This window comes from Shewanella sp. 38A_GOM-205m (genome assembly GCF_000518445.1).
Classification (GTDB): Bacteria; Pseudomonadota; Gammaproteobacteria; order Enterobacterales; family Shewanellaceae; genus Shewanella; species Shewanella algae.
In genome coordinates this window covers 113,686-171,356 of sequence record NZ_JADP01000005.1, presented here as the reverse complement: position 1 = coordinate 171,356, position 57,671 = coordinate 113,686, and the positions used below count along the sequence as shown (strand labels likewise).

The following is a 57,671-nucleotide window of genomic DNA, read 5'->3' as shown; positions in this document are numbered from 1 at the left end:
TACCGTCTGGGCCACCACAGGTTCATAGAAGAAGCGGCGATCGGAAGATGCCAGCGCGCCGCCCACAGAGGCAAACTTGAAGCCACTCCAACTGGAGGTGTTTTCTGAAGGCATATCCATGCGCCAGACATTACCACCAAGGTCTGCGGCATATAACCTGTCTGTAGCGCCATCGCTGTTGCTGTCGAGAGTGGCTATTGAACCGGCAATGCTGTGTTCTATGCCGGTCAACGCTGTGCCACCATCGACACCAAAGCTATGCTTGAGTACCCCGGTTTCGGCGTCGACCAAGTACACATTGCGGCCATCTGAGTTGCTGCCTGTGTTGGCGTCATATCCCAGATTGTAACCACCGCCGAAGATCACTACAGGTTTATCTGAACCCGGCACCTTAGTCACAACCGGTGTCGACCAAGTCTGCCCCATATTGGCAAACCCGGCGCTATTGTTGTCAATCCGCCACATCATTCGAGGTGAATCCGGGGCGGTAACATCGAAGCCATAGTAAGAACTCCCGCCCCGGCGCATGCCGAAGAAGATCCAAGCCTTGGTAATGGCACCCGAGTCGTTGCGCTCCAAATAGGAAACCGGCGAGCCATCTATGCCATAAACACTGTGACCATTGGCATAGCTGTTATCTCTGAGTTCCTGCACATTACTGAGTAGCTCATAGGGCATAAAGGCCCAACTCTCTTCAACACTGCTACCCGTGTCTTTGAAGGCATGTAACATACCATGGTTGGTGCCAACGAAAATGCGCACATTGCTATTGCCATCGCCACCAAAGTCAATGGCAAGCGGTTGCGAGTGCATGGGGTCACCCATTATATCGCCGCGAACCCCGTTGTAATCGTCAGAGGTAAACTCACCATTTTCATCTTTATCGACATTTTTGCCCTTGATCCACTCAAAGGCTTTTTCCAGCTCAGAGCTTTCTGTACCGGCGGCTACACTCATGTTCATATGAGTCAACAAGGCAAGGTCACCACCGGCATAGCTGGAAGCCTGATTCTTGCTCAGGGTCGCCAGGCCACCACCTACCTTGATGTTACTGTAGAGAGTACGGCTGTCAGGTACTATGGTTCTGGCTGCACCGCCTTCCTGTACATCGTTGCCATCAGGGTCCGGAGAGCAGTGACTCCATAGACTACAAGCCGTGTCCGCAATACCACCCGAACTTGAGATAGCCGGTCTGTCGTTGGCATCTATCAGTACGCCAGAAGAGTTCACCTTCAACTTCTTCAGGTTACCGGCCCACTTGGGCCCTTGAGATGGGCTGAACAAGGCATAATAGGCAGAGTCAAGAGTACGGGTTGGGTCAGCATTACTGAAGGCTACCCCTGGCGCCGAAAACCTTTGTCCTTCGTCCGTGATACTGTCAAGCACATTGCTGAAGGCCTGCTGCAGATCGGCCACACTATTGGCAGCATGGTATTTGCCCTTTCCTCGTTTGGCTGTCTCTTCCAGCAAGGGCTCGGCCGCAGATCCCTCATCCAGCGCAAAACCTATGGTGTGAGTTACCACCCTTTGGAATTTCTCCGTGGCCGGCAAAATATCGTTGCGATACATGTAACTGGCCAGCGCCGGCAGATAGCTCTTCTTTTCTCTACCGTAATAATCTACTTCATAGGTGTATGGGCTGTAATTACCGTCGGAGTTCACCCCCGAAGCGCTTGTAATGGATTGAATCGCGGCATCGGCAGATGAGTCCAGCGTTGGCACCCCATCGGTAATATAGATGATATAAGCAATATCACTACAGACACTCATGGGAGACTTATAATTACCGCTATTCTCAATGGTCGTGTCATACATAGGCCTGTTGGCGGTATACTTTATCGAGCCACTGTTATAGTTCCTATCACTGTGGCCAAAGGTAATCGGGCCGCCGCTAAAGTACCGGTAGGCTTCAAACAAAGTTTCACAAAGTGGAGTGTTAGTTTCGGCCGGCAGGTTTTCAACCGTACTGATCAGGGTTTCTTTCTCAGGCGCCGTGCGGCTACGAATACCGGCGACGATTCGGCCACCATCCCGATCCCCCTCATTGCGATAGTTCATATTGAATACCGCCAGGCCAAAATCAACCGTCGGCATCGAACTTATCACCCCGGCGATAGCCGTCTTGGCAATATCCAGTCGGCTGAGGTCCTGAGTATCATCCAAGTCGCCATTCTTATAAAGGGTGTACCAACGCAGATAATTGTCAGTGTATAAGGTTACCAGCTCGCCTTGGTTAAAGCCCATGGATTGCGCGTTGCTGAGTGCATTTGCTTCATTGCTGTATGGAATATAGTTTTTACCCACTTTGACGCTATTCTGTGGATAGCCATCACCATAGGTAACCCCATCTACTGTGATACCGTTATTGCTTGGATTGGCGGCTTCAATATCTTCCCAACAGTCCACCGGGTTGTTCTTTTCGGCGCCACTGTTTTCTTTTATCTGCTGCCAGGTTCCCTTGGCATTACCGGAAAACACAAACTCTCGGATATAACCGGTAAAACGACCATAGCGATCCAAGGCGGTTTTAGCGACGGCGCAACCATTGAGAGCATCGTTGAAACGGCGCGATTCCGAAGGGCTGTCCGGCACAGGTAATGAACTTTCATCCATCCCGGAGCCGACGGTAAAGTAGATCATCCTTCCTTGATAGGAATTCGAGGAACCGACAGGGGGATACTCTTCGGTTGGATCATATCCTCCTGGCACTCCGGTTTCTATGGTATCCATGGATGCCGAATTATCAAAAATAATCAGCACCTTGGCTCGTCCCTGATTTGGCGGCGGGATCAAGTAAAGGTCTGTATCATCGGCCGAGACTTGCCCGGAAGAGCCAACCAGCACAAACAACAAACCGCATAAACACTTTTTGAGTTTCATGATCCGCTCCCGTTAAGCACTTCCTGCTCAACTCCTTCGATAACTGTCAGTTGCCCGAGGTTGTCCCGGCCGTACCTAACCTGGCTGGAAACCTCCACTCTTCGGCACTTGATAAGATCTGTACCGCTGGCATCCCTGCTACGCTGACAGGAAACATTCCTGGCATCCACAGTGCCATCACTCTTCAATGGCAAAGGCGTCAAAACCTGAGTGCCACCCGAATAGTTGTTGCCTGAATCTATCGCTGTCATTGTCGCCAATTCTGCTTGGCTCTTGGCATTCAATACCGCCTGCAAACCACCGTCGGCCAAGGCCTTGGCTTCCACCCGCTCGGCACCGGCGCCGGCCATACGCAGCGACTGACTGGAGTTAACTGCCAGAGCCACCCCAATCAGGGTCAGAATAATCAAGAGGATAAGTGCGAAGAATAGTACGACTCCCCGCTGTTGTCTTATTTTCATCTGCTTAGTTCCTAATCAACACAGGGTTTTCAAGTACCACTGTGGTCGAAACCACTTTCCGGCGGAAGTTATCGCCACCACCACTGATGGCTCTGTCGCCGGTTTTGTCGCCCAGTGAGTAAGTCGCATTATTGGTGTAACTATTGTCAGCATTGGGCGAACGCACCAATAAAAATATTCTCAAGGCCACTATTCGCTGGAACAACTGGTTGTCCCACATCAGATCCGTCACATTCTGTACCGGCATAAAGCTATCGGCCGTGTCATCACCGTTCTCGTCGAAACCATAGAGAATACGCATGTTTTCGATACCCTCGACCAAGGGCTCGTCTACGTTCATTCCGCTGGCAGAGAGTGATTTACGGGTCAGAACCGGCACGCCGTTGTTGTCTTTAATAAAGTAGACATGGTGTTGGTATTCCCACACCCTCTGGTTTTCAAGGCCGGGATCTGTATCTTTAAAAAACACCGCCTGGCTGGCCGTTGCTGCCACCCGAAAACCACTGGTGGCTCCGGGAGGGCCTACCAGTCGTTTAATCTGAATTACATCTGTCCCTGTCATCGCTGAATTGACACAGCTCAGTGAGCCGGCACTCACCCCGGCCTCATATCCCCAAAGACGTCTGAAGTGGGCCGGTTGGCCATTGGGCAGAGTGGCATTGTTGAGCCCTTGGCCGATACAATCTGTCCCGACAGCATCATCGACCCGAGCGTTGGTACCCAGCACGAAATCTGTCCCTGTCATATCGCCAAAGAAGCCTACCTGACTCAGATCCGGCACCATGATGGCCAACGCAATACGGCCATTTTCCTGTAACTGATTGAACTGCCCTGTGGTAGTGACATTAGTGGCAGACATACTGAACATGGCGAACAATCCGAGCGCCAGAAACAGGCTGATGACCATGGCCACCATGAGTTCTACCAGAGAAAAACCCGACTGCTTTGAATTTTTCACACTCACCGCCTTAACCTTGATTGATCACTGTCTTGAGGATAAAGACCCGCCGGCGCTTACCCAAGCTACTGCCGCAGTCAGTCGTTTCATAGGCGGTGCCGGCTGTTTCCTGAATGCCTCGCCATGCCATCACAATAGTGACATTGCTACCATTGACATTCAGACAAGCGGTAGCACTGTCGAGGCCGCCGACATTCTGGCTGCCCACGGCTTCAGCTGCGCCGGTAAAGAGTTCTTGCCATTGGTAAAGATCCCAGGCCAGGGTCTCGGCAGCAGTGCAGGTCACAGTGGCGCCAAGGGCCACATCGCAGGATTTTGCAGGAGCACTTCCGCCCCCGGAATAGGGAGAGCCGTCGTCGTAATTATTCAGTACCGTGTTATTAAGCTTCATCCGATTGAGGATATCGTTGGCAAAGTACGCCGCCTGAGTCTGTTGAAATGATTCAAAGCTGGCGCGCTTTGCCACTATATGTAAATTAAATATCCCGATAAGCCCTATCACCAAAATGACGAGCGCTACCATAACCTCAATCAGAGAGAATCCCTCTCTCCGTTTTTTCATCTGTGTCAAATCTCCAGACAATGCCATGTTTTTGACAATAAATTCAGCCTATTAGTTCTTTAATATCTTATAGTTAGCTCAAGACAACAATAATACCTGTTAATGATAGTTGAGTCGAATGTAAATCTCCAGTAACAAAGAACGCTAATAAATTCAAGCCTTATAAGAGGTATTTTTTCCATAAAAAAAAGAGGCTTAGATAGCCTCTTCTTAAAATGCTTTTCACTTATATAAGCGCAATAAACCCGCGACTTCTTACCTTAGCTCCACCGGAACGGCAAACACGGTATCTTCCTTGCGCCCTTCCACTTCGGTCACCACGCTTGGCGCCAGTTTGGCTATGGCCTCAACCACCTGCTGCACCAACACCTCCGGAGCAGAAGCCCCGGCAGTAACGGCAACCTTACTGACGCCATCAAACCAATCCCGCTCGACATCATCGGCGTTATCCACCAAATAGGCCTGAGTGCCAGACTTGAGCGCCAATTCGCGCAGTCTGTTGGAGTTGGAGCTGTTTTTGGAGCCAACCACTATCAACAAGTCCACATCCTGGGCCATCTTACGTACCGCATCCTGGCGGTTTTGGGTTGCGTAGCAGATATCGTCTTTACGAGGACCTTCAATCGAAGGGAACCGCTTCTGCAGCGCAGCAATAATATCCAGGGTATCATCCACCGACAGCGTGGTTTGGGTGACAAAGCAGAGATTGTCCGGCTCTTTCACCTGCAATGCATCCACGTCGGCCGGAGACTCAATGAGATAGACTCCCCCTTCAGGGTTATCGTACTGCCCCATGGTGCCTTCCACTTCGGGATGACCGGCATGACCGATAAGAATGCACTCAATCCCCTTACGACTGGCGCGGGTCACCTGCAGATGCACCTTGGTCACCAGAGGACAAGTGGCATCAAACACCTTAAGACCGCGACGCTTGGCCTCATTGCGCACCGCCTGCGACACCCCATGGGCACTGAAAATCACTATGCTATTGTCGGGTACCTGATCCAGTTCGTCGACAAAAATAGCCCCGCGCTGCTTGAGATCTTCAACCACATAACGGTTATGCACCACTTCATGGCGCACATAGATAGGCGGGGAAAAGAGTTCCAGCGCCCGTTCCACTATGCTGATGGCCCGGTCGACACCGGCACAGAAGCCTCTGGGATTGGCCAGCAATATGTTAAGACCGGTAGATTTTGCTACTGACATATCAAAGCTCCTGCAATACTTCCAGTTCAAAGGTCACCTGGTGGCCCGCCAGCGGATGGTTCAGATCCACTGTGACAGAATCACCGGCTATCTCCCTGACAATTCCAGGTATTTCACTGCCACCTGGGCCAGCAAAACTGACGATAACACCGGGTTCCAGCGTCATATCTGCCGGGAATCGGCTGCGATCCAAGTGATGAATGGCATCGGGATTGGACTCGCCGAAAGCATCGGCAGGGGCCAAGGTAAAGCTGTGATTGTCGCCGGTTTTCAGCTTAAGAAGCTCAGCCTCAAACGCCGGGCTCAGACTACCGTCACCGATATTGAGCCGGGCGGGTTTACCGGAGGCTTTGGTGCTGTCGGCGGTCGAGCCGTCTTCCAGCAGTATATTCAGGTGACACAAGAGGGATTTCACATCAGACATCTGTGTTACTCCTTGGCTTCATTCTGCTTGGCAGCGGCCTTGTCACCGCCGAAAAATGAATCCCAGATGATCAGGACTGCGCCAACACAGATAGCCGAGTCAGCGATATTGAATGCCGGGTAGTGACTGGTTTTCCAGTAGAAATCGAGGAAGTCCACCACAAAACCGTGCATCAGGCGATCGACAAGATTTCCCAGCGCGCCGCCTATTACCAGAGTGTAAGCCAGGTTTAGACGCCACAATCCGGCCGATTGCCGTCTGAGCCAAACGGTCAGCAACACACTGAAACCGACAGCGACGGCGGTAAATAACCAACGCTGCCAGCCACCGGCATCACTGAGGAAGCTGAAGGCGGCGCCGTAGTTGCGCACATAGGTCAGATTAAAGAAAGGCAACAGCTGCACCGATTCATACAGCTTGAAGTTACCCAATACCCACTGTTTGGACAGCTGGTCAGCCAAAAAAGCCAACACAGCCACCCAATACCAGCGCAGGCCACTTTGTTTCCAGTCTGCGGGCATGTTTATTATCCTCAGGCGAACAGGCGTTGTTCACCTTCTCCTTCGATATTGGTCACACAGCGGCCACACAGCAGTGGATGCTCGGCGATCTGGCCAACGTCTTCTCTGTGGTGCCAGCAGCGGTCACACTTGGCCGCTTCAGACTTGGCGACGCTGAGCTTAAGTGATGCCAGCTCAGTTTCACGGGCATCGGCAGGTGCATCGGCAAGCGGCTTAACCACAGCCTTGGAGGTCAGCAGCACAAAGCGCAGCTCGTCACCCAGTTTGGCCAAAGCTTCGGTCAGCGCCGCATCGGCAAACAGAGTTACCTCGGCTTCCAGCGCGCCGCCGATCAGTTTATCGCGGCGGCCCTGCTCCAGTGCCTTGTTGACTTCATCACGAACCTGCAGCAACTGTGCCCAGTATTCATCACTCAGATCTGAGTCCAGCTGTACGGCCTTGAGGCCCTGGTACCATTCCTGAGTAAACACATAGGCGTCACGTTTACCCGGCAGCAACTGCCAGATTTCATCGGCAGTGAAGCTGAGGATAGGGGCAACCCAACGCACCATGGCTTCGGCAATCAGATACAGAGCCGACTGACAACTGCGACGGGCGTGACCATCACGCTTGGCGGTATACTGTCTGTCCTTGATGATATCCAGATAGAAGCTGCCCAATTCAACCGAGCAGAACTGCATCAGCTTCTGGGTCACTATGTGGAAGTTGTAGGCATCATAGGCTTCCAACAACTCTTCCTGCAGCTTGGCGGCGCGGCGCACCACCCAGCGATCCAGCGCCACCATGTCTTCGATGGCGATCATGTCTGTCTCTGGCTCAAAACCGCTCAGGTTGGCCAACAGGAAGCGGGCGGTGTTACGGATACGGCGATAAGCATCGGCGCTACGGTTGAGGATCTCATCGGATACCGTCATTTCACCGCTGTAGTCGGTAGAAGCCACCCACAGACGCAGAATATCGGCGCCCAGTTTGTTGGTTACCTGCTGTGGTGCAATCACGTTGCCGATGGACTTGGACATCTTGCGGCCCTTGCCATCCACGGTAAAGCCGTGAGTCAATACCTGCTTGTAAGGAGCCTTGCCGTTCATGGCGGTTGAAATCATCAGTGATGACATGAACCAACCACGGTGCTGATCAGAGCCTTCCAGATAGAGGTCAATTCCCTGCCCCTGGAATTCAGGGCGGGCAGCAACCACTGATGAGAAGGTAGAACCTGAGTCATACCAAACATCCAGAGTGTCGGTCACCTTGCGGTACTGAGCCGCATCTTCACCCAGGAGCTCAGACTCATCCAGATCCCACCAGGCTTGAATGCCCTGCTGCTCAATGCGATGAGCAACACGCTCCATCAAGGCCACGCTATCTGGATGCAGCTCTTCGGTTTCCTTGTGAACAAACAGAGTGATAGGTACGCCCCAGGTACGCTGGCGCGAGATACACCAGTCAGGACGGTTCTCGACCATCTTCTCAATCCGGCTCTGTCCCCAATCAGGGATCCACTGGGTTTGCTCGATTTCACCCATGGCTTGAGCACGCAGCCCTTTGTTATCCATGGAGATAAACCACTGCGGTGTGGCGCGGAAGATAATAGGTGTCTTGTGGCGCCAGCAGTGTGGATAGCTGTGACGATAGGCTTCACGGTGCAGCAAGGCATCTTTTTCCTGCAGCAGCGCCACAATTTCATCATTGGCCTTGAACACGTGTTTGCCGGCAAACAGCGGGGTATCCGCCTTGTAAACGCCGTTATCACCCACAGGATTAGCCACTTCCAGACCGTACTTCTGGCCAACCACAAAGTCGTCCTGACCGTGTCCAGGTGCTGTGTGTACCACACCGGTACCGGATTCGGTGGTCACATGATCGCCAAGAATCGCCGGCACACTGAAATCATAGAAAGGGTGCTGGAACTGCATCAACTCAAGCTCGGCACCTTTGGCACGACCAAGGATCTGATGGCTCTTGACGCCATAACGAGTGATACAGCTTTCCACCAGGGCTTCCGCCAGAATAACAGCTTGCTTGGCGCCGTCTTCAGACTCAATCTCCACCAGCACATAGTCCAAATCCGGGCTCAGAGACAGCGCGCGGTTGGCAGGTAAGGTCCAGGGAGTGGTAGTCCAGATAACCATGGAGACTGGCGCCTGGTAGGCGTCAACACCGAAAGCGGCCAGAACTTTAGTCTTGTCCACAGCGGCAAAGGCCACGTCTATAGCCGGTGAAGTCTTGTCTTCATATTCCACTTCGGCTTCGGCCAGGGCAGAACCACAGTCGGTACACCAATGCACCGGCTTAACCCCTTTGTGCAGGTGGCCGTTGTCGATCACTTTGGCAAGTGAACGAATGATGTTGGCCTCAGTGCTGAAATCCATGGTCAGGTAAGGTTTGAACCAGTCACCGAGCACACCGAGACGGATAAAGTCATTGCGCTGACCATCGACCTGTTTGGCGGCATACTTACGGCACTCGTCACGAAACTCGGCAGCAGAGATTTTCTGCCCTGGCTTACCAACTTTCTGTTCTACCTTAAGTTCAATCGGCAGACCATGGCAGTCCCAACCTGGCACGTAAGGCGCATCAAACCCCGACAAGGTCTTGGATTTGATAATAATATCTTTGAGGATCTTGTTAACTGAGTGACCAATATGAATATCGCCATTCGCATATGGAGGGCCATCGTGCAGAATGAACAGCTTGCGGCCAATACGGCTATCACGGATCTGTTGGTACAGATTCTCCTCGGTCCAGCGTTTCAACATCTCTGGCTCGCGATTTGCCAAATTACCACGCATCGGAAACTCGGTTTCCGGCAAATTCAAAGTTGATTTATAGTCGCTCATTGATCCTATACCATTAATTTAGCTAAGAGAGCTCAGCCTGCTTCATTGCTGAGTAAGGCGCGAGCCTCATCAGCGTCATTCATTATTTGTTTCTTAAGTGCCTCAAGGGACTCGAACGGTTTCTCGTCACGGATCTTGGCCACTAATTCCACTTCTACTTTACGCCCGTAGAGGTCACCTTCAAAGTCAAACAGGTGCACTTCCAACTGGCAATTTTGTCCCTGAACCGTGGGGCGAAAACCCACATTGGCAACACCATCGTATTGCTCACTGCCATCCCACCAGAGCCTGACCGCAAATACGCCCCTCACAGGAACCACCTTGCGCTTCATGGCGATATTGGCAGTGGGGAACCCCAGCGTCCGGCCCAGCTTTTTCCCATGGGCCACCTTACCACTGAGAGTATAGGGATGTCCCAATAAACGTCTGGCCTGCTCAAGATTGCCCTTGGCCAGCGCATCTCTGACCATGGTGGAACTGACCCTGTGATCGCCAACCAAAAAGCTTTGGGTACTGACTACCGCAAAACCGTGCTGTTCACCAGCAGAGCGAAGCAGCTCAAAATTGCCCTGACGAGCCCGTCCAAAACAGAAATCGTCACCGACTACCAGATACTTGACCCCAAGTTTACGCACCAGCAGCTCTTCGACAAACTCCTTGGCCGGCACTTGGGCAAACTTTTGATTGAAATTGACACACACAAGCCTGTCTATTCCAAGTTCAGCAAGCAGTTTGACCTTGTCGCGAAGCAGGCTCAACCGCGCAGGGGCATCCTGGCCGCGAAACAGTTCCTGCGGTTGCGGCTCAAATGTCATCAGGGTGGCCGGCAAACCAAAGTGACGTGCCTTCTTGACCAGATTGGCTATCACTTCGGCATGGCCCCTGTGCACACCATCGAAGTTACCTATGGTCAGCACACAACCACGATGGGCCGGCAATATATTGTGTATTCCGCGAATCAGTTCCATGAAATCAACGACCGCTCAAACGTAAATTGGCGGATTATATAACAGCTCGGCAGCAGAATCAGCCCTCAGTTCCGGGCTTTGAGCCGCCATGGACGGATCCCAAGCAGCACCAGTGCGATAAAATACCCCAGAGCGCCACCTAAGATCAGGGCAAACAAATGGCTGATTCGCTCAACAAACGACCAGTCAAGCCATTGCGCCTGCTCTGGAGAAAAGTAGAGCAACAGGGCCACCATCACGACAGTAGCAAGTAATGCCTTGATAAAAAAGATGATTGTTTGTTTGCTGACTCTATAAACACCGGCCAGATGCAAACCGCGATATAACAGGGAAGCGTTGAGTAAAGCAGACAGAGAAGTGGCGATCGCCAGCCCTACATATCCAAATGGCACGGCAAAAATAATATTGAAACCCATGTTGCTAACCATAGCAATGATGCCATAACGCACAGGTGTCTTGGTGTCCTGACGGGCATAATATCCGGGCGCCAGTACCTTGATCAGCATAAAACTCAACAAACCTGTGCCGTAGGCCACCAGAGAATAGGAAGCCATTTCCACGTCACTGATGCTAAAGGCGCCACGCATAAAAAGCACCATCAACATCGGCTGAGCCAATACAATCAGCCCCATCATGGCCGGTAAACCCAGCAGCATAATGGCACGAATCCCCCAATCCATGGTGCGACCAAAGCCCTCACCCTCGGCATTGACATGGTTTTTGGATAGAGCAGGTAAAATAACAGTGGCGATGGCAATACCAAATAATCCCAGCGGAAACTCCAACAAACGGTCTGAATAATAGAGCCAACTGATAGAACCTGTGACCAGGAAACTGGCAATAAAGGTATCCAGCATCAGGTTAATTTGCGACACAGATACCCCAAACAGTGCCGGGATCATCAGAGTACGGATTTTGACCACTCCCGGATGATTCCAGCCCCATGAGGGCCGGACCAGGGCTTTTTCCCGCAGCAGAAAAGGAATTTGAAACAGAAACTGGATCACACCACCGAAGAATACCCCCCAGGCCAGACCTATCTCGGGTTTGTCTAGGGTCGGGCTCAGCCACAGAGCCGCCGCAATAATGGCGACATTGAGAAATACCGGAGTAAAAGCCGAAACCGCGAATCGGCCACGGGTATTGAGAATAGAGCCAGCCAAGGCGGTAAAAGTGATAAACCAAAGATAGGGGAAGGTGATCTTCAACATTAACGATGCCAGTTCAAACTTGGCGCCGTCAGGCTCGTCATTGACCCAGGCCATAAACCAACCGGCACCGAACAAAGCTGTCAGTATTGGTGAAGCCAAAACCCCTATCAGGGTCACGACTGTTACCAATAACCCCAAGGTACCGGCAACCTTTGATAATAAGAGTTTGACCTCTTCGCTGGACTCTTTCTCCTGATACTGAGTCAATACAGGTACAAAAGCCTGAGCAAAGGCACCTTCAGCAAACAAGCGCCGCAAAAAGTTAGGGATCTTGTTGGCAAAAAAGAACACATCGGCACTGCTGCCCGCGCCCATCAAGTTGGCGACTACCACATCCCGTACTAATCCCAGCACACGAGAAATCAAGGTCATGACGCTGACAATGGCGCCGGACCGTACCAATTTTTTGCTCAAATATTCCCCCAGAAGACTCAAGCCGCCATAAACGGCGACAAGTCTCAAAAATTCCACTTAAGCTCTGTCACATGCCAGCATTTGCTGGTAGAATTGCGCCACATCTTACACGAGTTGGGTTGAGGATCGCCAAATCGGGTTGAATTAATTTATCTTTATGATGGATATTCAATCATTGTCATTGACAAAGTGGTGAAAACCGGGCATTCTCCTCGGCCTTTAAAAGTATCAAATCCAGTTTTTAGGAGTTGCACCTTGGCTAATAGCAAGACTGCAAAGAAGCGCGCGCTTCAATCAGAAAAGCGTCGTCAACACAACGCTAGCCGTCGCTCTATGTTGCGTACCTACGTGAAAAAAGTTATCGCTGCTATCAAAGCTGGCGATCACAAAGCGGCTACTGAAGCTTTCGCTGTTGCACAACCCATTCTTGACCGTATGGCAACCAAAGGCCTGATCCACAAGAACAAGGCTGCCCGTCATAAGGCTCGTCTGAACGCTCGTATCAAAGCACTAGCTGCTTAATTCGATACCAGCATAAAAAAAACCGGCATTTGCCGGTTTTTTTATATCTGAAATTCAATAACATCAATGACAATAGATGTTATTCAACAGCTTGATGATTTCGCGCACTTCTTCACTCTTGAGCGAATAGTACACTGTCTGGGCTTCTTTGCGGGTTGCCACCAGATTGTCTTTCCGCAACCAAGCCAGATGCTGAGACAAAGCCGACTGACTCAATCCCAGTTTCTTGTTCATTTCCCCAACGCACATCTCTCCCTCACTCAGGAGATAGCACAGAATAAATAAACGCCTCTCATTGGCCAGCGCCTTCAATAATACGACGGCATGGTCCGCTCGCTGCTGCATCAACTCAATATTCATGACGAGCCTATTCTCCTAATACAAACTCCGTCCCTAATATAGCCTTGCCTTACGGAGATAGTCGGGACATAAAGCACACTTTTTGTTAGATTGTTTTCAAAAATGGGACATACCTAATAAAAACAAAGGAAACACATGAAAAACTATCGAACCGCCCTGTTACTCCCACTGTTGATTTCTTCACTTATTGGTTGTCAATCCCCCTCTCCTTCCAATACAAATCAACTGCTTGCTGAATCATTGCAGCAAAAAGCCCTAGATTCTGACCTCGGCTTTCAAATTGTGGAATCTTTAACAGTGGAAGTCGGCCCTCGCCTGGCCGGTAGCCCAAAAGACGCCATGGCGGTTGCCTGGGCGGAGAAAAAGCTACAGTCACTGGGTTTTGACCGTGTCTATAAGGAAGCGGTGGAAGTCCCAGTGTGGGAGCGCGGTGAAGCCAGCGCCAGCATAGTGGCCCCCTTCCAACAGCCTCTGGTCATCACGGCCTTAGGCGGCAGCGTTGCCACCCCGGCAGAGGGCATTACGGCCAAGATAGTCCGCTTTGACAGCCTGGCTGCACTTAAAGAAGCCAATCCTGATGATGTTGCCGGGAAAATTGTCTTTATCGATCAGAAAACCGAGCGCCACAAGACAGGTAAAGGTTACGGCAAGAGCGTAGGTGGCCGCTCAAGAGGCGCCATAGAGGCGGCGCGTAAAGGAGCCTTGGCAATAGTTATCCGTTCGATAGGTACAGATCATGACCGTATGGCTCACACAGGTACCATGCGCTATGAAGAAGGCTTGAAGCGGATCCCGGCTGCGGCCATGTCGGCGCCGGATGCCGATCTTGTCAATGCCATGCTCAAGCGCTCTGCAGATATAACTCTCACGTTAAAGATGTCACCCGAGAACAAGGGCAGCGCCATTTCCTATAACGTCATCGCCGAAGTCACCGGCAGCAGCAAGCCAGATGAAATCGTGCTGATAGGGGCTCATCTGGACTCCTGGGATGAAGGTACAGGGGCCATAGATGACGGTGCCGGAGTCGCGATTGTCACTGCGGCCGGGAAGCTTATCCAGGATTTACCTGTAAAACCTGCACGCACAGTACGTGTCGTGCTTTATGCGGCCGAAGAGATAGGCTTGGTTGGTGGTAAGGCTTATGCCAAAGCCCACGCTGCAGAGCTGGATAAACACTATATCGCTGCAGAATCCGATTTCGGGGCAGGCCCTATCTACCGCATTGACTTTCAGGTCAATGACCAAGTGCTGCCGAAACTACAGCAACTGACCCAGGTGATGCAGCGAAACGGCGTTGCCGCCGGTGACAACAGCGCCTATGGTGGCCCGGATGTTTCCATGCTGCCGGCCAGTGGCGTTCCTGTCGCCTCCCTGCGCCAGGATGGTACCGATTACTTCGACTACCACCATACCCCCAACGATACCTTGGACAAGATAGATCCCAAGGCGCTGGCACAAAACATTGCGGCCTATGCCCAGTTCGCCTATTTGATGGCACAGTCTGAACTGGAACTGCGGCCACTGCCTGCCAAACAATAAATCACTGCCGCCTTCTATATAGAAAGCCGTTCAATAATGAACGGCTTTCTTATCTTTATATACAGGAAAACACTATGAGCTCTGTTCTTCCCGCAGGAACACTGGAGTATCAGTGCTGGACTCGGCTTCACTGTAATAATAGCCGGCGCTGTTGAATGCCCTTAACCGCTCCAGACTCTGTTCCTCTTGCTCCAATAGGTAACGAGCCATCATGCCTCTGGCCTTCTTGGCATAGAAGCTTATCACCTTGTACTGACCTTTTTTACAGTCCTTGAACACAGGCGTAATGATACGCCCGTCAACCTGCTTGGTTTTAACCGCCTTGAAGTACTCGTTGGACGCCAAATTCACTACAATATCATCCCCTTGCTGAGCCAATGCCTGATTAATGGCATCTGTGATGATATCCCCCCAGAAGGCGTACAGGTTATTGCCCCTAGGATTGACCAAGGAGGTGCCCATTTCCAGCCGATAGGCTTGCATCAAGTCCAGAGGCCTCAAGAGGCCATAGAGACCTGACAAAATACGCAGATGCTGCTGAGCCCGAGCAACTGTTTCCGGAGCAAGGCTGTCAGCATCCAGACCTGTGTATACGTCACCACGGAAGGCATAGAGTGCCTGCTTGGCATTTTCCGGGGTAAAATCAGGTTGCCACTCGGCGAATCGGGCGGCATTCAAGCCAGCAATCTTGTCACTGACTTTCATCAAAGAAGCAATATTGGCTGGAGTCAGGTCCCGACAAACCTGAATAAGCTCGCTACTATGCTCGAGAAACTGTGGCAGGCTATATTCAGACACTGCCGCAGGGTTGTCATAATCCAGGGTCTTGGCCGGTGAAACCAAAATCAGCATATTCACTCCGTCTAATTGGTATAGAACCAACTATGATACTGGGATGAAATAAAAAAACCACGCACTGATAGCGTGGTTTTTTCGATACTCTTAATCTGGATTACTCTCTGGCCATTAACACTTTTCGCTGCGAACTACAGGTTCGCCAGTCCAGATACCCTCTCCAATATGACCATCGAGTTCAGGGAACTTGCTCTTGTCAAACACAGGCTCTTTGCCTTCACTCAATTGATCGCGGTAATCGTTAATCACTCGCATGGCAACACCTGAAAGCAGTACCAAAGCGATGATATTGACTGTAGCCATCAATCCCATCGAAAGATCGGCCAAATTCCAGACCAAGGTTATTTTCGCCACAGCCCCAAACATCACCATGCCGAGTACGCACAAGCGGAACAGAGGCAACACCTTACGGCTATTATTGGAAAGGAACAGCACATTGGTTTCAGCATAAGAATAGTTGGCGATTATTGAGGTAAAGCAAAACAGTAAAATGGCAAAGGCTACGAAAAAGCCTCCCCAATCTCCAACATGGGTGGTCAATGCCGCTATGGTCAGTTGGATCCCTTTGTCCCCCTCGCCAACATTGACACCACTGAGATCGCCGGCCAACAAGATTATTGCGGCTGTCGCACTACAGATAACAATAGTGTCCATAAACACGCCTATCATCTGCACAAAACCCTGTGATGCTGGGTGATTTGGTGTAGGTGACGCGCTGGCCGCAACGTTGGCAGCGCTACCCATCCCCGCCTCGTTGGAGAACAAACCGCGAGCGATCCCGGACTGCATCGCCTGAGCCACAGTATAAGCTACCCCACCAGCAGCAGCCTCTTGCCAACCGAAGGCGCTACTGACTATCAGTTTGAGAATGGTCGGCAATTGTTCAATATTCATGCCGACAACGACCAAAGCGATCAGGATATAAGCAAAAGCCATAATGGGTACAACCACCTCAGAGACGCGCGCAACTTTACGCAGCCCCCCCATGATGACCAAACCACTGGCGATCACCAGAAGAATACCTATCCAATAAGTGGCTTTTACATCAAACCAGTAAGCCTCTTTGACATCAAATACAATTTCCAATGCCCCTGTAATGGTATTGGCCTGAACGGCATTGAAAACCAGACCAAAGGCGATGATCAAGAATACGGAGAAGAGGATCCCCATCCAACGCTGTCCAAGTCCCCTTTCCATATAATAAGAGGGACCACCACGAAACTGGTCATCTTTATCTTTTACTTTATAGATCTGAGCCAGAGTCGACTCAATCATGGCCGTAGCCATACCCAAGAGAGCGATGAGCCACATCCAGAATACGGCTCCCGGACCACCGGCGCCTATGGCAACGGCCACCCCGGCCATATTACCGGCCCCGACCCTGGCGGCCATGCTGGTGCAAAACACCTGAAATGAAGACAAACCACTTTCACAGCCCTGTCTACTGGTTGCCATCACCTTGGCAGAATGCCCCAGGTGAGTAAGCTGAATGAACAACAACCTCAGGGTAAAGTACAGGCCGGCCCCCACCAGGGCATAAACCAATAGTTTTCCCCAAAGAAGAGAGTTCAAAAAACCGACTATGGTTTCGATAGTTTCTATTATCATAATTGTAAGCTTTCCCGTGGCAAACCTAGCCCATCACTGACTGGATGACGCCAAATTTGTGGTTAAGATTCCTTCCTGAATGAAAAAGGATAAGCATCGGCCAGTTTCTTTTCGAATTATCCTACATACACTAAGGTATGCTGGCCGCGCTTGAGGGCGGAGAAAATAGCATAGGATGCTAAAATTCTCGCGTGATCAAGATCACACTTAATCACTCATGTGACAGTAAATTCACCATAAAAACACCAGAACAAGCTAGTGTTATAACCTAAATAACAAGGGCATCACAGAGACTTTCGAAAAAAGCCACCGGCTAAACAAACTTTCAAAACTTGGATGCGGGACACATTTTTGTAATAAAACTACAAATATAGTACCTGCAAGATAATCTGATTCACTTTTAGCTAGCTCAAGCGAGGCACGATATGACCCAAAAGCAAGAGATAGGTGCACTGAAGAAATTTGTCCGGGCCACTAACTTCCTGGCAACCTCACAGATTTACCTCAAGCACAATGTATTGTACAAACGCCCGTTGCAACACAGTGATATTAAGCCAAGGCTCTTGGGTCACTGGGGAACCTGTCCGGGGATCAACTTTGTATACGCCAACGTGAACAGATTGATTACCAAGCACAAGCGCCCATTCCTCTACCTGGTCGGCCCAGGTCACGGTTTCCCAGCTGTACAGGCTAACCTCTTCCTCGAAGGCTCTCTCAGCCACTTCTATCCAGAAACCATTCCGTACAACGAAACCGGTATTGAAGATATCTGTCGCAAGTTCTCCGCGGCTTACGGCTATCCTTCGCATGCCAACCCCGAAGCTCCCGGACAAATCCTTGAAGGGGGTGAGCTGGGCTACTCCTTGTCTGTCGCTTGGGGCGCTATTCTGGATAATCCTGACTTGATTGCCGCTGTACTCGTTGGTGACGGCGAATCTGAAACCGGTCCACTGGCTGCCTCCTGGTATGCCAACCGTCTGGTTTCTCCTGCCACCAACGGTGCCATACTGCCAATAGTGCATATTAATGGTTACAAGATTTCCGGCCCAACCCGTATGGGACGCATGAGCCACGAAGAACTGGAACTTGAATTCAGAGGCCTGGGTTATCACCCCATCATAGTGGACAGCGAGCAGGAAGAAGATGTCTACCTGCAGATGACCAAAGCGATGGATACGGCTTATGAGATGATCAACGACATCCAGAAACGTGCCCGCAACGGCGAAGATGTGGTCAAGCCACGTTGGCCGGTGATCCTGATGCGCACCGCCAAAGGCTGGACCGGCGTTCCCGAATACGATGGCAAGAAACTCGAAGGCAACTGCGAGTCTCACCAGGTAATTGTCAATAAGTGTGCCACCGACAAAGGTCATCTGGCCGCATTGGATGGCTGGCTCGACAGTTACAAGTTCTCTGAACTTTACTCCATCAATGAGCAGAACCAGATTGTCTTCGACAAAGACATCCAGTCACTGCTGCCCCCTGCAGAACTCTGCTGTGGCCGTCAAAAGATGAGCTATGGTGGTGAAGTAGTGCGCGCCCTCAGCAATCCTGATCTGGAAAAACTGGCCTATGGCCCCGAAGTCCCAAGAGGTCATCGTGGTTATTCCATGCTGAAAATGGGTCAGTGGATGCGCGAAGCCTTCCGCCTCAATAAAGATCAGCGCAACCTGCGGATCTTCAGCCCTGACGAAACTTACTCCAACCAGCTGCAAGCCGTGTTCGAAGCGACTGATCGCGCCTGGCAATGGCCGATTGAAAGCTGGGATGAAGATATGAGCCGCGATGGTCGGGTCATGGAGCTGTTGTCTGAAAACCTGCTGTTCGGCATGATGCATGGCTACACAGTTACCGGTCGTCACGCCATGTTTCCTACCTATGAGTCTTTCTCTCAGGTAGTGTCTTCCATGGCCGACCAATACTGTAAGTATGTCTATGCCAGCCAAGGGGTTCACTTCCGTAAGCCGCTGCCGGCTTGCAACGTGGTGCTTTCCTCTCTGCTGGAACGTCAGGATCACAACGGTTACTCTCACCAGAACCCTTCTTTCCTGGGCGCCATGCTTGAGAAACATCCGAAGATTATCTCGGCTTATCTGCCCGCGGATGCCAACACCACTCTGGTTTACACAGAACGCGCTTTCGCCGACCGCGACAAACTGAACATTCTGGTCGCCGGTAAGAAAGAGCTGCCTCAATGGCTGAGCCTTGATGAAGCCCGTAAACAAGCCAAAGACGGTGTAATGGTCTGGGACTTTGCCTCTGATGAAAACCCTGATGTCGTCCTGGCTGGCTGTGGTGACTATGTCACTCAGGAGTGTATGGCGGCATTGGTATTAATTCGTGAACTCCTGCCAAGAGTGCGTATCCGCTTTGTCAGCGTCACTGAATTACACAGCAGTGGTCTGGGTAGCCTCAAGTTCCAGGAAAAACCTTGGTTGATGGATGAGATATTCACCGAAAATAAAGGTGTGGTATTTAACTATCACGGTTATCCAAACACCATCAAAAAACTGATCTTCGATTACAAAGGTAGTCACAGATTCAGAATTAAAGGTTATGAAGAGGAAGGTTCAACCACCACACCATTTGATATGGGTGTTCGTAACGGTACTTCCCGTTATCACCTGGTAATAGACATGGCTTACAAACTATTCCAGCAAGGTGTTATCGATGAAACCCGCCACGTTGCGATTACCACAGATATGTTACAACGCTTGGTTGATCATAGAAATTATATCAAGGCCAATGGTGTGGATCCTGAGTATATCGAGAACTGGATTTGGACCCGTTAAGCTGAACCTTAGCTAAACAATAGACAAATAATTTAGTTATAAAATTGTTTGCCAAAAATAAAAAAAGCGCCTTCAAACAGGCGCTTTTTCTTTATTTTAAATTGTTAAGCAAAGCCCAAGAGCAAATCTTGAACAATAAATTTATTGGTCGATAAGTGGAAAATTGCTTTTTTTCAATGGATAATTGACCCAGCTAGCTAAAACACTAAAGGAAATCCCACATTAAGTGCTAGTCATGTTTCCTATACGGGACATCTGGGTAATTGAATAGCAATGGACTTGGAGAACATGATGAATAAGACATTTAAAGTATTGTTGCTCGCATCTATGATGCCTTTTGCAGCATCTGCAGCAGACGAGCTCAGCCCATGGTATGTGGGTGCGGGCCTCGGTGTAAATAACTACGAACCTAACTGCGATCAGAAAACCATGAAAACCTGTGGTGAAGACGATCCATATGCATGGGACGTGTTTGCAGGTTACCTGTTCAACGATTACTTTGGTGTAGAACTGGGTTATCGTGACCTGGGTCGTGCCGAATGGACCGACTATGCCAACAAGCTCAATGACGTAGGTGCCAAGGGCGCCACTCTGGGCCTGGTGGCTTTCTGGCCTTTCGCCGACAAATGGAGCCTGTCTGCTGAAGCCGGTGCCATGAACTACCACATTTCCAACAACAGACAATGGGGTAGCGAGTACTACAGTGACAGTGGTGTTGCACCTTACTTCGGTGCCGGTATCGGTTACAACATCACAGAGAACCTGAAACTGGCCGCCAAGTATCGTCGTTATGAAAACCTCGACGAAGAAAAGTGGAACACTCTGGCAATGGAAAGCAACTACTGGGGTCTTGAACTGAGCTACCGTTTCGGCAGCACTTCAAAGCCTGCTCCAGTAGCGCCAGTAGTCATAGAGCCAGTTGACAGCGACAACGACGGTGTCAACGACGATATGGACCAATGTCCAAACACACCAGCTAACCACAAAGTAGACGCCAACGGTTGCTCTATCTATGTTGAGAAGCTGGAGAAGCTGGAAGTTAAGGCTGAGTTCGATAACAACTCATCTGTACTGAAAGCCGACTCTATGGCTGAAATCCAGAAAGTCGCTGACTTCATGAACAAGTACCCTAAAGCCGATCTGGAAATCGCCGGCCACGCATCACTGCCTGGTAAAGCCGATTACAACCAGTGGCTGTCTCAGAAACGTGCCGACGCAGTTGCCAAAGTACTGGTTGACCAGTATGGCATCGATGCCAGCCGTATCAACGCCAAGGGCTACGGTGAAAGCCAGCCGCTGATGCAGGGTTCTTCTGCTGAAGCCAACAAGGTTAACCGCCGTATTGAAGCTCACATGAGCTTTAAAGAAAAAGAAGCTCTGCTGAAGTAAGCTGAACTTCTTCTGGAAAAGTCGCTGCCCTGCAGCGACTTTTTTGTTTTCAGCCTTTGTGTCATTAGAATTCCCCCGGCTATGGGAGTACACTTCCTTTAACCGAAAACGGCCCTCATTGACAATTTCTCACCATTTTTGTAATTTTTTTTCAATCCTGGTTGGAAACGAGGGCAAAATCGCTTTTAATAGCGTCATGCAATCCCCGCGTAAACGGCCGCAATCTGAGAAGGATGTTTTTCATGGCAAACACACTCACGCAACTCAAATCCGTTACAACCATAGTTGCTGATACCGGCGACATCGAGGCGATCAAGCTCTATCATCCGCAAGATGCCACCACCAACCCATCACTGATCCTTAAAGCCTCTCAGATCCCTGAGTATGCCCCATTGATCGATGATGCTATTTCCTGGGCCAAATCTCAGAGCCAGGATCCGCTGCAACAACTGGAAGACGCCGCAGACAAGCTGGCGGTCAACATAGGGGTGGAAATTCTCAAGCTGGTACCGGGACGTATTTCAACCGAAGTAGATGCCCGCCTGTCATTCGATAAAGCCGGCTCCATCGCCAAAGCCTATAAGCTGGTTAAGCTCTATGAAGCAGCCGGTATCGATAAGTCACGCATTCTGATCAAACTGGCTTCCACCTGGGAAGGCATCTGTGCCGCCAAGGAGTTGGAGCAAAACGGTATCAACTGCAACCTGACACTTTTGTTCAGTTTCGCCCAGGCCAGAGCCTGCGCCGAAGCCGGAGTTTACCTGATCTCGCCCTTCGTCGGCCGTATTCTCGACTGGTACAAGAAGAACACCGGCAAGGACTATAGCGCCAGTGAAGATCCAGGCGTGGTCTCAGTAACCCAGATCTACAACTACTATAAACAGCATGGTTATCAGACAGTGGTTATGGGTGCCAGCTTCCGTAACACAGGTGAAATCATTGAGCTCGCCGGCTGTGATCGCCTGACTATAGGCCCATCTTTGCTGGAAGAACTGGCCAACTCAGACACCCAAATAGTGACCAAGCTGCAACCTGCCACTGAAACCCAAGAACCACCCAAGCCGTTGACCGAGGCTGAGTTCCGCTGGGAGTTCAACGAAGATCCCATGGCAGTGGAAAAACTGGCTGAAGGTATCCGTAACTTTGCCATAGATCAGGGCAAACTCGAGACCATGCTCAAGGCTAAACTGAGCTAAACAAGGTCTGTGCTGAAATTGAAGATCAGGGACAACTCATGACACATTTGACTCAATCCGCTAGCTGGCAGGCTCTCAAGGCGATGAGTGCAGACCTGCCTCACATGCGTGAACTCTTTGCCGAAAACGCGCAGCGCTTTGAACAGCTGTCGCTCAAAGACTGTGGACTGCTGTTGGATTACTCCAAGAACCGCCTCACTGATGCCGTGCTGCAGGAGCTGCTCAAACTCGCCCGTGAAGCCGGACTTAAGCAAAAAATAGCGGCTATGTTTGCCGGCGAAGCAATCAATACTACGGAGCAGCGTGCCGTGTTGCACACAGCTCTGAGAGCGCCGGCCGATGCGGATATTCGCGTCGATGGCGTCAATGTAGTCCCTGAAGTTCAGCAAACCCTGGCTCAAATGGAGGCTTTTGTCGAGGCGCTTTATTCAGGTCAGTGGCGCGGCTATACCGGCAAGAAGATCACAGATCTTGTCTCCATCGGAATTGGCGGTTCCTTCCTCGGCCCCAAGATTATCTCCGAGGCCCTGCGTCCCTATTGGAACGGTAAGCTACAGTGTCACTTCGTCGCCAATGTCGACGGCACGGCCATCAGTGAAAAACTGAAGAAGCTGGATCCTGAAACCACCCTGTTCCTGATGTCGTCAAAATCCTTTGGCACTCAGGAAACCCTGACCAACACCCTCAGCGCCAAAGAGTGGTTCCTGGCCAAAGGCGGTTCACAGCAAGATATTAGCAAGCACTTTGCGGCAATTACCTCCAATGTCGCCAAGGCAACGGCGTTTGGCATAGATGAAGACAACATCTTCCCCATGTGGGATTGGGTTGGCGGGCGCTATTCTCTCTGGTCGGCCATAGGTTTGCCCATAGCCGCCCTGATAGGCATGGATAACTTCAAGGCACTGTTGGCCGGCGCCAGAGCAATGGATGTACATTTCGCATCCAGACCTCTTGAGCAGAATATGCCGGTGATCATGGGCCTGCTCTCTGTATGGTACAACAATTTCTTCAATGCCCAGTCCCACGTGGTGTTGACCTATGATCACTACCTCAGAGGGCTTCCGGCCTATTTCCAGCAGCTGGATATGGAGAGTAACGGCAAGTCCGCCACTCTGGACGGCAATTCAGTGGATTACAGCACAGGGCCGGTTATTTGGGGCGGAGAAGGCACCAATGGCCAACACGCCTACCACCAGCTGTTGCACCAAGGTACGGCATTGATCCCGGCAGACTTTATCCTGCCGTTGCAAAGCCATAATCCTATCGGTGAGCATCACGCTCAGCTGGCATCAAACTGTTTTGGTCAGACCCAGGCGCTAATGCAAGGACGAACCTTCGATGAAGCCTTGGCCGAACTGGCCGACAGCCCACTCTCAGAGGCTGAGAAACAGCTTATTGCCAAACATAAGGTCATGGAAGGCAACAAGCCGAGCAATACCCTGTTGATGGACAAGCTGACCCCAATAACCCTGGGCGCCTTGATTGCTCTTTACGAACACAGAACCCTGGTTCAGGGGGCTATCTGGGATATCAACTCATTCGATCAATGGGGAGTTGAGCTGGGTAAAACGCTGGGGAATGAAGTGCTGTCGCGTATCGGCGCAGAGCAAAACAGCCAGGATCTGGATGCTTCCAGCAATGCCCTGATCAACCTCTTCAGACAAGGAAAAATCTAGCCCGTTAACCTTGTAAATCAACAGATACCAGCCAGCTCCACTGGCTGGTATTTTTTTGCCCGCCATCTTGTCTATACGCCTTCATCAAAGTACCACTCAAGTTTAACAAAATAGAAACATTCTTCTTGCACCCTGTTTGCCAAGTATGATATTTAAATGTTGATAAAACATACAACAACAGGAGGTTGCCATGGATCGTTTGGATTATGGTAGTGCGCTAGATGAAGTCGTTGAAAGACCAAGCCGCTCTCGAAGCTCCAACAAGAAGCGCAAATGGCGTGAAATCGAAGCGCTGAAAGATAAACATCGTCTGTTGAAGGAACTACAGGAGATAGACAGCAGTTTTGACTATGATATCGACAGCCTCCTCTGAATATGAGAGACATTAAAAAAGAGCGCCAAGCGCTCTTTTTTAATGTCTGCTTCCCACAAGGTTATCTGTCTGCGGTTTGAATATAGCTTCTCAGCTCGTCGAATAGCTGGTTATCATCGCTGCTGAACAAAGGATCCTCTATCAGCTTCAACTCACACATGCTTTGGATCTTCTGCCAGTCTTCATCCTTCAGGCTCTTGGCAAGCAAAGGAAAGATCTCCCGCTCTTCATACAGCATGTGCTTTTCCTGCAAATCCACATATCCCTTCAATTCAGCAACCAGTTTTTCCTTGGCCACCACCACATCGTTCAGGATCAGGTTGAGTGTCGCCATCAAGGCCGATGAAGCTTCAATCAATTTTTGGTGCTCTTCCTCAAGACGCCGGGTCGGCTCGGTACGGCTCTCTTTGATAAGGAAATAGTCATAAATGATGTCTTCGAGTGGATGATGGCTGTGCTCGGCATAGCCCTGCATATATTCGACAACATCCCGAACCAGATTAAAATTGACGTGCTCACCTTCGGCCAGCTTCAGGTATTTCCCCTTCAGCAACTTCAGCAATATGGCAATATGCTTGTGGTCATTCATCAATCTTTGCAGCATAGGGCACTCCATTTTGAGTCGGGCCTTTCTAGGTAATAGTAGTAAACAGGCCAAATATTACTCAATACTAACCATAGATGTTTTCCGGGGACATGATAAAGATCAAGGAAAATAACCTTCTAAATCAATAATTCATAAATTAGCACCTTGTATAATCTTCAATGGCCTTACGCTGCTAGCCCGAAAAGCGGGCCAAGCGCCTCAGCACCCCTGGCTTTCCTCCATCATCACCAGCATCTCTTTGAGAGAGCCACGGATACGATTGAAGGCTTCACCGGCAGAGCTGGCTTCGCGCAGATGTCGCTCAACCATGGAGGTAAAATAACTCTCCTGCTCTTCTGTCATGTCCAGCACATGAAAGCTGCTGCGAATTTCAGTAGTGATCCCCGATAAGGTATCGCAGAAGCGCTGATCCTGTTGCTGCATGGAATCACCCAACTGCTTCATCAACAGGTGTAACCTATCCATCACCCGTCGCAGCATCTGCTGGCGCTCTATGTCCAATACCCTGGCCTCCAATCCTTCGACCACAACGGCAATCACATCCCTGAGGCGGCCGTAGAGCACCTCATCCTTGACCGGCATATTCTTGATCAAGAATGACACATGCTTGTCATTGCACATGGTTCGGTTGCCAAAGTCATACAGGCGTCCCTGTTTGTCCAAAAGTTCAAAGATATTGGCTTCTATCGGGCTTATCTGGGTATTGTCCGGCACAAAATATTCGGCACTGTCTGTGCGTATTTCCAGACAGGTATTGAGGTTGAGCTGAGTCATCAGCTCAAAAAAGGCATCGGCAAGGGCACGGTAGTTGTTACAAAGAAAACATTGGCGGAAGAATTGCAGCACGCAGCCATATTGGGACGATTCACTCATGGACTGAAACGCCATATTTCTCGACATGGACTCGGCCTGCATCAGAGACTGTTTGCGCTGTTGATATTGCGCCACACTGCGTACCTTGGCCAACAGCTCTTTCAGCTCAAAGGGTTTAGCGATAAAGTCTACCGCCCCGGCCTCATAGGCCTTGAGGCGCTCATTGAGGGTATTCATACCGGAAACAAATACCACTGACGCCTCTCGCCCCTGTGATTGCAAGTGAGCACATAACTCCACACCGCTGGAATCCGGCAGATTGATATCCATCAGGATAATTTCCGGTGTCGCCGACTCCAACGCCGCCAAATATGCTGCTGCCGAATCAAACACTTGGACTGAGTAATCATCCTGTAAGACTTCCTCTATCAAAGCCAGATAATCAACATCATCATCCACTACCCAGACAGTTAAATTGTCCATAACTCTCCCTTACTGTCATCAGCAAATCTAATTCCCACCTGCTTGAGTGCCAGAATCAATCCTGTCAGATCAAAGGGTTTATGCAGTACCGGAAACGGCATCTCATCGGCGCTGGAAATACCTATGTCCTGAATAAAGCCGGAGATCAGCAACACCAGCAGTGAGTGTTTAACATTGAGTTTTTGTGCAAGTTCATAGCCGTTGATACCGCCAGGCATCAACACATCTGTGATAAGAAGCTCGGCATCACAACGCTGCTGCTCGTAGCGTTGCAGCACTGTGATGGGGTCGTGGAACAGCTCCGCCTCTATCCCCAGCAGGTCGCAATAGTCGGCCATCACTTCCAGCATCTCAGGCTCATCATCCACCACTATCGCCTTTATCGGACGCCTGACTCTGGGCAATTCCCCCGTATGGGCACTGAGTTGTGGCTCAGTCGCCAACTTACGACTCTGCGGGAACCATAATCTGAATTCAGTGCCGGCAACTCCCGTATTCAGGATGGCGATATAGCCCTTGGAACGTTTAACAAAACCGTACACCATGGCCAGTCCAAGACCAGTGCCCTTACTCTTGTCCTTGGTGGTGAAGAACGGGTCGAATACCTTGTCCTGAAAGGCTTCAGGAATACCACTGCCGCCATCAATCACACTGATCCATACATAATGCCCGGGCTCTACCTGGGTCTTGCCTATGGCGATCCCGGGTAGATAACCACTCAAATAGCAACTGCCGGTACGTATCTTGAGTTCTCCCTTGCCCTCCATGGCATCGCGACCATTGAGCAGCAGATTCAATAAGGCGTCTTCAAGCTCCCCTTTGTCGAGCATCACAGGTTTGTTATCCGGTGCCAGCTCAATACTCAGCGTTATTTGACTGGTCAATGACTTGGCAAACAACTCCTGCAAACCTTCAATCACCTCATTGACCTGGCAAGGCTCGGCATTGAACTGCTCCTGGCGCGAAAACGACAACAGTCTGCGGGTCAGATCTGTGCCTCGCTGGCAGGCCTTAAAGGCGGTATTGAGGTATTTTTCAGCTTTGGGCTCAGAGGTTTTAAGCTGCATTAACTCCAGGTTGCCCTTCAATACCCCGAGAATATTGTTGAAGTCGTGGGCTATGCCGCCGACCAACTCCCCTATGGCCTGCATCTTCTGGGTTCTGGCCACGGCCTGCTGTAACTGATGCTGCTCGCTGTAATCGCGACCTATAACGGCGTATATACGCCGGTTACGGGAAATACAGTAACAATTGAGATGCAACAACTCCCTGCCGCCATCGCCCTTATGACACCAAATTTCCCCGCTATAACTGCCCTTGCGGCGCAACTGCTCCCTAAAGGAGTCACTTTCTTCGCCTTCAAACAACAGGCCGGTTAAATTGGCGCCCACCAACTCCCGGTTGGCATATAAGGTCACAGCCGTGGCCGCCGGATTGGCGTAAAGGATAAGCTCTCGCTCAGGTTCGAGACTAAATAGCAGTAATAAACTGTCGGCACCGTCTATAACGGCCTTGAAGCAGAGTTCATCCTCTGCCGACTGTGATGAACAGCGGCTGAGCTGACATTGATAGATGGCCCCCACCAAGGGACCGATACTGGCCTGGCATGAGGCCAAAGACTCAAACCAACCGGGAGCCGATGAGTGGAAAAACAGCAATAGTTCTGAATCTTTGATTGGCCAGACGGTAAACTTCAGCCATTGATGAAGCTCTTGTTGGCTCGCTTCTTTGGCCCATTGATTAACACTGCTCCAAAGCGTCAAATAGATAACCGGATCCCGACACCAACAGGTGACTGATTCCGGTATATCGTTGGCGCCCAACTCGGAGCGTTCCACCATCAGCAAGGCCTCGGCCCCTGAGGCCTGTACCAGAGTCTGGCACAGGGCCGGCAATACGTCCTGTCCCTGGGTCAAACCCAGTTGCAATTTAGCCAGTTCAATCAGCAGTCGGGACCAGTCGCCAGGGAATTCGGTTTGAGCCTCAGAGGAAAACACGTTAAAGTCCCTTTCCGTTGTTTTTCAGTCATTCAAGCATAGACAAGTTTGCAATATTAGCGACTTATCCAGCTTGCCAAACGCTATAGAGGAGTCTGGGTGACGATTCAGGAAAGGTGGGTTGGTGCCCATGTCAGCGCTCAGGGTGGCGTGGAAAATGCTCCGCTCAATGCCCACAAGATAGGAGCCAGTGCCTTTGCACTGTTTACCAAGAATCAACGGCGCTGGCAGGCAGCAGCTTTAACCGAGCAGTCCATCGCGGCCTTTCAGGAAAACTGCCAACAGTTGGGGTTCAGACCCGAGGCGATTCTGCCCCACGACAGCTATCTGATTAACTTGGGACACCCGGATCCCTTGCTGCTGGAAAAATCCCGCGATGCCTTTGTCGATGAGATGCTTCGTTGCAAACAGTTAGGATTAACCTTGCTGAACTTTCATCCTGGCAGCCACTTGCGACAGATAAGTGAAAACCACTGTCTGCGTAACATCAGCGATTCAATCAACCTCGCATTGGCAGCTTGTGATGGCGTCTGTGCCGTCATCGAAAATACCGCAGGACAAGGCTCCAACCTGGGACACAGCTTCGAACAACTGGCGCAGATAATAGATGGGGTTGAGGATAAATCCCGAGTCGGCGTTTGCCTGGATACCGCCCATATGTTTGCCGCAGGTTACGACATTCGTACTCAGGAAAGCTGCCGGGAAAGCTTTGACGCCTTTGGCCGTATCGTGGGCTTTCAATACCTCAAGGGCATGCACCTCAACGACAGCAAGACGGGACTCGGCAGCCGGGTCGACCGCCACGACTCCTTGGGCATGGGCGAAATAGGCAAAACCGCTTTCGAGTATATTCTCGGCCACCCCGCCACCAAGGGGATACCCTTAATATTGGAAACCATACGCCCGGAGATCTGGCCCGAAGAAATTGCCTGGCTGAACAGCCTTAGCCGCTAAACCGCCTATTCAATATCATTACCGTCCCAGTAAAAAAGCCGCATTATTTGCGGCTTTGGGGATAATTGCTGCACTAAATTCAATCCTTGGCAGCCCTATCGACCTCCAAGGGCTGAACCAAGAACTGAGCCAAGGCCTTAGTTCAATACCGCAAACATGTGTTGTTTAAGGCTATCAAAATCGGCCGGCAGAACAGCCGACAGCAGCGGCTTATCTGCCACTCTTTGCAATGCCTGAGGCAGTGGCAGACTGGTGTTCAACTCGCGGTCGACCACATCCTTGAATTTGGCCGGATGCGCGGTTGCCAGAAAGATCCCCTGCTCTTCCTCCTTCAATGACAAACGCAGTGCCTCGGCAGCCACCGCCGCATGAGGCTCGGCCAGATAACCTGTCTGCTCAAGCGCTAACATGGCCTGACGGGTTTGCCCCTCGGACAGCGCCAAGCCGGACAAGTCAGACAGCGGCCATTTCATCTCGGCAAAAATCGCTTCCACTCTGGGCCAGTTGCTCGGCTCGGACACATCCATGGCGTTGGACATGGTCGCAACGGTCTGCCGCGGTGCCCAATCACCAAAACTCAAATAGCGCGGTACAGTATCATTGCTGTTGGTGGCCGCCACAAAACGCTTGATGGGCAATCCCATGGCTTTGGCCAGCAGACCCGCAGTCAGGTTACCAAAGTTACCACTGGGGACACTGACAACCGGCGCCGATTGATGCTGCTTTCTATGCTGGGCAACCGCTTCAAAGTAATAACAGATCTGCGCCAGCAAACGGCTGATGTTGATGGAGTTGGCCGAGTTCAGGTGTAAACCGTCACGAATATCACTGTCTTCAAAGGCCTGCTTGACCAAATGCTGACAGGCATCGAAGTCGGCTTCGACCGCAACTGTGTGAATATTGCCGCCCAGAGTGGCAAACATCTTCTCCTGCAACTCGCTGATCTTGCCTTTGGGATAGAGCACCATCACCCGCACCTTATCCAGGCCAAAGAAGGCATCGGCCACCGCTGCGCCTGTATCCCCTGAGGTAGCGGTCAAAATGGTCAGTGGCTCTGAGCCGCCAAGCTGGTTGAGACACTGAGCCATAAAGCGGGCACCGAAGTCTTTAAAAGCCAAGGTTGGCCCATGAAACAGCTCCAGACAACTGCGCTGCTCATCCACCTGCACCAGCGGCAGAGGGAAATTAAACGCCTTCTCCACCAGTTTATCGACACAGTCCTGCCCCAGTTCATCGGCGAGCCAAGCACCGAGTATCTGTTTGCTGCGCTCGACAAAAGGCAGAGCCAACAGGGCATCGACATCTGCCAGTTTCGGGATCCGGGTTGGGAAAAAGAGCCCTCGGTCCATGCCAAGACCCAGCTTGAGCGCTTCAGTAAAACTTACCCGCTGTGCCGGGTGCTTGAGGTTATAGAGTTCCATATTGATGCCTTAAATTCTTTTTTGGATGAAAATGCGTTTCAGGACAATACCCGGGTGCCTTGCATATCCAGGCGGCAGATGTGAGCAAAGCCGCCCGCTTCGGTTAAATAATGTTGTTCCAGGTAGCGTTTGGCCTGCTCGGCGCGGGCCAGATCGGCGCTGATGGAAAACAGGGTTGGGCCGCTGCCGGAAATCCCGGTGGCCAACATACCCAGCTCAGACAATCCGCGCCGCGCCGCCAGATACCCGGGGATAGCCTCGGCCCGATAGGGTTCGGCCAACACGTCTTTCAGCACAGTCAGCGCCAGCGCCTCATCCTGGCGGTAACAGGCGTGGACAAAGGCACTGAGATTGCGACCAAATTCTATGCAGGTTCCCTTGTCATATTGGTTCGGCATCAAGGCGCGCATGGCCGCCGTCGACAATGAAATCCCGGGATAGGCCACCAACCAGTACCAAGAATCAAAGGCCGGCAAGGGTTCGCAGATACGCCCGGGTAAATCCAGCATCAGTTGCAATCCACCCAAATAGCAAGGCGCCACATTGTCATAGTGCACCGAGCCGCTGATCTCCCCTTCAAAACGCCCCATCAACGCCAGCAAGGCCTGCTCATCATAGGGACGGCTGAAATATTCATTGAGACCATAGAGCGCTGCCACCACTGAACTGGCGCTGGAGCCAAGACCACTGCCAACCGGCAGATTCTTGGACAGGGTCAAGGAAACGCCTTGATTGATCCCGGCCTCACCTAGGAAAAACTCGGCGCAGCGATAGACAATATTCTGCTGCGGCTCCTGCGGCAGCTTATGAGCCCAGGGGCCAAGTTGAGTCAGAGAAACGCCGCAAGGCGCGGCGCCCACTGTGACTGTATCCCCCAGTAAACTGCCATCAATGGGTGCCAGTGCGGCGCCCAGCAAATCAAAGCCGACACCGACATTTCCCATAGAGGCGGGCGCATAGACAGTCACGGGGGCATTGGCAGGAATAAACTGACTCATGCGCTGACCTCCCGAGTCCAGTTGAGGGTTCTGAGCAAGTCGGCAAACACCCCGGCGGCAGTGACTTCAGTACCGGCGCCATAGCCTCTGAGCACAAAGGGGATCGGCTGATAGTAGCGGCTGTAGAAAGCCAGCGCATTCTCACCGCCTTTGACGCTGAACAGGGGATCATCAGCCGCCACTTCGGCGATACGCACCCTGCAACCTGACTCATCTATCTGGCCGACATAACGCAGGCGTTTACCCTTGGCATGGGCGGCAGCGACTCGCTCGGCAACGGCGGCATCCAGCTGTGGCAGAGCCGCCATAAACTGGGCCACATCGCCTGATGCATCGAAGTCATCCGGCAAGACAGACTCCACCTGAATATCATCAAGCTCCAGCGGCAAGCCCACTTCCCGGGCCAAAATCAACACCTTGCGCGCTACATCCATACCATTGAGATCGTCCCTGGGGTCCGGCTCGGTGAAGCACTTTTCCCGGGCTATGGCCGTGGCCTGTGACAGACTCATCCCCTCATCCAGCATACCGAAGATAAACGACAGCGAACCCGAGAGTATCCCCTGGAAACGCAGCAGCTTATCACCGGCAAACAGCAGCTTTTTCAGGTTATCGATAACCGGCAAACCGGCGCCGACATTGGTTTCATAAAGGAACTGGCGCCGCTGGGCCAGCGCGGTTTGCCGCAGCGCGCGGTAAAAAGCCAACTCACGGGTATTGGCCTTCTTGTTGGGTGTCACCACGTGCAAACCGGCATTCATCACGTCCAGATAACGGCCGGCAATGACATCCGAAGAGGTGCAATCCAGCAATACGGGATTGAGCAACTGCTGCTCCTTGGCCCAGGCCAACATCTTTGTCAGATCAAAGGCGACGGGCGAATCGTTGAGCTTTGATTGCCAAGCGGCCAGGGAGATACCGGCGGCATCGAGCAACATCTTGCCTGAGTTGGCGATGGCGCAAACCCGAATACTGATATGTTGCTCCTTGAGCATGGCTTCCTGCTGTTTTATCTGCTCCAGCAAGCCTGCGCCTATATTACCGGCGCCAACCAGAAAGACATCGAGATACTGCTGCACATCGAAAAAGCCCTGGTGACAGGCCGCCACCGCATGACGCGTCTTGCGCTGCTCGACCACGGCAGAAATAGAGCGCTCGGACGAACCCTGGGCAATGGCAATGATATTGACACTGGCCTGGGCCAGAGCCTGAAAGAAGCGCGCGGCCACGCCCTTGTGGGTACGCATGCCGTCACCTATCAGGGATACTATCGCCAGTTGATCCCGCATCTCCAGCGGCTCCAACAGCTCACTCTTGAGCTCAAGTTCAAACTCCTGCTCCAGCGCCCACTTGACTCTGGGGGCATCCAAAGTGGCCACACAGAAACTGATGCTGTACTCGCTGGAGCTTTGAGTGATTAGTGATACCGAAACCTTGGATCTGGCTATGGAGGCTAGAATACGCGATGCCATGCCCACCATGCCTTTCATTCCCGGACCTGAGACGTTAAACATGGTTTGGTTATCCAGATTGGAGATCGCCTTGACCTGCAACCCGGTCTGATCCGGCTGATTGGATACCAGAGTACCCGGCGCCTGGGGGTTGAAACTGTTTTTGATGTAGCACGGAATTTGGAACTGGGCTATGGGTGAAATGGTCTTGGGGTGCAGTACCTTGGCGCCAAAGTAGGAGAGCTCCATCGCCTCCTGGTAACTGAGCTGGGAGAGCAGCTTGGCATCGGCAACCACCCGGGGGTCGGTATTATAGACCCCATCGACATCTGTCCAGATTTCGCAGCTGTCGGCATCCAGACAGGCGGCCAGAACTGCAGCCGAATAATCCGAACCATTACGCCCCAGAGTCACCACCTTGCCATCGGCACCGGCGGCGGTAAACCCGGGCATAACCCACACTCTCTGCTCATCGAGCTGAAGCAGCGCAAATCTGGGCTTACTGACGGCAATATCCACCACAGACTCCAGTGGTGTGCCGACACCGAGGAATAATTCTCTCGGGTCGAGTAAACCGGCACTGACTCCCTTGGCCTTGAGCACTTCAACCATCAAGGCTGCCGAGAGTCGCTCCCCGGCTACCAGGATCTCGGCCCGCACACTGTCAGGACACTCCCCCAGAAGCTGAACCCCAGCCAATTTTGCCTGCCAACTCGCCAGTTGCTGCGCCAATACCTTCTTCAGCTGCTGTCCTGCTTCCTCTGCGAGAGATACAGATGCATCGGCATACAAGGCTTCAAATACCTCTGCCACCTTGGCAAGGGCCTCGTCGACATCCCCCTTTGCCAATACCATATCAACCATGGCCAACAGATTGTTGGTTACGGTTGCCGGAGCCGACAGCACTGTGGCCACTTGGTCTTCTCTGGCACTGGTCAGAACTATTTCTGCTGCCATTTCAAACCTTTGCCAGTTTGCCAGCGAGGTACCGCCGAACTTCATTACTTTCATCTATCTCTCCTTTAAATACCGCGCCCGCCCAGGAAACAAAAAAGCCCGCTCCTTGGTGGGAGCGGGCTTCTTGTTTGCAATTCTTCAGGCTATAGTCAGCCCGCCCCCACACTGGTAATGGTGGTGGTTGTAATGGTGGTAATTACAACTGAGCTTAGCTGATACATTGGGTTTCTATACTCGTTTCGTTCTCTTGTGTTCAGGCCGGTTCATTCAGGAGTTGAGCCCGAGAATGACAGCAATGCAAACAGGATTGCTTTTTTTTGTAGCCCTTGTCAAGGGGCGTTTTCATGAAAATTTTAATGAAATGGCAATCTCATTGAATAAGCCTCACCAAAGTCTGTTTTTAACTGGATAAGCATCAACGAAATCTCCTCATTGCAATTAACCTTGACGTAAAGTGTATTGAATAAAAGCTGAGTATCAGCCAAGCAGGAACCGTCGAGCACACCAAGATGAAAGCCTACAGGGTTCAAAAACACTCAAGTCAAGATTTTTGGAAAGACGTTTGAAAAATAATGGCTTTTTTAGTGCCTTTCCAACCCAAAATGTCATCATGGTGACAAAACTCTGTGCAACAGTTGGCATAAGCAACGCTCGGATATCGCCAGCGCGGAAAAAGCACGTTATCATGCGGCCACATTCTGAACGGGAGGCGATATGCAAATCACCCAACACAGCGCGGTTACCATTCACTACCGCCTGACTGACGCCAAGGGTCAGTTGATAGAAAGTTCTTTTGAGGCAGATCCTATGGTCTACCTCCACGGTATGGAAAACCTGATCCCGGGACTTGAAAAAGCACTGGAAGGCAAAGGCAAAGGCGATACGCTGGAAGTGACCATAGAAGCCGAAGAAGCCTATGGCCCATACCACGATGGTCTGCGTCAGGAAGTTCCTCTGGAAGCCTTTGGCGATATCCAGGACATAGTACCAGGCATGCGCTTTATCGCCGAAACTGAAATGGGCCAGCGCCCGGTACAAGTGACCGAAGTACTGGACAACAGTGTTATCGTTGATGGCAACCACCCTCTGGCTGGCCAATCACTGACCTTTAATGTGGAAGTGATGGACGTGCGTGAAGCGACGGCCGAAGAGGTCGCCCACGGCCATATCCACGCCCATGGCGGTTGCGGTAGTCACGGCCATGATCACGGCGGATGCTGCGGCGGTCATGATCACGAGCATGGCGGTTGCTGTAGCTCAGATGCCGAAGAAGGCACCAAGAAAGAAGGTTGTGACGGTAACGGTGGTTGCGGCTGCCGCGGTTGATAGCCAGTCACACCGACGCCTACTACTGATATCAATCGAGAGTCCGGCCAACGCCGGACTCTTTGTTTATGCCACTTTGGAAAACAAGGCTGGGGCTCCTGCTTTGGACTAGAATCAATAGATAACCTGGATGCGAAGGAATGCCCCGTGATCTTGTCCAGAATGGTCTATGAGAGTCTGCCCTATCTGTATTTTTTTACCGGTAGTCTGGCACTCTATCTACTCGATCCCCTACTTGGGATCCTGGGTTCCGTTTTGCTTATATTGGCCGCGGCCTGGATTTACAACTTGCGTTCGAGTCACAGACGCAGCGATCCCAAACGCCTGCGACGGGGAGGATTTTGGCCCGAACCCCTGTATGCAGGATTGCCTTTCCTCTGGTTACTGTCGGGCATGCTGCTGTTGAGATTTGCAGATAAGGAAGTGTACCAACTGCTGGGGCTGCTCATTTGTGCCTGGGGAAGCTATATTCTGAGTCAGCGTCACCTCTACCGCCGCCACAAATTGCCGCGACAGCCCTTGATGTAACTCAAAGGATCAAGGCGCGGATCTTTTCTTTCAGCGCTGCGGGCATATGCTTCAAATAGTTGGAGCAACGGGTGATTGTCGCAATGCTCACCTCATATTCGGCAGCTATCTGTCTTTGACTCATCTCCCCTTCAAGCAATACCTGAAACACCTTCAAACGGCCGGCGATGGCATGTCTTTCATCATCGGTCAGCAGCAGCTCAAACAAGCAATTAAGATCTTCTGGATTGTTATGGGCCAGCACTTTATCCAGTACTGATATCCAATCTGGGCGCATATAAACTCATTCGTGTTCACGTAATGGTACGTGAACACAGTATAGCCTCGTTTTCCTGCGAAAAAAAGTCGTGTTTTAGCAGCCAGTTACTGACAAAACTTTACATGTAAACTGAAAAAGCCTACTCCCTCTGTCACACAAAATGTGTACAATAGCCAAGCAATGTCACATTAACGCACAAACTTGTGAGAATGATAATGAAAAAATACTTACTGATGTTAGCCGCCACCGCGGCGCTTAGCGCTACAGCTGTTCAGGCCCACAACTTTGAAAGCAGCGATGATGCCATCCAGTACCGTCAGTCTGGTTTCAGCCTGATGGCCTATAACTTCGGTGATATCGGTGCCATGCTCAAAGGCAAGAAAGACTTTGACGCCGATGTTGCAGCTATGCGTGCAGCCAATGTGGCCGCCCTGGCGAAACTGCCACTGGAAGGCTTTATCGACGGTTCAGACAAGGGTAATACTGAAGCCCTGGCCAAGATTTGGGCTGACAAGGCTGACTTTGAAGCCAAGTTCAAAGAACTGCAAACCAATGCCGATGCCCTGGCCATAGCGGCCAAAGGTGGCGACAAGAATGAGCTGAAAAAAGCCTTCGGTGCCGTTGGCAAGAGCTGCAAAGGCTGCCACGACGTCTACAAGAAAGACTAAGCTCTTTCGTCGATTCCATTAAAAAAGCCTGCATCAAGCAGGCTTTTTTAATGCTCGGAAGCTTACAACATGCCGATCACAGGCATCATCAAGAAGTGCACCACAGGCACGGCAACCACCAACAAAAGCACCAGTGCCAACATCAGAGACGCAAATCTGGGCTGCTGTGCTTCTGCAGCAGGTAAACGCTTATAGCCACTGAACATGGCCCCCACCAGCTTTTCACCTTTGAAGCGGTGCAACAAGACGGCGGCCACATGAATACCGGCAAGGATCAATAAAAGATCGAAATTCTTCTTGTGTAACCAGGTAAACCAACTGGCGGTTTCACCGCTGACATAGGAGACCAAGGGCCCTTCGGTGAATATCTCATCTGTGGCAAACAAACCCGACACCAATTGCAGACTGATGATGACCAGCAATAGCACCACCATATAACCCCCAAGAGGGTTATGCCCTAAAGAATGAGGAGCCTGCTTGGCCCGCATCTTGGCAAGATAATCCAATGCCTGGCGGGGATGACGGACAAAGTGGCTGAAACGGGCTGTGTCGCTGCCGATAAAGCCCCAAATAAGCCGCACCACCAGCAAGATCATCAGACTATAGGCAAACAACTGGTGATAACTCATCTCCCCCTGATCGGCGCTCCACCATAGCCCGGCCAAGAGCAGCAGCATACCCCAATGAAACACCCGCACAGGTATATCCCAGACCTTCACTTTAACTTCGTTGTTATTCATAAAGTACTTCCTGTTATCACCCGTTTTGGCCCGAACGGCATAAGGGTAAAGAGTTGTAGATGACAAACATGATGATATTTAAAGCGAGGGAAGGAGGCAATCGGAAAGGACTGATACTCAGTGATCTCATCGAATATGACCCTTTATTGACATGGGTTCAAGGCTTTTAGGGGCAAAATTATCCAAACTTGTCTAAGTGATCAAATAAGTGACAAACGCTCTCTGACTCGCCACAAATATTGATCTGGATCACATTTTTAACCTCAGGTATTGTTAGTCTGAAGTCAAGGAAACAACAGAGGGTTTGACAATATGCTAAAGATCACCAGCAAGCAATTTGAAGTCACAGCTGCTATCCGTGAACGTGTTGAGAGCCGCCTTGCCAAACTGAACCGTTACGATACCCAGTTGATTAATCCCCATGTCATCATCCTCACAGAAGGGCCACTCTTTAAAATAGAAGCATCAATTAAACTGGCCAACGGACAACTTTTTGCCCAGGCGAAACATGAAAATCTCTACGCAGCCATAAATGCAATGGGACAAAAGCTGGAAAAACAGCTCAATCGCCTGACCCACAAACCCGCAGCTCAGCGTGGTGCCTTGGAAACCGAAGCCACCGAACCTGAGTTCGAATATGATTACAAGGAGGATTACGCAGCTTGATATTTCAATCTCCCACTAACCAGCGCACCTCCGGGTGCGCTTTTCATTGCTGAACCCAAGGATTTTTTGATTGACAGCCCAAGGGGATAGTTTTAGCTTAAATGCCATGAAATACCTCAATCGCTCGTTTTTTATTTTCTTTTTTACACCTCATTCCCGGAGGCGGCCCTGACGTGTAAAAACGAAAATGAAAATTGCCAAGCCTCCCACCCGGGAGGCTTTTTTGTCTGTATCATGCACTGAGTATTACTGGTTTAGAGGTCAGAATGAACAAAGTACCATCGCTGGAGCGAATAAGGGATGACATCACCACACTGGACAGGGATCTGCTGGCACTGTTGGCCAAACGCCGGCAACTCAGCCTGGAAGTCGCCCGCAGCAAAGAGGTGGACATTCGCCCTATCCGTGATACCCAGAGAGAAAAAGAACTCTTGGCAAGGCTGGTTCGCCAAGGGCGGGAACAGGGGCTGGATGCCCACTATGTCATCAGTCTATACCAGGCCATTATTGAAGATTCTGTACTGAACCAGCAGGCCTACCTACAGGGCAGAGCCAATCCCGAAACCCAGAAACAGCAATACTGCATCGCCTATTTGGGCGCCAGAGGCTCATACTCCTACCTGGCCGCCAGCCGCTATTGTCAACGCCGTCAGGTAGAAATGCAGGATCTGGGTTGTCAGAACTTCGATGATATAGTGCAGGCCGTCGAGTCCGGCCATGCCGACTATGGTTTTCTACCGATAGAGAACACTTCATCCGGCTCCATCAACGAAGTCTACGATGTGTTGCAGCACACCAGCCTGGCTATTGTGGGTGAAACCACCATAGAAGTGGGCCACTGTCTGCTGGCCAAAGCGGGAAGCAAGCTTGCGGATATTAAAACCGTCTACGCCCACCCCCAACCCATCAGCCAATGTAGCCGCTACCTGAGCCGCCATCCCGACTTTCGTCTGGAATATTGCGCCAGCAGCGCCGAGGCAATGGAAAAAGTTCTCCAGGGCGATAACACTGTGGCCGCTATCGGCTCCAGTGAAGGCGGCGCCCTCTACCAGTTGGAACCTCTGGAGCAGGAACTGGCCAATCAAAAAATCAACCAGAGCCGCTTTATCGTAGTGGCCCGCAAGGCGATAGAAGTGCCGGAGCAACTGCCGGCCAAGACTACTCTGATTATGGCAACCGGTCAGAAGCCAGGCGCCTTGGTGGAAGCCTTGCTGATCCTTAAAGATCACAACCTCAATATGAGTAAGCTGGAGTCACGCCCTATCCCGGGCACGCCTTGGGAAGAGATGTTTTATCTGGATGTTGATGCCAATCTGGCATCCATAGCTATGCAGCAAGCACTTGCCGAGCTTGAGCGGCTCACCCGCTTTATCAAGGTACTTGGCTGTTACCCTTGTGAGACGGTCGAGCCAACCCAGCTGAGTCACAGTCAACTGTTGATTGAACCTGAGAGTTCCAGGCAGGACAGCGCCAAACCGTCACCCCAGAGACATTCCCGCCACTATAAACCGGCCAGCACAGAAATTAGTTGCGGCCAGCTCAAACTGGGGCAAGGCCAGTTCGCCGCCTTGGCGCAACTGAACCTCCCCATAGATGCAGACAGCTTTGCACCAAGCGCCAAGGCCCTCAGGGAAGCGGGATTTCAAGGGGTGGTTCTCAGCACGCTGACACGCCAACCCAACGCCAAACAGCAACTGCCCAAGTTGCAGAGCCTGTTAAACCAAGCCGGGCTGCAGAGCATTGTTGCCTTGGAGCATGCAGAAGATCTGGCTCTGGCTCAGACCGCAGCCGACATTCTGCTGCTCAGCGGTAAACAGATGTACAACACAGAACTGCTCAATGCGCTTGGCGGACAGAACCTGCCGGTAATATTGGAGCGTAATCCCATGGCCAGCCAACAGGATTGGCTGACCAGCGCAGATACCCTGCTCGCCGGCGGGAATCAGCAGTTGATCCTCTGTGATGCGGGGGTCAGTGGATTGAATCAACCAGAACAACTTGTGTTGGACCTCGCCACCCTGGTGGAACTAAAAACCCAGAGCCACTTACCGCTATTGGTAAATCCAAGTCTGTGCCTCAACCCAAGCAGCAGTGAGCAAACACTGACGGCTCAGGCCTTGGCTATCAAGGCGTTGGGCGTAGATGGTTTAATCATCGCAGCCGATGTCCGTCATCCACAGCAACATGCAGGCTTAATCGCCAAGCTGTATCAGACAGCCTGAGTCGATTCGGCAGCGGCTTTACCGGCCTCTGCCGCCTCGCGGCTGCGGCGGATCAAACGGGAAACCGTTGAGCCCTGCACCATGATAGAAAAGACCACCACGGCATAGGTCATTACCAGCAAGAGATCCCTGAGCTCCAGCTCGGGGGTCAGCACTATCCCCGCCGGAATACTCATGGCCATAGCCAGCGCCAGGCCGCCCTTGAGCCCGCCCCAGATCAGGATCCCCTCAGCGCCTTGGCTGTATTGCCGCATACGCCGGAACCCCAGATAAGGTAAGTACACGCTGACACATCTTGCCAACAACACCACAGGGATACTCAGCAGCACAAACCACCAGAGTTGCATATCCAGATGGGTCAACAGCAGCAGGAGCCCCAATAGCAGGAACAAGAGCGAATTGAAGAAGTGCTCAAGCAGGCCCCAGAACCTTTGCAGCAATATTCTCCCCGTGACCCCAAAGCATTTTGGCACGGTGAAATTCCCCAGCACGATTCCTGCGGCCACCATGGCCAGAGGGCCGGACACCGAGAGCTTTTCTGCCATCACATAACCTGCGGTCGGCACCACCAGAGTAATCAAGAGTCTCTGGGTTTCTTCATCCGTGAGTTTCATCAGTTGATGCAGCGCAAAGGCCAGCGCCAGGCCATAGGCAATGCCACCAACGGCCTCATGGAAAAACAGCGCGCCGACATCGGCCAGGCTCAGAGCCTCAGCGGAAAAAGCCAGCTGCGAGACAGCAACAAACAGCACCAGGCCAATGCCATCATTGAACAGCGACTCACCCTCAACCTGAATGGCAATATCCTCAGGCGCGCCGAGTTTTTTCAAGATGGCCAAAACCGCTATCGGATCGGTTGGTGATATTAAGGCCCCGAACAACAGGCAGTAACTCCAGGGCAGCACCAGCCCCAGCAGCGGCATCAAATAGAAACAAAGCGCCGCCACTGTCAGAGTGGAAATCACAGTACCAAGCAGAGCCAGACAGAGAATTTCCCATTTCTGGCTTGCCAGCACCTTGAGCCTTATCTGCAGCGCACCGGCAAAGAGCAGAAAACCCAACATACCGTTCAGCAGCAGCGCCTGAAAGTCGAGGCGCTGCAATACCGAAATGGTTTTGATATGGATATCCAGCTCAAACAACTTACCCACCACCAGGATAATCAGGCTAAGGAGCATGGCCAGGCCTGTAATGGCTATGGTTTCTTGCAGTGAGTGAAAACGGCTGGATAACAGCGAGATAATCAGTGCCAGCGCCGCCAGCACACAGAAGAGTTGATAGTCCGTCATATTTCCTTGCGATCAGGCTGACCGCTTCCCTGGTAGCAGACAAGAGCTACATGGCTTGTCCATCTGTGAGGCTGAGCCAGCCCTTGAAGATCCGGTAACTGAACCAGATAACCCCCAGGGCGCACAAGCTGAGGCTGAGCCACAGCGGATTGACCCAGTAGCCCATAGCCAGTAGCAGTGCCAAACCCATAATACTGCGCCTTTGCCAGCGCAAGTGAGAGCCCAGCAGCGACAGAGGTGCAACCTGCCTTTGGCTTAAGTTAATCAACAGGCTCAGGATCACAGGCAGGAAAAACAACGGAAAGGCACACATAAGCGCATATAAAAAATGGCCCATGCTGCGATCTTCACTGGCAAATGCTTCTGAGGGTAAGCTGGTCATAGTCTGTCTCCGGCCAACATCTGGAATGCAGGGCCCAAAGCTCTTGCCCTGCTTTAACCATACTGTGAGATCGCCACTTCTGCAATGCCGGAAACAGAATTAGAAGGGGCCGGTTTCCAGTTGAATATCACTCTTCACCCGGCTGGAGCACGCCAGCACCATACCTGAGTCAATCTCATCCAGGCTGAGTGTCTGCTGGCTGCTGCTTTCCACCTCACCGGAGACAACCCGGCACTTACAGGAGCCACAAACGCCGCTGCGACAGGCGGCAATAATGGGCAAACCTTCAGACTCCAGCGCTTCGAGCAGGGTCTGATCGCCATTGATGCTGAGCTCAAGGCCGGCAACACTCATGCGGTAATTGGCCGAACCGTCACCCGCAGGTGCCGAGGTATTTTCAGCAAAGCTTTCCTTGTGAAAACGCGTCATATCGAAATCTGCTTGCGCCAGCATCTGCTCTGTGGCCGTCATATAAGCCTCAGGGCCACAGACATACACGGTGCGCTGGCGATAATCCGGCACCAGTTGTTCCAGTGCCGCCAAGCTCAGGCGTCCCGGTAACATAGGGCACTCGGCAAGGTCCCCGGAGACTGAGGCAGTCTCACTTCCCTGCTCCAGCAGATAGCCCAGCTTAAAATTATCGTGACGGCTGTTCATGGCCCGCAAACTGCCTCGGAAGATGAGATCCTGCTCGCTTCTGGCACAGTGAATAAAGGCGATATCGCTGTCAAGATAACTGTCGGTCAGAAAACGACTCATGGAAAACATCGGCGTGATGCCACAACCGGCGCTTAAAAACAGGTAGCGCTCGGCTGGTATATCGATAAGGTTGAACTGGCCGTAGGGCCCGGAAGCCATCAGGCTGTGGCCCGGCTTAAGATTATCGATAAGGTAGTTGGAAATTTTGCCGCCCTCAACCCTCTTGATGGTCAGCATCAAAGAATTAGGCCGAGATGGCGAAGATGAGATGGTATAACAGCGGCGATACTCCTCACCGGCAATCTCCAATTGCAATGCCAAAAACTGCCCGGGCTTGAAATGAAAAGACAGCGGCTGGGCCGCTTTAAAACGAAAACTCACCACATCCGGGGTTTCCTGCCAGCGGGCGACACAAATGAGCCGCAGCTCTCCGGGAACCCATTGACCAGCCTGATATTGACTGATTGCCGGCGAAACTTGTAATGGATTGAGTGTCATCGAAACTCCCTCTACAGAGAAAGAAATGGCCGGAATGCCGCAGGCATTCCGGCCTCAAGAGATACGCATCAAGCGGCGCCGAGAATCGCCTCCAGGTCTTCCTCAACCGTGCCGACATTGCGCAGGCCGAACTTATCTTCCAGTACCTTCAGCAAATTGGTGGTCAGGAAGGCCGGCGGAGTTGGGCCGGTACGTATGTTCTTCACTCCCAGTGACAGCAAGGTCAACAGGACCACTATCGCCTTCTGCTCAAACCAGGACAGCACCAAACTCAGCGGCAGTTCGTTGATATCACACTCAAAAACTTCAGACAGTGCCAGCGCCAGCTGAATCGCCGAGTAGGCGTCGTTACACTGGCCGATATCCAGCAGTCTGGGGATACCGTTGATATCGCCGAACTCGAGTTTGTTGAACTTGTACTTGCCACAGCCCAGGGTCAGGATCAGGCTGTCTTTGGGGGCAGCCTTGGCAAGGTCGGTGAAGTAACTGCGCTCGGCCTTGTCACCATCACAGCCGCCAATCAGGAAGAAGTGGCGGATATTGCCGTTCTTGACGTTTTCAACCACGGCAGGCGCCGCGTTCATCAAAGCGTTGCGGGCAAAACCTATGGTGATCATATGGGGGATCTCATCATAGGCAAAGCCTTCAAGCGCCAGTGCCCTGTCGATAACGGCACTGAAATCGTCGCCGGTCAGGTGAGTCACGCCCGGCCAACCAACGATACTGCGGGTAAAGATGCGGTCGGCATACTGACCGACATTGGGATCGATAATGCAGTTGGAGGTCATCACCACGGCGCCGGGGAAGTTGGCAAATTCCTTCTGTTGATTTTGCCAGGCGCTGCCGTAGTTCCCCAGCAGATGCGGGTATTTCTTCAGCTCGGGATAGGCCAGCGCCGGCAACATCTCACCATGGGTATAGACATTGATGCCCTTGCCTTCTGTCTGTTGCAGGATGAGCTCGAGATCTTTCATATCGTGGCCAGAGACCAAGATTGCCTTGCCCTTCACCGGTTTGGTGTTGACCTGAGTCGGCTCTGGATGACCAAAGGCCGCGGTTTCACCGGCGTCTAGCATAGCCATCACAGAATAGTTGAGCTGACCTATCTCCATCGCGGTGGCAAACAGCTTGTCCGCATCTGTGCTGTCGGTCGCCAGAAAGGCCATGATTTCGTGGAAACGACCGGCCACTTCGCTGCTGGTCTGATCCAGAACCCGGGCGTGTTCCATATAGGCAGCCGCCCCTTTCAGGCCGTAGAGGCACAGGAGTCGCAAACCGAGAATATCTTCATTGAGGTCATCACCTCGGTTTGGCGCAGCCACTTTGGCCTGTTGTAACAGCTCGGCCTTGGACGCCCCCAGCAGCAGAGTCGCCGCGGCGGACATAGGCTCGGGTGTCACGCCCCTTTGTTCGCAAAGCTCCAGATAGCGCTGCTTTAACTGATCTCGCAAGCGAGCAGCCTCTTTTGCATATTCGCTAATCCGCTCATCGTCGAAGTTGACATTGGTCAGAGTGGCGAAAAATGCCTTGGGCACAAAGGTATCGACTTGCGGATCGATAACCTCAAACTCCCGGAGTTTGACGGCATAGGCGGACAGCCCCTGCAACATGTAAATCAACAGATCCTGCAGATCCGAGGTCGCGGCCAATTTACCGCACATCCCCTGGGCATAGCTGCAGCCATTACCGGCCGGGGTTCGAATGGTTTGCTCACACTGAATACAAAACACGGCATATCTCCTTTAATCATGCTTTATTTTTGCATGTTTTAAATCAGTGTACTCTTTCATCGCTCAGACGAAAGAACGTGAGTCGTAAAGCTTGAAGGGGATCACCTTAAGCGATTGCTGAACAAATGGCTTTTTGACTTCTATCTGGCTGATACAAATGAAAAAGGAGCCTAGAAGGCTCCCTTGGATAAATCGCGTTGCACCGTCGGCTGAGTTGACGACCTTGAGATCAGTGACTCTTCATATCATTGACCGACTGCAGCATGCTGCGGCTTTCGCTGCGAAACTGTGGTGCAAAGTCACCGAACCATTCGGCCACCTCCCGGAACTGGCGCACAAAGCCGTCTCTGTCACCGGCCTTGAGCATGGCCAAAGCGCCGGCATAGTTGTCCAGATAGTCGGAGATAGCACCCAGGCTCTCCTGCTGGGCGAAGATGATATCGGCGTAAAGCTCTGGGCTTTGGGCAAACAAGCGACCGACCATGGCCAGCTCCAGCCGGTAAATCGGTGAGCTGAACTGCAGCAGACTATCGAGATCGGCCTGCTCCCGGCACAAGTTGAGGCCATAGACAAAGCTGGAAAAGTGGCGCATCGCCTGCACCAGTTGCATCGCTTTATCATGTTTGCCGGCATCCGCTTCCACCAGCCGTGCTCCCCAGATAGCTATCTGCTCCAGCAGCCAAGCATAGGCCTCACTCTGCCGGCCATGGCACACCACAACAACCTGCTTGGCAAGGCTGCCCACATCCGGGCCAAACATGGGATGAAGCCCCACCACAGGCCCGCTGTGGGCCTCGAGCATGGCTTGCAGCGGCTCCGACTTTATCGAGGTCAGATCCGCAAGAATGCAATCCTTGGGCAAACGCTGTAAACGGGAGCGAATAAGCTCACAGGTAATGGCAATCGGCACAGTGACCAATACCAGACCGGCCCCGTCGAGGATAGCATCGGCATTATCCCAATCATCTTTATCGAGCAGATGCACGGGATAACCGGAGAGTGTCAGCATCTGGGCAAACAGGGTACCCAACTGACCACGACCGCCAATGATCACCACCTTGTTGATATCCTGGTTCACCTGCTTGAAACCCACATCCTTCTCGTTGAGATAGGATTCCCGCATCAGGCGCCTGAGCACATCTTCTATCAACTGCGGTGATACTCCCAGACTTTCGGCTTCTGCGCGGCGCTTGGCCAACATGGCGGCCTCCCGCTGCGGTGCATAGATGGGCAGGCCGGCGTTGTGTTTGACCGCGCCGACCTGGGCCACCAGATCCAGCCGCTGACGCAGCAACTTGAGTAACTCTTGGTCGACGCCGTCAATCAGTCCGCGTAACTTTTCCAGCTCTGCCGTGGTTTTCTCACTCATCTCAAATCTTCCGTCAGCCATTTGCCACCCTGAGCATATCAAAGCGAGTGGGTAAAATAGAACTCAGTTGCGCCGCTCCTTGCCTGAGCAGTTGCTCCGTGTCCTGCCAATCTATGCAGGCATCTGTGACCGAAACCCCATAGTCAAGCTCGGCAAGCGGCTTGTCACAGGCCTGACTACCGGCAAACAGATGGCTTTCCAACATCAAACCTATGATGGAACGATTGCCCGCCGCTATCTGGTCAAATACATCCCGGCACACAGGCAGTTGCCGCCGATGATCTTTGTTGGAGTTGCCATGACTACAGTCGATAATCAGTCTGGCATTGAGCCCGGCACCATGCAGCTGCCGTTCACACTCGGCCACCGAATCGGCGTCATAGTTGGGGCCCGCCCCACCTCGCAGGATCACATGCCCATCCGGGTTACCGGCGGTTTGCAGCAAAGCCACCTGCCCTTGTTGATTGATCCCCATGAATCTGTGACTGCTGGCCGCCGACTTGAGGGCGTTAATGGCCACCCCCAGATTGCCATCCGTGCCATTCTTGAACCCTACCGGCATGGAAAGCCCGGAGGCCATCTCTCGGTGGGTTTGTGATTCTGTGGTTCTGGCGCCTATGGCTGACCAAGTCACCAGCTCGGAAATATATTGCGGACTGATGGGATCCAGCGCCTCGGTGGCAACCGGCAACTCGAGTTCGGCCAGAAACAGCATCAACTCCCGCGCCATCCGCAACCCTTTTTCAATATTGAAGGACTCATCCATATCGGGATCATTGATCATCCCTTTCCAGCCCACTGTAGTTCGGGGCTTTTCAAAGTAGACCCGCATCAGGATAAAAAACTGGTCCTTGAGCTCGTCATGGAGCTTTTTCAGTTTCAGGGCATATTCCTTGGCCGACTCAATATCGTGAATAGAGCAAGGGCCGGTGACGACCAACACCCGGTTGTCACGCTTGTGAACTATGTCGGAAACCGTCTTGCGGGCACTGAGAATATAGCGATAACCGTGATCAGAAAGTGGCAACTGCTGCTTGAGTTCTTCGGGAGTTATGAGGACTTGTTCGGCACTGATGTGCACATTCTCTATATTACTGGACTGCATTCTGATCACCTGAAATTAATTTGCGCGACTTGCTTAATCGCATCATTGTAGCGGTACACCATTACGGCATTACACTATGCCGAGACTGGGCCAAGAGATCAAGGGCGAAACCAGAAAAAATTTTCATGTCGTCGCAAAGGTGGGAGCAATAGGCTGGGCACTTAGTCTGTGCAGGCGTGCAGGATTGTGAGCTTGGCTGACTTGCGCGATAGCAATCTGCTGTCGCCAGTTCGTGGAGCAGAGAAAGAGAAAACAAAAACCCGCCATATAGGCGGGTCTCTGTGCGAACACTTGCGTCTTTATGTAGCGGCTTACTTAGTAGCCAGCTTCTCACGGATACGTGCAGACTTACCTGAACGCTCACGCAGATAGTACAGCTTGGCGCGACGAACGCGACCACGACGCTTAACTTCGATGCTGGAAATCAGTGGGCTGTGCGTTTGGAAAGCACGCTCAACACCTTCACCATTAGAGATCTTACGTACGGTAAATGCAGAGTGCAGACCGCGGTTACGCTTAGCGATAACCACGCCTTCAAAGGCCTGCAGACGCTCTTTGTCACCTTCTTTAACACGAACCTGAACGACTACGGTATCACCGGCACCGAACTCAGGTACGTCTTTTTTCATTTGCTCATCGTTGAGCATTTTAATGATGTTATTCATAACTTACTCCGTTCTAGAATTAACTGAGCTGCGACTAGGCTGAGTCCATTGCGTCAACGAACTGCGCTAATAGAGTCGTCTGTTCGTCAGTCAGAGCTAGATTTTCAAATAATTCTGGTCGTCGCTGCAGTGTTCTTATCAAACTCTGCTGTAGACGCCAGCGTCTAATTTCTTCGTGGTTGCCGCTGAGTAACACCGCCGGAACATCCAGTCCATCGAGACATTCAGGCCGGGTATAGTGAGGACAATCCAATAATCCGTCAGAGAAGGAATCCTGCTCTGCCGAGGCCTGTTTGCCCAGCACGCCGGGAACCAGTCTCGAAACCGAATCTATCAGGGTCATTGCCGGCAATTCACCGCCCGAGAGCACGTAATCACCAACCGACCACTCCTCATCCACTTCCGTCTGAATGATGCGCTCATCGATACCTTCGTAGCGACCACACACCAGGATCAGCTTGGATGATTGTGCCAACTCAGATACGCCTTGCTGAGTCAGCTTGCGTCCCTGAGGTGACAGATATATCACCTTGGCTCCTTCACCTGCCGCAGCCTTGGCTGCATGAATGGCATCGCGAAGGGGCTGAACCATCATCAACATTCCGGGACCACCACCATAAGGTCTGTCGTCCACAGTGTTGTGTCTGTCATGGGTGAAATCCCTGGGATTCCACGTCTGTACTTCCAGCAGGCCATTCTTCACGGCCCGACCCGTCACGCCAAAGTCTGTTACTGCTCGAAACATCTCCGGGAACAGGGTGATTACCCCTAACCACATAAGCTGTTTCCTCGACTCAGAAGTCCGGATCCCAATCCACTAAAATCTGTTTCGCCGAAACGTTCACCTCTTTGATGAACTGTTCGGTGACAAAGGGGATCATACGTTCCGCTTTGCCAAAGCTATCTTTGGCGTTGGCCTTCACCAGCAAGACGTCGTTGGATCCTGTTTCCACGATCTGATCGACCTTGCCCATGTTGTAGCCCTTGGTGTTGATCACTTCGCAGCCGATAAGATCGCGCCAGTAGAACTCATCTTCCGGCAGGTCTTTCATCTGCTCAGGCAGTATGCCGATCTCACAGTTAGTGAGCATCTGCGCCCGCTCCCGCGTCTCTACCCCTTCAAGTGCGGCAACAACCGCCTTGCCCTGATAGCGCCACTGGGTGACCTTCACTTCACGCCATTCGCCCTGCTCTTTAATGAGCCAAGGTGAATAGTCAAAAATACCTTCAACAGAATCGGTATAGGCGGTGATTTTCAGCCAACCTTTAATGCCATAGCTGGAACCAAGTTTGCCCAACACGATTGGCTGTGGGTTACTGCTCATCAATCTATACCTTAAACGCTATTAAGCAGCTGCTTTACGAGCGTCTTTGATCAGTTTTGCTACGCGTTCTGTAGTTGCAGCACCGTTTGAAACCCAGTGCTCAACACGGTCCAGATCCAGGCGCAGAGTTTCTTCCTGGCCTTTGGCCAGAGGGTTGAAGAAACCTACACGCTCGATGAAACGACCGTCACGGGCATTGCGGCTATCAGCAACAACGATGTTGTAAAATGGACGCTTTTTCGCGCCACCACGAGCTAAACGAATGGTAACCATGCGTTCTTTATCCTCTAATGATTTGCTTTTCAGCAAAAATAAAAACTGGAACCCCGTGTTCGCGAAGAGTCCCAGATAGAAAGCCGGAAGATTTTACCTGACTTTCGGGCGAATGCAACCGATCCCGGCTAATTTTACAGCGCCCATTCACAGCTTATCCCAAGCGGGACAATAGCTAAGGAAGGTTTGCACCTTCCCGGTAAGGTCATTTTGTATCAGCGACCGGGGAATTTCATTCCCGGAGGCAACATGCCTCCCAGGCCGCGCATCATCTTATGCATGCCGCCTTTGGCGGACATTTTCTTCATCATTTTCTGCATCTGGGTAAACTGCTTCAGCAAGCGGTTTACATCCTGAATTTGAGTGCCGGAACCGGCGGCGATGCGGCGTTTACGTGAGCCCTTGATCATGTCCGGGCGCTTACGCTCATCTGGCGTCATGGAGTTAATAATAGCCTCCATCTGACCTGTGAGCTTACCGTTTTGCACCTGCGCCAAAGCATCGGGAGGCAGTTGACCGACACCGGGCAGCTTTTCCAGCATCCCCATCATGCCGCCCATATTCTTCATCTGTTGCAGCTGCTCACGGAAGTCTTCCAGGTCAAAACTGCCGCCGGACTTCACTTTAGAGGCCAGCTTAAGGGCTTTTTCCTTATCGACACCGCGCTCAACTTCTTCGATGAGCGACAACACGTCTCCCATCCCCAGAATACGGGAAGCGACCCTGTCAGGATGGAAAGGCTCAAGGGCATCAGTCTTCTCACCCACACCCAGGAACTTAATGGGTTTACCTGTAATATGGCGAATGGACAGGGCGGCACCGCCTCTGGCATCACCATCCACCTTGGTGAGGATCACCCCGGTCAGCGGCAGCGCTTCATTAAAGGCCTTGGCGGTATTGGCCGCATCCTGACCTGTCATGGCGTCGACCACAAACAAGGTTTCAACCGGCTTGACCGCAGCGTGCAGCGCCTTGATCTCATCCATCATCGCCTCGTCCACATGCAGACGACCGGCGGTATCCAGAATCACTACATCGATAAACTTACGCTTGGCGTAAGCTATGGCATCATTGGCGATATCCACCGGTTTCTGGCTGACGTCCGATGGGAAAAATTCGACTTCAACTTCATTGGCCAGGGTTTCCAGCTGCTTGATCGCCGCTGGACGGTATACGTCGGCACTGACCACAAGCACAGACTTCTTCTGTCTGGTACGCAGGAACTTACCCAACTTGGCGACACTGGTGGTTTTACCCGCGCCCTGCAGGCCCGCCATCATCAATACGGCAGGTGGCTGGGCGGCCAGGTTGAGGGCCTCATTGGCCTCACCCATGGCTTTTTCCAGTTCACTCTGGACAATTTTGACAAACACCTGGCCCGGGGTCAGGCTCTTGGCCACTTCCTGGCCAACGGCACGTTCTTTGACGCTGCTGACAAACTCCCGCACCACAGGCAGGGCCACATCGGCCTCCAGCAATGCCATACGAACTTCGCGCAGGGTGTCCTTCACGTTCTCTTCAGTCAAGCGACCCCGACCACTGATATTTTTCAGGGTGCGGGACAATCTGTCGGTGAGATTCTCAAACATCGTCCAGTTCTATACCGTTTATGAATGTAAAATGATGGGGCGTATTATAACTATGCCGGGGTATTAATGCAGCCCTGTTCTCAAGATGGGGTTAAATAGACGCTTATCAAGGTGCAAATAAACATTTTGCCTTAATGCGGGTGGGAACCAATTGCCGTATTTTATGCACTAACTGTCGGGAACTGCATAATTTTGTCGTCTGGGTCACTGCCCAATTACCGACGGCTCATGTTATTCTAACGCAAACAAGTTTTCCGATGCCGCCCACAGAGGCCAATTACACATAAGGATAGGTTAATCCCAGATGGTCATTCTCTCTGCTGCCGCGATGTTTTTCTACAGCATAGCGCTGATATTAGTGACAAGCCGCTTATTTCATGCCGAGGGGCCCAACCGCCGCGCCGTAGCCGGTTTTGCCGCCTTGGGTGTGATACTGCACGCCGCAGCCCTGTACCAGGCGATCTTTACCGCCGATGGCCAGAACTTCAGCCTGACCAATGTGATATCCATGGTGAACTGGATCATCGCTTTGGCATTCACTCTGGTGCTTTCCCGTATCAAGGTCATAGTCTTGGTGCCTGTTGTGTATGCCTGCTCTGTGATATCCGTAGCCCTGCTATGGCTGCTGCCGCCCAAATACATTACCCATTTTGAGCTGCACCCCGAAGTGTTGGTCCATGTGGTGTTGTCACTGATGGCCTACAGTGCCTTGATGATAGCGGCACTCTATGCCATCCAACTGGCCGTTATCCAGAACAAGCTGAAGAAAAAGCAGCTGATGTTGAGCCCGGCTATTCCGCCACTGATGACGGTCGAAAAGCAGCTGTACCACCTGATCATCATAGGGGTGATTTTGCTGAGTCTGTCGCTCGCCACCGGCTTTATCTTCCTTGATGATATGTTTGCCGATGGCAAGGGTCACAAGGCGGTACTTTCCATTCTGGCTTGGTTCGTCTATATCGCCATGTTGTGGCAGCAATATACCGTGGGTTGCCGTATCCGCACGGCGGTGATCTACAGTTTGACAGGCGCCAGCCTGCTCTCCCTGGCTTACTTTGGCGCCCGCATCGTCAAAGAGCTCATCCTGAGCTAATCTGAGTCGAGTCGGGCAAGGCCTAGACCTTTGCCTGACTTGACACTCCATCCAATTGCCAGTATTTACTAACTTTCGCTATTCCTGACGGGGCCCCTTTTTGGACGATATATCGACCGGCATACTCCTGATAATTCTACTGCTGTTAATTCTGATTTCGGCGTATTTTTCCGGTTCGGAAACCGCCATGATGACCCTAAACCGCTACAGGTTACGTCATCTGGCCAATAATGGTCACAAGGGCGCCAGACGCGCCATTAAGTTGCTGGACCGCCCCGATAGGCTCATAGGCCTGATCCTCATAGGCAACAACCTGGTCAATATCCTGGCCTCCTCAATCGCCACAATTTTAGGGATTCGACTCTGGGGCGACTTGGGATTGGCCATAGCCACCGGGGTACTGACACTTGTGGTATTGGTATTTGCCGAAGTGACGCCCAAAACTGTGGCTGCGCTGCACCCCGAACGTATCGCCTTCCCCTCCAGCCTGGTACTCAAGTGGTTGCTGTGGCTGTTTTCGCCTCTGGTCAAGAGCGTCAATATTATCACCTCCTTTATTCTCAGGCTGATGGGAATACGCTCCATCCGTGCCGATGATGCCCTGAGCCAGGAAGAGCTGCGCACAGTAGTGCATGAAGCCGGGGCCCTGATCCCAAGACGCCACCAGGAGATGCTGTTGTCGATTCTGGATCTGGAAAAGGTCACAGTGGAAGACATCATGGTGCCCCGCTCCGAGCTCTATGCCATCAATATCAATGATGACTTCAAGAGTATCAACAAGCAGGTTATTCAGAGCCCGCATACCCGGGTACTCTTGTATCGTGACAACATAGATGATGCCGTGGGTTTTGTGCATCTGCGTGATGCCTTGAGACTGCAGTCCAAGGAGCAGTTCAGTAAATCCTCGCTACTTAGAGCCGTGAAAGAGCTGTACTTTATTCCCGAGGGCACACCGCTCAACGTGCAATTGGCCAACTTCCAGCACAATAAGGAACGCATAGGCCTGGTGGTGGATGAATACGGTGATATTCAAGGATTGGTGACACTGGAAGATATTCTTGAGGAAATCGTCGGTGACTTTACCACTTCCATGGTCACTACTCCCAGCGAAGATATTACCCCGCAGCAGGATGGCAGCTTCCTGATCGATGCCACCATCAATATCCGCGATCTCAACAAAGAGATGGAATGGGACTTCCCCACCGACGGCCCCAAGACCCTCAATGGTTTGATCCTGGAATATCTGGAAGAGATACCTCAGGCCAATACCAGCCTGAGGCTCGCGGGTTACCCGATGGAAGTGGTGGAAGTGGCCGACAACATGATCAAGACAGTGCGGATCATGCCGCAGTTTTATCGCCCATCCTGAAACTCAACCCGCTTTGAGCTGAGTCATTGGGCAGTATTGTCTGCCCTTCTGGCGGCTTCCAGTGCCCGGCGTTTGTCCCGGGCTATCGCGGTGATGGTGTTATCCAACTCACCTTCCAGCCCCAGCATAAAAAACACTTCGGCCATCAGGAAAAAGGGGCCAATAAGCAGTTGGTTAAGATCATCGATAAAGGCCGGTTTGGCCTTTTCATACTTGTGGCCAATAAACTGGAATATCCAACCTATGACAAAAACCGTTATGCCCAACCAAATACTGGCATAACCCAGGGTATAGAGCCATTCGGTTGTCAGAATCACCGGCAGGATAAACAGTGCCAGTCCCAGCGCCAAACGCCAATGCAGCTTGATGTAATAAAGCATCACCCCAACAGCCAGCAACATGGCGACGCTGAGAGTGCCACTTGAAAAAGGCAGGCGCCACAACGACAGCATTAAAAATACTGACCAGATAATCAATGGGATACCGATAAAATGAGTTTTGATATTGGTAGGGTTCAGATGCACACTCTTATAAGTGGACAACTGTTCAACAGCCGACTTCATGACGCTCTCCTTGGTTTTGTTATTATTCTCCTCCCGCCAAGCAGGGACCTCGAGTGTCTATTTGATTCCGGTGCAGGCCCATATACTTGAGCTTCAGATAAGTGCCTGTACTCAGATGCGATTAATACACCTGATGGTTTGAGAGTACCGCAACAATTAACCAGTGACAACGCCATAAAAAAGGAGCCTCTCGGCTCCTCTCATGCTTTGACAAACTGTACTTTGACAAACCTGACAAACAGCCAGTCTAACAGACTTGGACAAGGCCCTCAGTACCAGGCAAGGCTTAGTTGTGCTAGTCGCTTAAGATAACAGTCGCCACCGCATAGTGACGTTCATCGGCAATGGACAGCAGTGCCCGCTTGGCGCCCAGTGTTTCCAGGCGCTGGTGCGCGCCATCACTGAATTCAAGCTGGGGCGCACCATCGGCATTATTGCTGATATGAATATGCTGAAACGAGACTCCACGGCCTATTCCGGTTCCCAGCGCCTTGGCAGCCGCTTCCTTGGCCGCAAAGCGCTTGGCCAGAAATCGCGCCGGTTCGCTCAGCGTCTGAAAGCGGGCATATTCGGCCTCGGTCAGCACCCGTTTGGCCAGCCTATCTCCGCCCCGCTCCAACTGAGCCTCAATGCGGGCGATTTCCACTATGTCGGTTCCCAGTCCCAGCACAGCCATTACTCGCCTCTGCGACCTTCCAGCATGAGTTGCTTCATATCTCTGACCGCCTTGTCCAGGCCGTCTATCGCCGCCCTGGCTATGATGGCGTGGCCGATATTCAGCTCATGCAACTCGGGGATAGCAGCTATCGGCTTCACATTGTGATAGTGCAACCCGTGCCCTGCGTTGACCACCAGGCCCTTGCCATGAGCATAGGCAGCCATTTCCGTGATACGGGCCAACTCCTCGCTCTCCTCTTCGGCGCTATGGGCGTCGGCGTAGCGGCCGGTATGAATTTCTATCACGGGCGCACCCACGGCTACGGCGGCATCTATCTGCTCGCGGTTGGCATCGATAAAGAGTGATACCTTAATGCCCTGCTCGGCCAGACGTTTAACCGCCGCGGCGATTTTCGGCTGCTGACCGGCAACGTCCAAGCCGCCCTCTGTAGTAAGCTCTTCACGTTTCTCCGGCACCAGACATACATAGACAGGCTTAACCTCACAGGCGATATCCAGCATCTCTTCGGTGACCGCCATTTCCAGATTCATCCGGGTCTTGAGCGTCTTGGCCAGCAGGTAGACATCGCGATCCACTATGTGGCGTCTGTCTTCACGAAGATGGATAGTGATCCCCTCGGCGCCGGCGTGCTCGGCCACGGCCGCTGCATGCACAGGATCCGGGTAATGGGTGCCACGCACCTGCCGCAAGGTGGCGATATGATCTATATTCACCCCTAACAAGATTCTATTCATCTTTAACTCCTTGATAATTACTGGAATGCACCAGCCTGATCGGCGGTATAAAAGCAGTTTCTATTCTCTGCCATTGTAACGGCAGCATTTGAAAAAAGCGGGCTGAAGAGCTCATTTCTCTCCTCGGCTGGGCGGCTGTGGGGCCCTTGACGAATATTCCCCCCGGCGGGCAAACAACTGCCTGCTGAGCAGTGGCTTATCACCGAGCAGTGGCCGGAGCAATTGCCGGGTCAAGACTTTGGCGGATTGCCAATCCTCTTGCTGAAGGCGGTTTTCTGCCAATGCCAATAGAGTGCTTCCCGGTAGTGCCTCTTGCCGCTTGGCATCACCAATAAAGGGGATGAACCCCTGTTCGGGAATGAATCTGTAGCAGCCATCGGCTTGGATATCGGCGCCATCAGCATCCTTCACCAATGAGGGCATGCAGCCAAGCTCGGATAAGAGTCTGAGCTCGAAATAGCGCAGTGTTGTCTGCTCAAAGCCCTTGGCCAGCGCCAGCAGGCTCTGATGATAACTGAAAAACAGCGCTTCGCCACTCTGGTGGTTGCCCAGTACCCGCACCAAGAGTTCATTGAGGTACATGGCCGCATATAAAGCGTCCCCGGACAGGGGCACTGCCGGGGACGCACTCTCAATTTGAGTCAGGGTTCTGAGGTCGCTGCGGCCACTCAGTTGGAACAGCAGCGGCTGAAACGGCTGCACTATGCTCTTTATCGAGCGCTTGCCACTGCCGACTCTGGCAACGGCGTCGACCCGACCAAGGCCATCCACCAGCAGGTTCAACAACATGCTGGATTCCCGATAGGGCCGGGCGTGCAGCACATAGCCTCGCAGCATAGTCGGCCTCAGTCTTCGCCGTAACCCAGGCTGCGAAGGGCACGTTCATCATCGGCCCAGCCCGACTTCACCTTGACCCAGACTTCCAGGAACACTTTGTTATCAAATAACTGCTCCATGTCCTTGCGGGCCTCAGTGGCGATAGTGCGAATCCGCTCGCCCTTCTTGCCGATCACCATGCGTTTCTGGCCGTCGCGTTCAACCAGAATAAGCGCATTGATCTGATAGACGCCATTCTCCATCATCTTGAACTGCTCGATTTCCACCGTGGCATCATAAGGCAGTTCATCACCGAGAAAACGCATCAGTTTTTCACGGACGATTTCAGAGGCCATAAAGCGTTGTGAACGGTCGGTAATATAATCTTCCGGGAAATAGTGCACGCTCTCGGGCAGTGACTCTTTCGCCAGCGACATCAAGCGGCCGACATTGGTACCCGACTTGGCAGAGATGGGCACAATTTCATCGAAGGCATACTTCTGTCCCAGGGCTTCCAGGTGCGGAAACAGTGTCTCCTTATCCTTGATATAGTCGACCTTGTTCACTGCCAGCACTGTCTTGCGCTCACTGCCGCCATGACGCAGTTTATTGAGCACCATTTCGTCATCAGCGGTCCAGTTGAGACCA

The 57,671-nt window shown here is 52.0% G+C and carries 52 protein-coding genes and 2 other annotated features (2 of these 54 only partly in view); of the genes, 15 read left to right on the top strand and 37 right to left on the bottom strand.

Annotation, left to right across the window (positions count from 1 at the left end):
* The 10 genes from N512_RS0106700 to murJ form a co-directional block, all read right to left on the bottom strand.
* A protein-coding gene (locus tag N512_RS0106700) for a pilus assembly protein (protein WP_028779811.1) crosses the window boundary here: on the bottom strand, positions 1 to 2,880 show its 5' portion. It extends 702 nt beyond the left edge of the window; 2,880 of the gene's 3,582 nt are visible here — the first part of the coding sequence; its start codon is at positions 2,878 to 2,880; the stop codon falls past the left edge of the window.
* Positions 2,877 to 3,335, bottom strand: coding sequence for a PilX N-terminal domain-containing pilus assembly protein (locus N512_RS0106695; protein ID WP_025011916.1), 459 nt, complete (start codon positions 3,333 to 3,335; stop codon positions 2,877 to 2,879). Before N512_RS0106695 ends, N512_RS0106700 begins: the two co-directional genes overlap by 4 nt.
* A gap of 10 nt (positions 3,336 to 3,345) precedes the next feature.
* Positions 3,346 to 4,305, bottom strand: a complete 960-nt coding sequence (locus N512_RS0106690) for a PilW family protein (RefSeq protein ID WP_025011915.1) — start codon at positions 4,303 to 4,305, stop codon at positions 3,346 to 3,348.
* Between the two features lie 4 nt (positions 4,306 to 4,309).
* A complete protein-coding gene (pilV, locus tag N512_RS0106685) occupies positions 4,310 to 4,861 on the bottom strand; it encodes a type IV pilus modification protein PilV (RefSeq protein ID WP_025011914.1) in 552 nt (183 codons plus the stop codon).
* A gap of 255 nt (positions 4,862 to 5,116) precedes the next feature.
* A complete protein-coding gene (ispH, locus tag N512_RS0106680; protein WP_025011913.1) occupies positions 5,117 to 6,070 on the bottom strand; it encodes a 4-hydroxy-3-methylbut-2-enyl diphosphate reductase in 954 nt (317 codons plus the stop codon).
* Between the two features lies 1 nt (position 6,071).
* Entirely contained in the window at positions 6,072 to 6,494 is a 423-nt protein-coding gene (fkpB, locus tag N512_RS0106675) for an FKBP-type peptidyl-prolyl cis-trans isomerase (RefSeq protein ID WP_025887209.1), read from the bottom strand.
* Between the two features lie 5 nt (positions 6,495 to 6,499).
* Positions 6,500 to 7,015, bottom strand: a complete 516-nt coding sequence (gene lspA / locus N512_RS0106670) for a signal peptidase II (protein ID WP_025011911.1) — start codon at positions 7,013 to 7,015, stop codon at positions 6,500 to 6,502.
* 11 nt (positions 7,016 to 7,026) lie between these two features.
* A complete protein-coding gene (ileS, locus tag N512_RS0106665) occupies positions 7,027 to 9,852 on the bottom strand; it encodes an isoleucine--tRNA ligase (RefSeq protein ID WP_028779809.1) in 2,826 nt (941 codons plus the stop codon).
* Positions 9,853 to 9,884: 32 nt separating this feature from the next.
* Entirely contained in the window at positions 9,885 to 10,820 is a 936-nt protein-coding gene (gene ribF / locus N512_RS0106660) for a bifunctional riboflavin kinase/FAD synthetase (protein ID WP_028779808.1), read from the bottom strand.
* A 65-nt stretch (positions 10,821 to 10,885) separates the two neighbouring features.
* Positions 10,886 to 12,445, bottom strand: a complete 1,560-nt coding sequence (gene murJ / locus N512_RS0106655; RefSeq protein ID WP_028779807.1) for a murein biosynthesis integral membrane protein MurJ — start codon at positions 12,443 to 12,445, stop codon at positions 10,886 to 10,888.
* A gap of 255 nt (positions 12,446 to 12,700) precedes the next feature.
* Between murJ and rpsT the strand changes: the two genes are divergently transcribed.
* Positions 12,701 to 12,967: a 30S ribosomal protein S20 gene (gene rpsT / locus N512_RS0106650; protein ID WP_025011908.1), complete on the top strand. Its 267-nt coding sequence runs from the start codon at positions 12,701 to 12,703 to the stop codon at positions 12,965 to 12,967.
* Positions 12,968 to 13,030: 63 nt separating this feature from the next.
* On the opposite strand, the gene N512_RS0106645 is transcribed toward rpsT, so the two are convergent.
* Entirely contained in the window at positions 13,031 to 13,327 is a 297-nt protein-coding gene (locus N512_RS0106645) for an ArsR/SmtB family transcription factor (RefSeq protein ID WP_025011907.1), read from the bottom strand.
* Between the two features lie 135 nt (positions 13,328 to 13,462).
* Between N512_RS0106645 and N512_RS0106640 the strand changes: the two genes are divergently transcribed.
* Positions 13,463 to 14,866, top strand: coding sequence for a M28 family metallopeptidase (locus tag N512_RS0106640; protein ID WP_028779806.1), 1,404 nt, complete (start codon positions 13,463 to 13,465; stop codon positions 14,864 to 14,866).
* A gap of 72 nt (positions 14,867 to 14,938) precedes the next feature.
* On the opposite strand, the gene yaaA is transcribed toward N512_RS0106640, so the two are convergent.
* Positions 14,939 to 15,718, bottom strand: coding sequence for a peroxide stress protein YaaA (gene yaaA, locus N512_RS0106635; protein WP_028779805.1), 780 nt, complete (start codon positions 15,716 to 15,718; stop codon positions 14,939 to 14,941).
* Between the two features lie 114 nt (positions 15,719 to 15,832).
* Entirely contained in the window at positions 15,833 to 17,329 is a 1,497-nt protein-coding gene (locus N512_RS0106630) for an alanine/glycine:cation symporter family protein (protein WP_037474390.1), read from the bottom strand.
* Positions 17,330 to 17,754: 425 nt separating this feature from the next.
* Here N512_RS0106630 and N512_RS0106625 point away from each other — a divergent pair, with 425 nt between their 5' ends.
* The 5 genes from N512_RS0106625 (at position 17,755) to N512_RS0106600 (ending at position 24,755) form a co-directional block, all read left to right on the top strand.
* Positions 17,755 to 20,121: a phosphoketolase family protein gene (locus tag N512_RS0106625; protein WP_028779803.1), complete on the top strand. Its 2,367-nt coding sequence runs from the start codon at positions 17,755 to 17,757 to the stop codon at positions 20,119 to 20,121.
* Positions 20,122 to 20,409: 288 nt separating this feature from the next.
* Positions 20,410 to 21,510 carry an OmpA family protein gene (locus N512_RS0106615; RefSeq protein WP_025010588.1) on the top strand — a complete coding sequence of 367 codons (1,101 nt, stop codon included), beginning with the start codon at positions 20,410 to 20,412 and terminating at the stop codon, positions 21,508 to 21,510.
* 242 nt (positions 21,511 to 21,752) lie between these two features.
* Positions 21,753 to 22,706: a transaldolase gene (gene tal, locus N512_RS0106610; RefSeq protein WP_028779802.1), complete on the top strand. Its 954-nt coding sequence runs from the start codon at positions 21,753 to 21,755 to the stop codon at positions 22,704 to 22,706.
* A gap of 38 nt (positions 22,707 to 22,744) precedes the next feature.
* Entirely contained in the window at positions 22,745 to 24,382 is a 1,638-nt protein-coding gene (gene pgi / locus N512_RS0106605) for a glucose-6-phosphate isomerase (protein ID WP_028779801.1), read from the top strand.
* A gap of 190 nt (positions 24,383 to 24,572) precedes the next feature.
* Entirely contained in the window at positions 24,573 to 24,755 is a 183-nt protein-coding gene (locus tag N512_RS0106600) for a DUF3545 family protein (RefSeq protein ID WP_025010585.1), read from the top strand.
* A gap of 61 nt (positions 24,756 to 24,816) precedes the next feature.
* On the opposite strand, the gene N512_RS0106595 is transcribed toward N512_RS0106600, so the two are convergent.
* From N512_RS0106595 to N512_RS0106585, 3 genes are all read right to left on the bottom strand, one after another.
* Positions 24,817 to 25,359, bottom strand: a complete 543-nt coding sequence (locus N512_RS0106595; protein ID WP_025010584.1) for a hemerythrin domain-containing protein — start codon at positions 25,357 to 25,359, stop codon at positions 24,817 to 24,819.
* A gap of 201 nt (positions 25,360 to 25,560) precedes the next feature.
* Positions 25,561 to 26,658: a response regulator transcription factor gene (locus tag N512_RS0106590; protein ID WP_028779800.1), complete on the bottom strand. Its 1,098-nt coding sequence runs from the start codon at positions 26,656 to 26,658 to the stop codon at positions 25,561 to 25,563.
* The gene (locus N512_RS0106585; RefSeq protein ID WP_028779799.1) at positions 26,646 to 28,655 is read right to left on the bottom strand and encodes an ATP-binding protein; all 2,010 of its coding nucleotides are present in this window, start codon (positions 28,653 to 28,655) and stop codon (positions 26,646 to 26,648) included. Before N512_RS0106585 ends, N512_RS0106590 begins: the two co-directional genes overlap by 13 nt.
* Before the next feature lie 99 nt (positions 28,656 to 28,754).
* On the opposite strand from N512_RS0106585, the gene nfo reads away from it, so the two are divergent.
* A complete protein-coding gene (nfo, locus tag N512_RS0106580; protein ID WP_028779798.1) occupies positions 28,755 to 29,609 on the top strand; it encodes a deoxyribonuclease IV in 855 nt (284 codons plus the stop codon).
* A 137-nt stretch (positions 29,610 to 29,746) separates the two neighbouring features.
* Here the strand turns inward: nfo and thrC are convergent, their stop codons facing one another.
* The 3 genes from thrC to thrA are packed head-to-tail and all read right to left on the bottom strand — an operon-like array spanning position 29,747 to position 34,490.
* Complete coding sequence (thrC, locus tag N512_RS0106575) at positions 29,747 to 31,030, bottom strand: threonine synthase (RefSeq protein WP_028779797.1); 1,284 nt, start codon at positions 31,028 to 31,030, stop codon at positions 29,747 to 29,749.
* A 38-nt stretch (positions 31,031 to 31,068) separates the two neighbouring features.
* The gene (thrB, locus tag N512_RS0106570; protein WP_028779796.1) at positions 31,069 to 32,028 is read right to left on the bottom strand and encodes a homoserine kinase; all 960 of its coding nucleotides are present in this window, start codon (positions 32,026 to 32,028) and stop codon (positions 31,069 to 31,071) included.
* Positions 32,025 to 34,490, bottom strand: a complete 2,466-nt coding sequence (thrA, locus tag N512_RS0106565) for a bifunctional aspartate kinase/homoserine dehydrogenase I (RefSeq protein WP_028779795.1) — start codon at positions 34,488 to 34,490, stop codon at positions 32,025 to 32,027. Before thrA ends, thrB begins: the two co-directional genes overlap by 4 nt.
* 34 nt (positions 34,491 to 34,524) lie before the next feature.
* Positions 34,525 to 34,645 (bottom strand) — a sequence feature (Thr leader region).
* 505 nt (positions 34,646 to 35,150) lie between these two features.
* Between thrA and slyD the strand changes: the two genes are divergently transcribed.
* Together slyD and N512_RS0106555 are read left to right on the top strand one after the other, a co-directional pair.
* Positions 35,151 to 35,762 (top strand): peptidylprolyl isomerase, encoded by a 612-nt coding sequence (gene slyD / locus N512_RS0106560; protein ID WP_025887197.1) that lies wholly within the window; start codon positions 35,151 to 35,153, stop codon positions 35,760 to 35,762.
* Positions 35,763 to 35,909: 147 nt separating this feature from the next.
* The gene (locus N512_RS0106555; protein ID WP_025887196.1) at positions 35,910 to 36,290 is read left to right on the top strand and encodes a hypothetical protein; all 381 of its coding nucleotides are present in this window, start codon (positions 35,910 to 35,912) and stop codon (positions 36,288 to 36,290) included.
* 1 nt (position 36,291) lies between these two features.
* Here the strand turns inward: N512_RS0106555 and trpR are convergent, their stop codons facing one another.
* Positions 36,292 to 36,567 carry a trp operon repressor gene (gene trpR, locus N512_RS0106550; RefSeq protein ID WP_025010576.1) on the bottom strand — a complete coding sequence of 92 codons (276 nt, stop codon included), beginning with the start codon at positions 36,565 to 36,567 and terminating at the stop codon, positions 36,292 to 36,294.
* A gap of 197 nt (positions 36,568 to 36,764) precedes the next feature.
* Here trpR and N512_RS0106545 point away from each other — a divergent pair, with 197 nt between their 5' ends.
* Positions 36,765 to 37,217, top strand: a complete 453-nt coding sequence (locus N512_RS0106545) for a c-type cytochrome (protein WP_025010575.1) — start codon at positions 36,765 to 36,767, stop codon at positions 37,215 to 37,217.
* A gap of 62 nt (positions 37,218 to 37,279) precedes the next feature.
* Here N512_RS0106545 and N512_RS0106540 read toward each other — a convergent pair whose 3' ends face one another.
* Entirely contained in the window at positions 37,280 to 37,957 is a 678-nt protein-coding gene (locus N512_RS0106540; RefSeq protein ID WP_025010574.1) for a cytochrome b/b6 domain-containing protein, read from the bottom strand.
* A 312-nt stretch (positions 37,958 to 38,269) separates the two neighbouring features.
* Here N512_RS0106540 and hpf point away from each other — a divergent pair, with 312 nt between their 5' ends.
* On the top strand, positions 38,270 to 38,623 hold the full coding sequence (gene hpf / locus N512_RS0106530; protein WP_025010573.1) for a ribosome hibernation-promoting factor, HPF/YfiA family: 354 nt from the start codon (positions 38,270 to 38,272) through the stop codon (positions 38,621 to 38,623).
* Between the two features lie 108 nt (positions 38,624 to 38,731).
* Positions 38,732 to 38,851, top strand: a sequence feature (Phe leader region).
* A gap of 38 nt (positions 38,852 to 38,889) precedes the next feature.
* Positions 38,890 to 40,845, top strand: coding sequence for a chorismate mutase (locus N512_RS0106525; protein WP_028779793.1), 1,956 nt, complete (start codon positions 38,890 to 38,892; stop codon positions 40,843 to 40,845).
* Here N512_RS0106525 and N512_RS0106520 read toward each other — a convergent pair.
* The 11 genes from N512_RS0106520 to ffh form a co-directional block, all read right to left on the bottom strand.
* Positions 40,833 to 42,134 carry a cation:proton antiporter gene (locus N512_RS0106520; protein WP_028779792.1) on the bottom strand — a complete coding sequence of 434 codons (1,302 nt, stop codon included), beginning with the start codon at positions 42,132 to 42,134 and terminating at the stop codon, positions 40,833 to 40,835. The genes N512_RS0106525 and N512_RS0106520 overlap by 13 nt on opposite strands.
* A 46-nt stretch (positions 42,135 to 42,180) precedes the next feature.
* Positions 42,181 to 42,516, bottom strand: a complete 336-nt coding sequence (locus N512_RS0106515) for a hypothetical protein (RefSeq protein ID WP_028779791.1) — start codon at positions 42,514 to 42,516, stop codon at positions 42,181 to 42,183.
* Positions 42,517 to 42,615: 99 nt separating this feature from the next.
* A complete protein-coding gene (locus N512_RS0106510) occupies positions 42,616 to 43,713 on the bottom strand; it encodes a hybrid-cluster NAD(P)-dependent oxidoreductase (RefSeq protein WP_028779790.1) in 1,098 nt (365 codons plus the stop codon).
* Between the two features lie 68 nt (positions 43,714 to 43,781).
* Entirely contained in the window at positions 43,782 to 45,443 is a 1,662-nt protein-coding gene (gene hcp / locus N512_RS0106505) for a hydroxylamine reductase (RefSeq protein WP_028779789.1), read from the bottom strand.
* A 229-nt stretch (positions 45,444 to 45,672) separates the two neighbouring features.
* A complete protein-coding gene (gene tyrA / locus N512_RS0106500; RefSeq protein WP_028779788.1) occupies positions 45,673 to 46,812 on the bottom strand; it encodes a bifunctional chorismate mutase/prephenate dehydrogenase in 1,140 nt (379 codons plus the stop codon).
* 13 nt (positions 46,813 to 46,825) lie between these two features.
* Positions 46,826 to 47,917, bottom strand: coding sequence for a 3-deoxy-7-phosphoheptulonate synthase (locus N512_RS0106495; protein ID WP_025887857.1), 1,092 nt, complete (start codon positions 47,915 to 47,917; stop codon positions 46,826 to 46,828).
* A gap of 311 nt (positions 47,918 to 48,228) precedes the next feature.
* Positions 48,229 to 48,582, bottom strand: a complete 354-nt coding sequence (gene rplS / locus N512_RS0106490) for a 50S ribosomal protein L19 (protein WP_025010567.1) — start codon at positions 48,580 to 48,582, stop codon at positions 48,229 to 48,231.
* A gap of 34 nt (positions 48,583 to 48,616) precedes the next feature.
* On the bottom strand, positions 48,617 to 49,360 hold the full coding sequence (trmD, locus tag N512_RS0106485) for a tRNA (guanosine(37)-N1)-methyltransferase TrmD (RefSeq protein ID WP_025887856.1): 744 nt from the start codon (positions 49,358 to 49,360) through the stop codon (positions 48,617 to 48,619).
* A gap of 16 nt (positions 49,361 to 49,376) precedes the next feature.
* Entirely contained in the window at positions 49,377 to 49,907 is a 531-nt protein-coding gene (gene rimM / locus N512_RS0106480) for a ribosome maturation factor RimM (protein WP_025010565.1), read from the bottom strand.
* Positions 49,908 to 49,928: 21 nt separating this feature from the next.
* Positions 49,929 to 50,180 (bottom strand): 30S ribosomal protein S16, encoded by a 252-nt coding sequence (rpsP, locus tag N512_RS0106475; RefSeq protein ID WP_025010564.1) that lies wholly within the window; start codon positions 50,178 to 50,180, stop codon positions 49,929 to 49,931.
* Between the two features lie 215 nt (positions 50,181 to 50,395).
* A complete protein-coding gene (gene ffh, locus N512_RS0106470; RefSeq protein WP_025887855.1) occupies positions 50,396 to 51,769 on the bottom strand; it encodes a signal recognition particle protein in 1,374 nt (457 codons plus the stop codon).
* Between the two features lie 304 nt (positions 51,770 to 52,073).
* Between ffh and N512_RS0106465 the strand changes: the two genes are divergently transcribed.
* Positions 52,074 to 52,862 (top strand): cytochrome C assembly family protein, encoded by a 789-nt coding sequence (locus tag N512_RS0106465; RefSeq protein ID WP_025010563.1) that lies wholly within the window; start codon positions 52,074 to 52,076, stop codon positions 52,860 to 52,862.
* A gap of 100 nt (positions 52,863 to 52,962) precedes the next feature.
* Entirely contained in the window at positions 52,963 to 54,231 is a 1,269-nt protein-coding gene (locus tag N512_RS0106460) for an HlyC/CorC family transporter (RefSeq protein WP_025010562.1), read from the top strand.
* A 23-nt stretch (positions 54,232 to 54,254) separates the two neighbouring features.
* On the opposite strand, the gene N512_RS0106455 is transcribed toward N512_RS0106460, so the two are convergent.
* The 5 genes from N512_RS0106455 to era all read right to left on the bottom strand — a co-directional run.
* The gene (locus tag N512_RS0106455; RefSeq protein ID WP_025010561.1) at positions 54,255 to 54,794 is read right to left on the bottom strand and encodes an Mpo1 family 2-hydroxy fatty acid dioxygenase; all 540 of its coding nucleotides are present in this window, start codon (positions 54,792 to 54,794) and stop codon (positions 54,255 to 54,257) included.
* A gap of 295 nt (positions 54,795 to 55,089) precedes the next feature.
* Complete coding sequence (gene acpS, locus N512_RS0106450; protein ID WP_028779787.1) at positions 55,090 to 55,470, bottom strand: holo-ACP synthase; 381 nt, start codon at positions 55,468 to 55,470, stop codon at positions 55,090 to 55,092.
* Positions 55,470 to 56,207 (bottom strand): pyridoxine 5'-phosphate synthase, encoded by a 738-nt coding sequence (gene pdxJ, locus N512_RS0106445; protein WP_025887852.1) that lies wholly within the window; start codon positions 56,205 to 56,207, stop codon positions 55,470 to 55,472. The genes acpS and pdxJ overlap by 1 nt, the downstream gene beginning before the upstream one ends.
* Positions 56,208 to 56,318: 111 nt before the next feature.
* A complete protein-coding gene (gene recO / locus N512_RS22395; protein WP_037474381.1) occupies positions 56,319 to 57,044 on the bottom strand; it encodes a DNA repair protein RecO in 726 nt (241 codons plus the stop codon).
* Positions 57,045 to 57,052: 8 nt separating this feature from the next.
* Positions 57,053 to 57,671, bottom strand: the 3' portion of a protein-coding gene (gene era, locus N512_RS0106430; protein ID WP_025887851.1) for a GTPase Era. It continues 371 nt past the right edge of the window; 619 of the gene's 990 nt are visible here — the last part of the coding sequence; its start codon lies off the right edge, out of view; its stop codon occupies positions 57,053 to 57,055.

Excerpts from the sequence above, each read along its gene's own strand:
- pilV (WP_025011914.1), bottom strand. The coding sequence starts at position 4,861 with ATGAAAAAACGGAGAGAGGGATTCTCTCTGATTGAGGTTATGGTAGCG.
- ispH (WP_025011913.1), bottom strand. The coding sequence starts at position 6,070 with ATGTCAGTAGCAAAATCTACCGGTCTTAACATATTGCTGGCCAATCCC.
- fkpB (WP_025887209.1), bottom strand. The coding sequence starts at position 6,494 with ATGTCTGATGTGAAATCCCTCTTGTGTCACCTGAATATACTGCTGGAA.
- lspA (WP_025011911.1), bottom strand. The coding sequence starts at position 7,015 with ATGCCCGCAGACTGGAAACAAAGTGGCCTGCGCTGGTATTGGGTGGCT.
- ileS (WP_028779809.1), bottom strand. The coding sequence starts at position 9,852 with ATGAGCGACTATAAATCAACTTTGAATTTGCCGGAAACCGAGTTTCCG.
- ribF (WP_028779808.1), bottom strand. The coding sequence starts at position 10,820 with ATGGAACTGATTCGCGGAATACACAATATATTGCCGGCCCATCGTGGT.
- N512_RS0106645 (WP_025011907.1), bottom strand. The coding sequence starts at position 13,327 with ATGAATATTGAGTTGATGCAGCAGCGAGCGGACCATGCCGTCGTATTA.
- N512_RS0106640 (WP_028779806.1), top strand. The coding sequence starts at position 13,463 with ATGAAAAACTATCGAACCGCCCTGTTACTCCCACTGTTGATTTCTTCA.
- yaaA (WP_028779805.1), bottom strand. The coding sequence starts at position 15,718 with ATGCTGATTTTGGTTTCACCGGCCAAGACCCTGGATTATGACAACCCT.
- N512_RS0106630 (WP_037474390.1), bottom strand. The coding sequence starts at position 17,329 with ATGATAATAGAAACTATCGAAACCATAGTCGGTTTTTTGAACTCTCTT.
- N512_RS0106625 (WP_028779803.1), top strand. The coding sequence starts at position 17,755 with ATGACCCAAAAGCAAGAGATAGGTGCACTGAAGAAATTTGTCCGGGCC.
- N512_RS0106615 (WP_025010588.1), top strand. The coding sequence starts at position 20,410 with ATGATGAATAAGACATTTAAAGTATTGTTGCTCGCATCTATGATGCCT.
- tal (WP_028779802.1), top strand. The coding sequence starts at position 21,753 with ATGGCAAACACACTCACGCAACTCAAATCCGTTACAACCATAGTTGCT.
- pgi (WP_028779801.1), top strand. The coding sequence starts at position 22,745 with ATGACACATTTGACTCAATCCGCTAGCTGGCAGGCTCTCAAGGCGATG.
- N512_RS0106600 (WP_025010585.1), top strand. The coding sequence starts at position 24,573 with ATGGATCGTTTGGATTATGGTAGTGCGCTAGATGAAGTCGTTGAAAGA.
- N512_RS0106595 (WP_025010584.1), bottom strand. The coding sequence starts at position 25,359 with ATGCTGCAAAGATTGATGAATGACCACAAGCATATTGCCATATTGCTG.
- N512_RS0106590 (WP_028779800.1), bottom strand. The coding sequence starts at position 26,658 with ATGGACAATTTAACTGTCTGGGTAGTGGATGATGATGTTGATTATCTG.
- thrC (WP_028779797.1), bottom strand. The coding sequence starts at position 31,030 with ATGGAACTCTATAACCTCAAGCACCCGGCACAGCGGGTAAGTTTTACT.
- thrB (WP_028779796.1), bottom strand. The coding sequence starts at position 32,028 with ATGAGTCAGTTTATTCCTGCCAATGCCCCCGTGACTGTCTATGCGCCC.
- thrA (WP_028779795.1), bottom strand. The coding sequence starts at position 34,490 with ATGAAAGTAATGAAGTTCGGCGGTACCTCGCTGGCAAACTGGCAAAGG.
- slyD (WP_025887197.1), top strand. The coding sequence starts at position 35,151 with ATGCAAATCACCCAACACAGCGCGGTTACCATTCACTACCGCCTGACT.
- trpR (WP_025010576.1), bottom strand. The coding sequence starts at position 36,567 with ATGCGCCCAGATTGGATATCAGTACTGGATAAAGTGCTGGCCCATAAC.
- N512_RS0106545 (WP_025010575.1), top strand. The coding sequence starts at position 36,765 with ATGAAAAAATACTTACTGATGTTAGCCGCCACCGCGGCGCTTAGCGCT.
- N512_RS0106540 (WP_025010574.1), bottom strand. The coding sequence starts at position 37,957 with ATGAATAACAACGAAGTTAAAGTGAAGGTCTGGGATATACCTGTGCGG.
- hpf (WP_025010573.1), top strand. The coding sequence starts at position 38,270 with ATGCTAAAGATCACCAGCAAGCAATTTGAAGTCACAGCTGCTATCCGT.
- N512_RS0106525 (WP_028779793.1), top strand. The coding sequence starts at position 38,890 with ATGAACAAAGTACCATCGCTGGAGCGAATAAGGGATGACATCACCACA.
- N512_RS0106520 (WP_028779792.1), bottom strand. The coding sequence starts at position 42,134 with ATGACGGACTATCAACTCTTCTGTGTGCTGGCGGCGCTGGCACTGATT.
- N512_RS0106515 (WP_028779791.1), bottom strand. The coding sequence starts at position 42,516 with ATGACCAGCTTACCCTCAGAAGCATTTGCCAGTGAAGATCGCAGCATG.
- N512_RS0106510 (WP_028779790.1), bottom strand. The coding sequence starts at position 43,713 with ATGACACTCAATCCATTACAAGTTTCGCCGGCAATCAGTCAATATCAG.
- tyrA (WP_028779788.1), bottom strand. The coding sequence starts at position 46,812 with ATGAGTGAGAAAACCACGGCAGAGCTGGAAAAGTTACGCGGACTGATT.
- N512_RS0106495 (WP_025887857.1), bottom strand. The coding sequence starts at position 47,917 with ATGCAGTCCAGTAATATAGAGAATGTGCACATCAGTGCCGAACAAGTC.
- rplS (WP_025010567.1), bottom strand. The coding sequence starts at position 48,582 with ATGAATAACATCATTAAAATGCTCAACGATGAGCAAATGAAAAAAGAC.
- trmD (WP_025887856.1), bottom strand. The coding sequence starts at position 49,360 with ATGTGGTTAGGGGTAATCACCCTGTTCCCGGAGATGTTTCGAGCAGTA.
- rimM (WP_025010565.1), bottom strand. The coding sequence starts at position 49,907 with ATGAGCAGTAACCCACAGCCAATCGTGTTGGGCAAACTTGGTTCCAGC.
- rpsP (WP_025010564.1), bottom strand. The coding sequence starts at position 50,180 with ATGGTTACCATTCGTTTAGCTCGTGGTGGCGCGAAAAAGCGTCCATTT.
- ffh (WP_025887855.1), bottom strand. The coding sequence starts at position 51,769 with ATGTTTGAGAATCTCACCGACAGATTGTCCCGCACCCTGAAAAATATC.
- N512_RS0106465 (WP_025010563.1), top strand. The coding sequence starts at position 52,074 with ATGGTCATTCTCTCTGCTGCCGCGATGTTTTTCTACAGCATAGCGCTG.
- N512_RS0106455 (WP_025010561.1), bottom strand. The coding sequence starts at position 54,794 with ATGAAGTCGGCTGTTGAACAGTTGTCCACTTATAAGAGTGTGCATCTG.
- acpS (WP_028779787.1), bottom strand. The coding sequence starts at position 55,470 with ATGGCTGTGCTGGGACTGGGAACCGACATAGTGGAAATCGCCCGCATT.
- pdxJ (WP_025887852.1), bottom strand. The coding sequence starts at position 56,207 with ATGAATAGAATCTTGTTAGGGGTGAATATAGATCATATCGCCACCTTG.
- recO (WP_037474381.1), bottom strand. The coding sequence starts at position 57,044 with ATGCTGCGAGGCTATGTGCTGCACGCCCGGCCCTATCGGGAATCCAGC.